We start from the raw sequence: 57,671 nt of genomic DNA on the forward strand, positions 1-57,671 counted from the left end.
ACGATATCTTCCTGAGCTTCGGCGGTGCACCGCTCCTCGCGGGGGCGGCGCTGCAGATCGAGCCTGGTGACAAGATCTGTCTCGTCGGCCGCAACGGCTCGGGAAAATCGACGCTGCTGAAGATCGCCGCCGGCCTGGTCGAGGCACAGTCCGGCGAGGTCTTCCGCCATCCGTCCTCGACGGTGCGTTATCTCGAACAGGCGCCGGATTTTGCCGGCTTCAACACGGTTCAGGCCTATGCCGAGGCCGGTCTCGGGCCGGGCGATGATCCTTACCGCGTCACCTATTTGCTCTCCCATCTCGGGCTGACCGGCGAGGAAGATCCGAAGACCCTTTCCGGCGGCGAATCGCGCCGGGCCGCCCTTGCCCGCGTCCTGGCGCCGGAGCCCGACATTCTCCTGCTCGACGAACCGACCAACCATCTCGACCTTCCCACAATCGAATGGCTGGAAGGCGAGTTGCAGAAGACCCGCAGCGCTTTGGTGCTGATCTCGCACGACCGGCGTTTTCTCGAAAAGGTCTCGACCGCAACCGTCTGGCTCGACCGCGGCACCTCACGCCGGCTCGACAGGGGCTTTGCGCATTTCGAAGCCTGGCGCGACCAGGTGCTGGAGGCCGAGGAGTTGGAGCAGCACAAGCTCGGCAAGGCGATCGAGCGCGAGGAGCACTGGTTGCGCTATGGCGTCACGGCGCGACGCAAGCGCAACATGCGCCGCCTCGGTGAACTGCAGACGATGCGCTCGCAATATCGTGGCCACAAAGGGCCACAAGGTAGCGTGCAGGCGACCGTTTCGGACGCGCAGGAATCCGGCAAGCTGGTGATCGAGGCCGACAAGATCACCAAGAGCTTCGGCGACCGGACAATCGTCATGCCCTTCTCGATCCGCGTGCATCGCGGTGACTGCATCGGTCTGGTCGGGCCGAACGGCGCCGGCAAGACGACGCTGTTGAAGATGCTGACCGGGCAGCTTTCCCCGGATAGCGGCACGATAAAGCTTGGCACCAATCTGGAGATCGCGACGCTCGACCAGAAGCGCGAGGATCTCGATCCCGAGAATACGCTTGCCAACTACCTGACGGACGGGCGCGGCGAAAACCTGCTCGTCAACGGCGAGCAGCGTCATGTTACCGGCTATATGAAGGAGTTCCTGTTCCAACCGGAACAGGCGCGGACGCCGATCAAAAGCCTCTCCGGCGGCGAGCGCGCCCGGCTGATGCTGGCACGTATCCTCTCGCGTCCGGCGAACCTCCTGATCCTCGACGAGCCGACCAACGATCTCGATATCGAAACGCTCGATCTGCTGCAGGAAATCGTCGCCGGCTTTCCCGGCACCGTCATTCTCGTCAGCCACGACCGCGATTTCCTCGACCGCACCGTGACCTCGACGATCGCGCCTGCCGTGCCGGATGCGCCTGACGGTCGCTGGATCGAATATGCCGGCGGCTATTCCGACATGCTTGCGCAGCGCAAGGGCGCGCTTGAGGAGCGCAAGAGGGCGGAGAAAGCGGCGGAGAAGCCGAAGACGCAAGAGGCAGCGCCGTCCGCAGGAAGTGCCAAGACCAAGCTTTCCTTCAAGCAGAAATTCGCGCTTGACAATCTGCCGAAGGAGATGGCGAAAGCCGAAGCCGAGATCGCCAAGCGCGAACAGGCGATGGCCGATCCCAATCTGTTTACGCGCGATGCCGCGGCCTTCAACCGGCTTGCCGCCGAGATGGAAAAACTGCGCTCCAGCCTGACCAAAATGGAGGAGGAGTGGCTGGAGCTCGAAATGCTGCGCGAAGAGCTGGAAGGCTGAGGCTTCCCAAACGCGCCGGCTCACCTTTCCTTGATTCGCCAGTTGATCGTCGTGCGGCATAGAGTGCCGCCCGGCAGCCGGGGATATTGCCGATCGCAATGGCGACAAGGAAAAGTCATATGTCTCGCAAGCCCAATTCCAAAATTTTCACAACCCTTGCCGCCGGCGGCATTGTCGCGCTTGCCCTATCGCACGCCGTCGAGGCGCAGGATAGCCAGCGCGTCCGCATTCGCGGCGCCATCGAAAGCCTCAGCGGTGATCAACTCGTTGTCAAGACGCGCGAAGGCAGCGATGCGACGATCACGCTGAAAGCCGGCTGGAAAGTCGGCGGTATCCGGAAAGCCTCGGTCGAGGATATCAAGCCCGGCGATTTCGTTGGCGTTGCCTCGCTTCCGAAGGGCAACGGCCCGGATGGGGCGATCGAAGTGCTGATCTTTCCGGCGTCGATGAAAGGGACCGGCGAGGGGAACCGTCCCTGGGATGCGCAGCCGAACAGCCAGATGACCAACGCGACCGTCAGCAACGCCGTCAAATCCGTCGAAGGCCACACGATCACGCTGACCTATCAGGGCAAGGAAAAGACCATCACGATCGCCGATGCGACACCGATCGTGACACTGGCGCCGGCGACCAAGGATGATTTGAAGACTGGCGCCGGGGTTATCGTCACCGGCGAGAAGGCGGCTGACGGCAGTATCTCGGCCAGCCAGGTGGCTGTCGGCCTCAACGGCATCACGCCGCCGATGTGAGCGGCCGGCTCAAATCTTTATCTTAACGCATTCCGTTATGCCAAAACCGCTCCACACTTTGGGGCGGCACGGATCAAAGCGCCGGCGCGGGCACGGCGGCAGCGCCTGCACTGGCGCTGGCGCCGGTCTGGGCGACAGGCGGTTCCTCGGATCTTGACGGCAACGCCTGCAGATGCAGCACGCGCGGCTTCAGCACCTCGAGATAGGCTTCGGAGCGGCCGATATAGATCATGCCGGTTTCGGGCAGAGTGGTGAGCAGTTTGGCCATGGTTTCCTGCCATTCCGGCTCCATGCCTTCCAGCACCTCGTCGAAAATGATCCAGCGCGGGCGTACGAGCAGCAGGCGGGCGAAGCCGATCGCCTTCTGCTCGTCGCTGTCGAGCAGCTTGTCCCAGCGGGCGCGGGTATCGAGCCTGGCGATCAGCGAATGCAGGCCGGCTTTCTCGAGGGAAGCCTCGACGGCGGCTTTCTCGTAGGCATCAGGACTTTCGGGAAAGGCCAGCGCCTCGCGCAGTGTGCCGCCGGGAACATAGGCGATCTGCGGCACGAACAGCATGTCGTCGACCGGCGGCAGCCCCATCGTGCCGCTGCCGCACGGCCAGAGGCCGGCCATCGCCTGGAACAGCAGCTTGCGATTGACGCTGTGATCGCCGTTGATCATGACTTTTTCGCCGGCCTTGATCACGACATTGGTTTCACGCAGGCGGAAACCGCCGCATTCGTCGATGTCTTCGCCGATCTTGGCGACGATCACCACATCCTTCAGTGTCAGCGTATCGGGCGCGGTGCTTTCATAGGCGATGCTGTCCTTCAGGTCGAAGTCCTCGTCCATGTCGAGCAGCGCCTGACGGAAATCGGTGACGCGCATCAGCGTGGCGCGCCATTCGGCGATCGGGCCGAAATTGGCGACGTACCAGCGCAATGCCGTGTTGACCTGATTGAAGGCGCCGACGGACATCATCAGCTGGCCAAGGGTGAGGCCGCCGGAGAAATAGGCGGGGGCGGCGACGATGATCGGGATGACGATCACCAGCCAGCCGTAGCCGGCCGAAACCCAGGTGAGGTTGGTATTGGCCATGGCGAGCCGCTTGACGACCCTCAGTACCGAGCTGATATCGGTGTTGATGCGCCGACGCTCGTTTTCCTCGCCTCGGGCGACGGTGATCGCCGGCATGTTCTCATTGGCATGCATCAGCGTGAAGCGAAGCTCGGCTTCCTTCGAGAACCGGTCGGCATTGAGCTTCACCAGCTTGCGGCCGACGACCTGGCTCAGCACCGAGGCGGAAGCGGCATAGAAGATCGCCGCCCAGACCATGTAGCCCGGAATGGAGAAGCTATGGCCGCTGATGCGGAAGATGAAGCCGCTCGAAAGCTCCCAGAGCACGCCGATGAAGCTCACCAGAAGAATGGTCGACTGCAGCAGGCCGAGAACGAGCCCTGTCGTGCTTTCGGCGAGATTGCGGGAATCCTCGTGCAGGCGCTGGTCCGGATTGACGCCGATCAGGCCACTGGAAGCAAGCCGCAGCGCCCGCTTGCGCTTCAGCCATTGGTCGACGAGATCACGCGACAGACCTTCGCGCATATAGAGCGCGGTCATCTGGTTCAGCCACGCCTGCAGCACGTTGAGCAGCAGCAGCGTGCCGGCGATCATCGCGAAGATTTCAAGCTGGTGGAAGAATTCGCCGAGGTCGCGGCGCTCCAGCGAGTCGTAGAACGGAGCATTCCATTCATTGAGGATGACTTGGCCGTAGGACGTCACCAAGATGACGAGAATCAGCACGGTCGCCAGAAACAGCACCTTGCCACGCACTTCCGAATTCCAGAATGCTGAGAACATCACCCCGAGGCGATATGTCAGGCTGAGATCATACCCTACCCTATCCTGCCTCCGGATTCCCGGCCTCCTCTCGATCTTATCTGCCATTACACTTTTCCACACCGCCCATGCCCCCATTATTAACATGGTGGCGTTACCGGTCTATCAACAGATTCTATCAGTCATTAAAGTGTGATGATGCTTGCATGGGCCGTGCCTGCATGCTTTCGCCATTGATTCGCGGTCCGACTGGGGCTAATTAAAGTGCTCCGTGGTGATTTGGCCGGCCGGCTTGCAGCCACGTTAAAAAAGTCGCTAAAGGGCCGCGTGCGGACCGGTAGCGATTTTTTTCGCCGCCGGTTTTTTGTTTTTGATCGAGTGACCGCAATGCCCATCAAGATCCCCGATACGTTGCCCGCCTTCGAAACCCTGGTTCAGGAAGGTGTGCGGGTGATGACCGAGACGATGGCGATCCGTCAGGATATCCGTCCGTTGCAGATCGGGCTGCTCAATCTCATGCCGAACAAGATCAAGACCGAGCTGCAAATGGCCCGCCTCGTCGGCGCCTCGCCGCTGCAGGTGGAGCTGTCGCTGATCCGCATCGGAGGCCACAAGGCGAAGAATACCTCCGAAGACCATCTGCTTTCCTTCTATCAGACCTGGGAAGAGGTGAAGCAGCGCAAGTTCGACGGCTTCATCATCACCGGGGCGCCGATCGAGCTTTTGCCCTATGAGGACGTCACCTATTGGGCGGAAATGCAGCAGATCCTCGACTGGACGGAAACGAATGTCCATTCGACGATGAACGTGTGCTGGGGCGCGATGGCTGCGATCTATCATTTCCACGGCGTTCCGAAATACGAGTTGAAGGAGAAGGCCTTCGGGGTTTATCGCCACCGGAACCTGAAGCCTTCCTCCATCTATCTCAACGGCTTTTCCGACAATTTCGAAGTGCCGGTGTCGCGCTGGACCGAAGTGCGCCGCGCCGATATCGAGAAATCCGAAGATCTGGAGATCCTGATGGAATCAGCCGAGATGGGCGTGTGCCTCGTGCACGAGAAGAAGGGCCGGCGGCTCTACATGTTCAACCATGTCGAATATGATTCCACCTCGCTCTCCGACGAGTATTTCCGTGACGTCGATGCCGGCGTGCCGATCAAGATGCCGCACAACTACTTCCCGCATAACGATCCGGCGCTTGCGCCGCAGAATCGCTGGCGCAGCCATGCGCATTTGCTGTTCGGCAACTGGATCAACGAAATCTACCAGACGACGCCCTATGACGTGGAAGAGATCGGCATGGACCTCTGAGGGCACCATCGCGCCTTGAGCCGATGCCGCATCGCTGCTGCAGCATTTCTTTCTACTCCGCCCGGTTGCGGTTTGGAACAAATGCGGGCAGGTTCCGGTCCGGAACGCCACAGCGCCCGCGCGTCTTTGTCAGCCGTGCAAGGACGCTGCAACAGTTTGAATCGCTGAAATTCCTAAATCGATTTCGATGAGGAATAGGCAGCCGGGATAGAATGGACGGTCGATGATGTCGGATAAGTTGAAGCGGGATGTTTTCGGGCAGACGAAGGCGGGCGAGACCGTCTATCGCGTCGAGATCAAGGGCGGCGGGCTGACGGCCAAGATTATGACCTGGGGTGCGGTCATCCAGGATCTGCGCCTTGAGGGACATGACGCTCCGCTGCAGCTCGGCTTTGACGATTTCGACAGCTATCCCCTTTATTCGGCCTACTTCGGCGCGACCCCCGGCCGCTGCGCCAACCGTGTCGGCGGCGGCAAATTCACGCTTGACGAAAAGGACCATCAGCTCGAGCTGAACGAAAATGGCGTGACGCATCTGCATGGCGGCAGCGACAATATTGCCAAACGCAACTGGACGATCGTCGAGCACGACGTCGACCGCGTGGTGCTGAAGATCGTCGATCCCGATGGCCGCGCCGGCTATCCCGGCAATTGCACCATCCAGGCGACTTTCCGGGTGCATGGCAATGGCGAACTGTCGATCACCTACGAATCGACCAGCGACCAGCCGACGCTCGCCAATGTCTGCCAGCACGCCTATTTCAATCTCGACGGCCGCGAAGATGCGCTTGGCCACGATATCATGATTGCTGCCGATCACTATCTGCCGACGGACGAGAGGCAGGTGCCGACCGGCGAGATCCGTTCCGTCGAGGGCACGGAGTTCGATTTCCGCGAGATGGCGCCGATGAAGCGTTTCGTCGGCAGCGAACAAGTGTTGTACGATCATAATTTCTGCCTGTCCGCCGAGCGCACCGCCAAGCGGAGCGTCGCGCTTGCCCGCAGCCTCTATTCCGGGGTGTCGCTGGAAGTGCGCAGCACCGAGCCGGGCGTGCAGTTCTATGCCGGCTTCAAGCTTAATACCGAGGCGCTCGGCATCGGCGGGCGCAAATATGGTCCATTCGCCGGGTTCTGCCTCGAGACGCAGGTCTGGCCGGATGCCATCAATCACCAAGGTTTTCCGAATGCCGTCCTGCGTCCCGGCGAGGTGCTTCGCCAGGAGACGGATTATATCTTCACCAAGAACTGAGTTTCTGCGCACGCACGGCTGTCAAATTTGATTGCTATGAAACCCTTGCCGGTCCACCGGTGAGGGTTTTTTCTTTCTATGCTCGATTCCGTCTTGCCGATTGGTTCTAGATAGGTTCTATTGTGCGCCCATGGATAGAACCAGTCTGATAGCGGAACTGAAGAACCGCGGCCTGCGTGACGAGGCGCTGACCGGGCCGCTCTACAAGCGGCTGGCGCAGACGCTGACCGGTCTCATTCAGGAAGGATTGCTGAAGCCCGGCACTGCGCTGCCGGGCGAGCGCGACCTTGCCGAGGCACTGAAGCTCGGACGCGTCACCGTGCGCACCGCCTATCGCGATCTGATGGCTTCAGGGGCGCTGGAATCGCGCCACGGAAGCGGTACTTTCGTCTCGAGCAGAGTGGAACGCATGGAGCAGTCGCTCTGGCGGCTTTCCTCCTTCTCCGCCGACATGCGCTCGCGCGGGCGTCTGCCGGCTGCGCGGGTATTGTCGCGGGCGGTCAATACGCCGTCGCCGGAGGAATCCTTCTTGCTCGGCCTCGGCGGCGACGAGCCGGTGCTGAGACTCGACCGCTTGCGCCTTGCCGATGGCCTGCCGCTGGCGATTGAACGCGCCGTGGTGCCGATCAAGTTCCTTGGGCACGATGCCGGTGGCGAGGGATCGCTCTACGATGCGCTGACGGCCAGCGGCCACAGGCCCGTGCGCGCGCTGCAGCGGCTCACTGCGGTCACGCTCGACCCGTCTTCTGCTGCGATCCTGAACGTCAAATCAGGCGCGCCGGCGCTTCTGATCGAACGTGTCTCGCGCCTGGAAGACCAGCGCGTCGTCGAATACACCCGCTCGCATTATCGCGGCGATGCCTATGATTTCGTTGCCGAATTGAGAATTGGAGATGACCTATGAGTGAGAACCAGTCGCTGATGCTGCAGGAAGCCGGCCAGTCGCCAGAGGTGGTGGCCACGCTTCTCGAAAAGGAAAAGCCGGTCTTTGCCGAGATCGCCCGGCTGTTTTCGTCCGCCCGCCCGAGCGTGGTGACCACGGCGGCGCGCGGCTCCTCCGACCATGCCGCCACCTTCTTCAAGTATCTCTTCGAGATCACCTGCGGCGTTCCGGTCGCCTCAGTCGGTCCGTCAATCGCTTCCGTCTATGGTGCCGCGCTGCATCTGAAGGGCGGCGTCCATTTCACCGTCTCGCAGTCGGGCGCCAGCCCCGATATCGTTGCGCTGCAGGATGCGGCGAAGAAGGGCGGAGCGACGACGATCGCCGTCGTCAACGTCACCGACAGCCCGCTTGCGAAACAGGCCGATATCGTTCTCGGCCTCAATGCCGGTGCCGAAAAGAGTGTCGCGGCGACGAAATCCTTCATTGCCTCGGTCGCCGCCCTTTCCGGGGTGACGGCTGCGATCGGCGGCGCATCCGATCTGCAGACTGCGCTCGACAAGCTGCCGGAGGCGCTGTCGGCAACAGCCGGGATCGACACGGCGGCGGCCGAGGAGGTGCTCTTCAACGCAACCTCGCTCTATACGGCCGGCCGCGGCCCAGCTTTCGCGATCGCGCTCGAAGCGGCGCTGAAGGCTAAGGAGACCTCCGGCTTGCATGCCGAGGCCTTCTCGCTGGCGGAACTGATGCATGGTCCGATGCGCCTGGTGCAGCCGGGCTTTCCGATCGTCGCCTTTACGCCCGACGATGCCGCCTTCGCCAACAACGTCCAGGCACTGGAGCGCCTGCAGAAGCTCGGCGCCACCACCGTCGGCTTCTCGGCGCAGCCGCTGTCCGGCGTCCATCTGCGCGTGCCGACCACGGGCAGCGGCCTCGTCGATCCGCTGGTGTCGCTGCTCGTCTATTACCGGCTGATCGAGTCGGTGACGCGACGCAAGGGCTTCGATCCCGACAGACCGGCAAACCTGCTCAAGGTGACGGAGACGGTCTGATGGCCCGCAAGATCTTCCTTGGCGCCCGCATCTTCGACGGCGAACGCTTCCATGACGACAAGGCGCTCATCACTGCCGGCGGCCGAGTCGAAGCGATCGTCGCAAGAAACGATCTGCCGGACGGCGAGATCGTGACACTTGCGGGCGGGGTTCTGTCGGCCGGTTTCATCGATGCGCAGGTCAATGGCGGCGGCGGGCGAATGCTGAACGACGAGCCTTCCGCCGCTTCGATGGACATCATCGCCGGAGGACACCGGCCCTATGGCACGACGTCGCTGCTGCCGACGCTGATCACCGATACATCGGAAGCCTCCATTGCCGCGATCGAGGCGGCCAAGGAGGCGGTCAAGGCGAGCCGCGGCGTCGCTGGCCTGCATCTCGAAGGCCCGCATCTGGCGCCGGCGAGAAAAGGCGCGCATCTGGCAGAGCTGATGCGGCCGGTGGAGGAACGTGACGTCAAGACCTTCATCCGAGCACGCGAGGAGATCGGCACGTTGCTCGTCACCATGGCGGCCGAGCAGGTGACGGTTGCCCAGGTGCGCGAGCTTGCGGAAGCCGGCGTCACGGTCAGCATCGGGCATTCCGATTGTTCGAGCGAGGCGGCGGAAGAACGCTTCGATGCCGGCGCACGCGGCGTCACGCATCTCTTCAACGCCATGAGCCAGCTGGGACACCGCACACCCGGCCTCGTCGGCGCGGCAATCGACCATCCCTCGACCTGGTGCGGCATCATCGCCGATGGCCATCACGTCGATCCGAAGGCCTTGCGCACGGCCCTGCGCGCCAAGCGCGGCGAAGGCAAGCTGTTCTTCGTCACCGACGCGATGTCGCTCGTCGGCTCGGAGAAAGACTCGTTCACGCTGAACGGGCGCACCGTCCGGCGAGAAAGGGGTGGCTTCTGCTCGAAGCTGGTGCTTTCCGACGGCACGCTCGCCGGTTCCGACGTCGATATGATCTCGACGATCCGGTACGGCGTCACCTATCTCGACCTGACGCTCGCCGAGGCCCTGCGCATGGCGACCCTTTATCCCGCCCGCTTCCTCAGGCTTGCCGATCGCGGTCATCTCTCGCCGGGCATGCGTGCCGATCTCGTGCATCTCACCGATGCGCTTGCCGTCACCGCCACCTGGCTCGGCAGCGAAGCGGCCTGACATCAAGGAGACGTGGGATGACCGACATTACCGATGCCTATTTCACTAACCTCATCGGCCGGCTGGAAGAGCTGAAGCAGGCGCTTGCCGAGCCGATGGCGCAGGCCGCGGCCGTCATCCTCGATGCTGCCCACGGCGACAAGCGCGTCTATGTCTTCGGCACCGGCCATTCGCATATGCTGGCGGAAGAGGTGCACTATCGTGCCGGCGGGCTCGCCTTCACCGTGCCGGTGCTCGTCGGCTCGGCCATGCTGCATGAGGGTGCGGTCATCAGTTCGGTCTATGAGCGCACGCAGGGCCTGGTGCGGCCGATGCTGGAGCGCTACGGCATGCAGCCGGGCGATGTCATCATCATCGCTTCCAATTCGGGCGTGAACGCCGCGCCGATCGAGGCGGCCGACTATGCGCGCGAAATCGGCGCAAAGGTGATTGCCATCACGTCGATCGCCTATTCCTCAGCGATCGCCAATGGTCGCCGGCGGCTCGCCGACGTGGCCGATGTGGTGCTCGACAACGGGCTGCCACCGGGTGATGCCGTTGTCGATCTCGAAGGCACGGGGCTTCGGGTTGGGCCAGTCTCGACGGTGGTCGGGGTAACGGTGATCAATGCGGTCTTCGCCGAAGTCGCCTCGCAGCTTTCGAAATCCGGCGATGCGCCAATTTATCTCAGCGCCAACATGCCGGGTGCGGCCGAGATCAACCAGAAGCTCGTCAAGAAATACCGGCCGCGCAACCCGCATCTCTAGAGCATGATGCCGAAAAGTGTGAGCGGTTTTCGGACAACATCATGCTGCAAAGAAGGCGGATACAAAAAGGCCGGCATAAGCCGGTCTCTTCAAGAGTTGTAACTCAGGATCAATCCTTGGCGCGTTCGACGTAGGAATTGTCTTCCGTGGCGATGACGACGCGGGTGCCGGCATTGATGTGCGGCGGCACCATGGTGCGCACGCCGTTCGACAGCATGGCCGGCTTGTAGGAAGACGACGCCGTCTGGCCCTTGACGACCGGTTCCGTCTCGGTGATTTCGAGCGTGACGTGACGCGGCATCTGGATCGCCAGCGCAATGCCTTCATGCATTGAGAGAACGCAGGTCATGCCTTCCTGCAGATAAGCCTTGTCGTCACCCATCGTCTCGACATCGACGACGACCTGATCGTAGTTTCCAGGGTTCATGAAGTGAAAGCCTTCGCCGTCCTCGTAGAGGAACTGATGGTTCACGTCTTCGACGAAGGCGCGCTCGACCTGTTCGGTGGTGCGCCAACGCTCGGAAACCTTCACGCCGTCGACGATGCGGCGCATGTCGACCTGGGTGACCGGCGTGCCTTTGCCCGGATGAAAGTTCTGGGCGGTGAGGACGACGTAGAGCTTGCCGTCGACGTCGAGAACGTTGCCCTTGCGGACCGAAGAGGCGATGACCTTGACCATAAGACTTCCTTGTAACTCGGCTTTCGGCGTCGTAGAGGACTGTCGAGACGCCCCGAAGACGCAAATGTTTTTCTTTGGGGGCGCAACTAACCTAAAATCCGGGAAATAGCCACCCCATACCGGCTTCTCCGGCGAAGAAAGCTTGGAATGAACTCTTCGGCCAAAGCGTCCCCCTGGTGGACCTCGTCCGTACATGCCGATCGCCGTCCGTTCCTGATCGGGCGCAATGCGATCCAGGCGGCGTTGCGCGGGTTTTTCGCGCGCGAGGATTTCATCGAGGTGGATACGGCGGTGCTGCAGGTCTCTCCGGGCAATGAGGCGCATCTGCATGCCTTCGCGACGGAAGCGCTGACGACGGACGGGCAAAGGGCTCCATTTTACCTGCACACCTCGCCGGAATTCGCCTGCAAGAAGCTGCTTGCGGCGGGCGAGGAACGGATCTCGTGTTTTGCCCATGTCTATCGCAATCGCGAGCGCGGGCCGCTGCATCATCCCGAATTCACCATGCTCGAATGGTATCGGGCGGGCGAAAGCTATGAGAGCCTGATGATGGATTGCGTGCGGATCCTGGCGCTGGCGGCAGAAACGGTAAAGGCGGGGACGCTTGCCTATCGCGGCGTCGCGAGCGATCCCTTCGCCGGGCCGGAGCGGCTCAGCGTTGCCGAAGCCTTCGAGCGGCATGCCGGCATCGATCTTCTTGCCTCGGTCGCCGCCGATGGTTCGACCGATCGCAACCATCTGGCAGCCGAACTCAGGCGCGTCGGCATGCGGGTTGCCGATGACGATGGCTGGGCCGATCTCTTCAGCCGGGTGCTGGTCGAGAAGATCGAACCGCATCTCGGCTTCGGCCGCATCACCATCCTCGACGAATATCCGGTCTCGGAGGCGGCACTTGCGCGTCCCTCGGCACGCGACCCCAGGGTCGCGGAACGTTTCGAGCTCTATGCCTGCGGCGTCGAGCTTGCGAACGGCTTCGGCGAGCTCACCAACGCTGCCGAACAGCGGCGACGGTTCGAGATCGAGATGGCCGAGAAGGCGCGGGTCTACGGCGAGACCTATCCGATCGACGAGGATTTCCTCGCCGCGCTGGCGCTGATGCCTGAGGCAAGCGGCATCGCGCTCGGTTTCGACCGGCTGGTAATGCTGGCAACGGGAGCATCGCGCATCGACCAGGTGCTCTGGGCGCCGGTTGCGGAGTATGGAAGATGAATGTCGTCAAACCGATCAAGAGCGTCGACGATCTTGTGAAGGCAGGGCTCGCCGCATCTGCCGATCGCGCAACGCTCGAAGAGGTTGCCGCGCGCTATGCGATCGCGCTGACGCCGGTGATCAGCAAGCTCATCGACCGCACCGATCCCGATGATCCGATCGCCCGGCAGTTCGTGCCCGATATCGCCGAACTCACGATCGCCAGCGAGGAACGCGCCGATCCGATCGGCGATCATGCCCACAGCCCCGTCGAAGGCATCGTTCACCGCTATCCCGATCGTGTGTTGCTGAAGGCCGTGCATGTCTGCCCGGTCTATTGCCGCTTCTGCTTCCGGCGCGAAATGGTCGGGCCGCAGGGCCTCGGCACGCTCGATGCCGCGGCGATGCAGGCCGCTTTCGACTATATCCGGGGTCATGAGGAGATCTGGGAGGTCATCCTCACCGGCGGCGATCCGCTGGTGCTTTCCCCGCGCCGTCTCCACGACATCATGGAGACGCTTGCCGGGATCGCCCATGTGAAGATCGTGCGTTTCCACACGCGTGTTCCGGTCGTCGATCCGGAGAGGATCGATGCGGCGCTGGTCGCCGCGCTGAAAGCAAGCGGCAAGACGGTCTATGTGGCGCTGCACGCCAACCATGTCAGGGAACTGACGATGGAAGCGCGCGCAGCCTGCGCCCGCCTCGTCGATGCCGGCATCGCCATGCTCAGCCAGTCGGTGCTGCTCAAGGGCGTCAACGACGATCCCGACGTGCTTGCGGCGCTGATGAAGGCCTTCGTCGAAATCCGCGTCAAACCCTATTACCTGCATCATCCGGATCTGGCGCCCGGCACCGGTCATTTCAGAGTGACGATCGAGGAGGGGCAGAAGATCGTCGCGGCGTTGCGCGGGCGGATTTCCGGTCTCTGCCAGCCGACTTACATTCTCGATATTCCAGGCGGTCACGGCAAGGCCGTCATCAGTGGGAGCGCTATCCGGGCGACAGGCGACGGATGTTATTCCATCACCGATTATCGCGGCGGCGAGCATTCCTATCCGCCGGCCGATTGAGACAAAAAGCGGCGCGTTTGCGTGTCATTTCTGTACTCGTCACGCCAGAAGCTATTGTGTGTCGCAGCGTCAAGATTATCCCAAGTCTTTGATAGAAAATCGTTGTTTACGATAATGCCGGAATGATCACTAAAATCCTAACTATGAGCCTTAGTCATATTTAACCCAACAAATTAGCGGAATGTTCTGTTTTCCGCACTAAAAGAACGCTCATGACAAGGCGATGAACGCCGGTTCGGGATCATGAGAATCTTGGAGTGATGGGATGAATACGACAATCCGCGACCTCGTAGCCAAATTCGGCAAGCTTCCTGTGTCGATCGACCAGGTTGGCGACGATGCCGATCTTTATGCGGCAGGTTTGACGTCCTTTGCTTCCGTGCAGTTGATGCTTGGCATCGAAGAGGCCTTCGACATCGAATTTCCCGACAATCTCCTGAACCGCAAATCCTTCGCGAGCATCTCGGCCATCGCCAGGACCGTCGATCTCATCCGGGACAGCCGGAAGGTCGCCTGATGAATTTCCCCGTCAAGATCATGCAGGACGGTCTTGTCGCAAGAGTGGCCCGCGTCGCCGAAATCGCGGCAAAGCACGCCGATGCCGTCGATGTCGAAGGCCGCTTTCCCCGCGAAGCCGTGGAGGCGATGAAGGCCGAAAGGCTGCTCGGCATCCAGGTGCCGCGCCATCTCGGCGGTGAATCCGCCTCGATCACCGAGATCGCCGAATTGTGCTCGATGCTCGGCCAGGCCTGCGCGGCAAGCGCCATGGTCTTCGCCATGCATCACATCAAGCTGTCGAGCCTCGTTGAACACGGCGCCGACAGCGAATGGCATCGCAGCTTCATGCGCCGCATCGCCGCAGAGCAGCTGCTGATTGCTTCCGCCACCACCGAAGGCGGCATCGGCGGAAACCTGCGCAACAGCATCTGCGCGGTCGAGGTCGATGGCGATACTTGCCGCCTCGAAAAGGATGCGACAGTCATTTCCTACGGCTCGCATGCCGACGCGATCCTCATCACGTCGCGTGCCCACGCGCAGGCGGCTTCCTCCGATCAGGTGCTGACGGCCTTCCTCAAGGATCAGTATACGCTCGAGAAGACGCATGTCTGGAATACGCTGGGCATGCGCGGCACCTGCTCCGACGGCTTCCTGTTCAAGGGCGAGGCGCCGGCACATCAGATCCTGCCGAAGCCTTTCGCCGAGATCGCGGCGCAATCCATGCTCGCCTCCTCGCACCTGTTGTGGAGTGGCGTCTGGTACGGCATCGCAGTCGATGCCGTCGCACGTGCCCAGGCCTTCGTGCGCGCCGCCGCCCGCAAGGCGCCGGATGCCCAGCCGCCGGGCGCGTTGCGCCTCGCCGAGGTTTCGAACCTGCTGCAGATGGTGAAATCCAATGTGGTTGCCGGCCTAAAGGCCTACGAGGATGCCAAGGCCGATGTCGACAGGCTGTCCTCGATGGGCTTTGCGGTGGCGATGAACAACGTCAAGATCGCCTCGTCCGAGACGATCCTGGAGATCGTCAACCATGCCATGCTGATCTGCGGCATCATGGGCTACAAGAACGGCACGCCGTTCAGCCTCGGACGCCATCTGCGCGACGCGCATTCCGCACAGCTGATGATCTCGAACGACCGCATCCTCGGCAACACGTCGAGCATGCTTCTTGTCCATAAGCAGGACACTAGCCTACTGGGGTGACAGTCATGGATATGCAGACCTCGTTTCTGGACCGGCTTTTCGAATCCGGCCTGCTGATCGATACCGGCATCGACGGGCTCTATGGCCGCAGCGGCCAGTTCGAAGACGTGATCGCTGCCTTCGAGCGGCTGATCGACAGGTTCGGCGGCGCCGACGGCGCGGAGGCGATGCGCTTCCCGCCGGGCATGAACCGCGCCTTTTTCGAAAAGAGCGGTTACATGAAGAGCTTCCCGCAACTGGCTGGCACGGTGCACAGTTTCTGCGGCAGCGAACTCGATCATGTCAGCCTGCTGCAATGCATGGAAGTCGGCGAGGACTGGACCAAGGGGCAGGAGGCGACCGACATCGTGCTGACGCCGGCTGCCTGCTATCCGCTCTATCCGACGATCGCCAAGCGCGGCAATCTGCCAAAGACGGGCGGCCTCTTCGACCTGCAATCCTATTGCTTCCGCCATGAGCCGTCGAAGGATCCTGCCCGCCAGCAGCTGTTCCGCATGCGCGAATATGTCTGCATGGGCACTGAACAGCACGTCACCGATTTCCGCCAGCGCTGGATGGATCGCGGCGTCGAGATGATGAAGGCCGTCGGTCTCGACGTGACGATCGACGTCGCCAACGATCCGTTCTTCGGCCGCGCCGGCAAGATGCTCGCCAACAATCAGCGCGACCAGAACCTGAAATTCGAGCTGCTGATCCCGATCACCTCGGCTGCCAGTCCGACCGCCTGCATGAGCTTCAACTACCATCAGGATGCCTTCGGCACGAAATGGGGTCTCAATCTCGAAGACGGCAGCGTCGCGCACACCGCCTGCGTCGGCTTCGGGCTGGAGCGCATCGCGCTTGCCCTCTTCCACCATCACGGGCTCGATGTGAAGCAATGGCCGGCCAGCGTACGGAAAGCGCTGTGGGGCTGAGCACATCCATGACATCGGTATTTTCGGGAATCGACCCGGAAACCTACCGGGCGCATGCGCTGCATTCCAGTGAGCGCGCCTGGCCGGAAACCAATTGCTATGTCGATCTCTGGATCGAGGTGCTGGCATCATCCGGTGTCGCGCCCGAGGCGATGCTGGGTTTTACCCTGACGCAGGATTTCGAGGGCGACCAGTTCACCTTCTTCAAGGTGCCGCTCGAGGATCTCGAAGCGCTCTACGGTATTCGCGCCACCGAGCTTGCCATCTACGACCGTGTCGAACGCCATGTCGAGGTTCAGATCGCCCGTGCCCGTCTCTGCCTGATCGAGATGGATTCCTTCTACATGCCGGACACGCGCGGCACCGCCTACCGGCAGGAGCACGGCAAGACGACGGTGGCGATCAACCGGCTGGATGTTGCGGCCAAGCGCGTCGATTATTTTCACAATGCCGGTTATTTCCGCCTGGAAGGCGAGGATTTCGACGGGCTGTTCCAGCTGCATCTGACGGAGAACGATCCGCCGTTCCTGCCCTATACGGAATTTGCGCGGTTTCCGGAAAAGCCGGCTGATGAAACGCATCTGCGGAAGACCGCGCGGCAGCTTGCCGGCTTTCATTTCATCAGGCGTCCCCGCGAAAACCCGATCCGCGCCTTTGCAAGCGTCTTTCCGCAGCAGGTCGAAGCGGTAGCGGAACGGCCGTTCGGCTTCTTCCACAAATACGCCTTCAACACGCTTCGCCAGGTAGGCGCCAATTTCGAGCTGGCGGCCGATTACCTCACCTGGCTTTCCGCCGGTGAATTCGCGGCTGCCGCCGAGCATGCCAGGCGCATTTCCGAGGTGGCGAAATCGGTGCAGTTCCAGCTTGCCCGCGCCGTCACCCGCAGGAAGTTCGAGCCGTTGCAGGCAGCACTTGATCCGGCCGCCGATGCATGGGATTCCATGATGGCGTCGCTTGCGGGGCGAATCTGAAGCCGGAGATCTGACCATGCGGGGGCGTTTGGCAAGCATCGGTGCCGAGGAAAGCCTGCTTTCCGAAGGCTGGAACCTGATCCTGACGGAGCCGGGCGCCTGCGCCGTGCCGCACGACATTCACCTTTCCGCCCAGTTCATTCCCGCGCCCGTTCCCGGCACTGTCGCCGCGGCGCTCGAAAAGGCTGGGCTCTTCGACCGTGGAAATCCCGAGCCGCTGAACACGCGGGATGCCTGGTATCTCTGCCGGCTTTTCGATGCCGAGCCCGGCGAAGCGATCCTGCATTTCCAAGGGCTCGCGACGCTCTGCCATGTCTTCCTGAACGGCCAGGAAATCCTGTTTTCCGAGAGCATGTTCACGGCGCACGAGATTCCGGTGACGCTGTCGGGCGGCGACGAACTGGCGCTCTGCTTCCGGGCGCTCGGCCCCCGTCTGTCGGAGCCCGGCCCGCGCGCGCGCTGGCGGCCGCAGATGATCACGCCGGCGGGCCTGAAGAATTTTCGCACGACGCTGCTCGGCCATATGCCGGGCTGGTGCCCCGATATTCATGCCATCGGGCCGTGGCGACCGATTTCCATGGTGCGGCGCAATCCCGTCTCGATCGACAACGTCTCCATCCGCGCCCAGTTGGAGGAGAGCGGCGCCGGCCGTCTCAGCGTATCGCTGCATAGCAATGCCGAGGATCCCGCCATGCTGCTGCGCTGCGGCGGAATGGAGCAGCCTTTCGAGAAGGTCGGCGACAGTCATTACTCGGCTATTCTCAAGCTTCCCGACATCGAGCCATGGTGGCCGCACACCCACGGCGCTCCGCGTCTCTACGAGCTGACACTGGTTTCCGACGGCGTCGAATATCCGCTCGGCACGACCGGCTTCCGACGGATCGATGTCGACCGCGGTGGCGATGGCGACGACTTCGCGCTCACCGTCAACGGCGAACGCATCTTCTGCCGCGGCGCGGTGTGGACGACGGCCGATATCGTGCGATTGCCGGGCGGCCGGGCGGATTACGAACCCTTCCTGCGGCTTGCCGCGGAGGCCGGGATGAACATGATCCGCATCGGCGGCACCATGGCCTATGAGACGCCGGATTTCTTCGCGGTCTGCGATGAACTCGGCCTGCTCGTCTGGCAGGATTTCATGTTCGCCAATTTCGATTATCCGCGCAACGACAAGGCCTTTCTTGGCCATGTGCATGCGGAGGTCGAGGAATTTCTGCACGGTGTCCAGGCGTCGCCTTCCCTCGCCGTGCTCTGCGGCGGCAGCGAAATCCACCAGCAGGCGGCGATGCTCGGCCTGCCGGCGGAATTCTGGAGCGGGCCGGTCACCGACGAGATCATCCCGGCGGTCGTCGCGCGCATGCGTCCCGACGTGCCCTATGTCCCGAATTCGCCCTATGGCGGGGCCATGCCTTTTTCACCCAATGCCGGAATTGCGCATTATTACGGCGTCGGCGCCTATATGCGGCCGATTGCCGATGCGCGCCGCGCCGATGTGCGGTTTGCCTCCGAAAGCCTCGCCTTCGCGCATGTGCCGCAGCAAAGGACGCTGCAGCGTCATCTCGACGTGCCCGCCGTCCATAGCCCGCTCTGGAAGGCCCGCGTGCCGCGCGACCGCAGCGCATCGTGGGATTTCGAGGATGTTCGCGACTTCTATCTGCAGCTTCTCTACGGGTTCGATCCGGCCCAATTGCGCCGTGAGGATCCGGAACACTATCTCGATCTCTCCCGCGCCGTCACCGGCGAGGTGATCGAGGAGGCTTTTGCCGAATGGCGGCGCAAAGACTCCAGCTGCAACGGCGCGCTCGTCTGGACGCTGCAAGACCTGTTGCCCGGTCCCGGCTGGGGGGTGATCGATTCCACCGGAGAGCCGAAGCCCGTCTGGTATGCGATGCGCCGTGCCTTCCGGCCGGTGCAAGTGGTCTTCACCGACGAGGGAACCAACGGTCTCGACGTGCATGTCGTCAACGAGGCGGACGCCGCGCTCGACGTGGAACTCGAAGTTGTCTGCCTGCGGGACGGCAAGCAACAGGTCGTCAGCGGCAGCATGGCCTTCAAGCTGGCGGCAAGGAGCACGGAGCGTTTTGCCTGCACAACGCTGTTCGGCGCCTTCTTCGATACGACCTATGCCTTCCGTTTTGGACCACCATCGCACGACGCAAGCGTGGCGCGTCTGCGCTCGCTGGCAGATGGCGCCATTCTCGCCGAAAGCTTCCACTTCCCGTGCGGCCGGGGGAAGGCGCTCCATGACGCAGGGATCGAAGCGTCACTCGGCAGAGATGGCGACGACTGGTTCGTCGATTTGAGGACCGACCGGCTGGCGCAATCGGTGCATATCGACGTCGAAGGCTATCGGGCCGACGACGACTGGTTCCATCTCGCTCCCGGCGTGGCGCGGCGCGTGAAGCTGCATGCGCTCCTGAGCGCGGAAAGCGATGTTCCGCCTACGGGTGAGATCAGAAGTCTAGGCAGTTCGCATCGTGTCGCGTTCTAGAAAAGAGATAGAGCATGCTGCCGTCCGAAAACCGCGCACACTTTTCGGCATCATGCTCTGGGGCTGATGCCGATCCATTTGGAAAGACCGTGATTTGAGAACGATATACCGCTTTCTGCGCGCCCATGTCCTGCAGCGGCTGATTCCACGCGCGCGTCTTGCCTTCAATCCGCGCAAGCCGGTGGAGATCGTCGGCTATCTCTCGATGGCGGTCGGCGTCGGCGAATCGGCAAGGCTCTGCGCCGGCGCGTTGTCGGAGGCGGGGCGGGCGATTGCGCTTTCCGACGTCAGCACGCATCCCGACGAGAATGCCTTCGCCGGATGGATGCCGTCGCACCTTTCCACCGAACCCGCGGGAAGCCGGATCTGGCATCTCAATCCGCCGATGCTGCCGCGCGCCATCCTGAAGAAGGGCGTTGGAAATTTCACCCGCGCCTTCAACATCGGCTATTTCGCCTGGGAGCTCGAAGTTGTGCCGGCGGAATGGCGCAATGCGATGCATTACATGAATGCGGTCTTTGTGCCGTCGGAATTCACCCGGCGGACGATTGCGCCGCTGACCGCGGCACCCGTCATCGTGGTTCCGCATCCCGTCACGGAGAAGCCGGCGACGGAAGGCATGCGCCAGAAATTCGGCATCGAGGAAGACGCCTTTCTCGTCAGCTTCATCTTCAGTGCCGGCTCCTCGATCAACCGGAAGAATCCGCAGGCCATCATCGAGGCCTTCAGGATCTTCGTCGCCGAAGCCCCAAGCGCCTTCCTGTTGATGAAGGCCAGTGGCAATATCGATAGGGATGAAGGCCTGCGCGAACTGATCGCTTCGGTCGCCGGCAACCCCCGGATCAAGATCGTCACCGACAGGCTGTCGGACGCCGATATCAACGGCCTCATCCGCTGTTCAGACGCCTATCTTTCGCTGCATCGTTCCGAGGGTTTCGGGCTGACGGTGGCCGAGGCGATCATGCAGCGCACGCCGGTGATTTCCACCGCCTGGTCGGGCACGGTGGATTTCTGCGATCCCGATAATAGCTGGCTGGTCGCCTCTCCACTCATTCCGGTCGTCGATACACATCCCGAATTTGCCGGGCTCGCAGGCGCGGTCTGGGCTGACCCTTCTCCAGAGGCGGCGGCTGCGCACTTGCGGGACATCTTCCTCGCGCCCCAGCGTGCACGAGAGAAGGCCGAGAAGGCGCGGGAGTTCCTGCTGAGATACCTCGCAGAGAACAGCTATGAGAAGGCGCTCCAGAGGCTGTCGGCGATGCAAGCCAGCTAAGGTGAGGTCGTCACTCCGCTTTATTTTAACATTTTCGCATTAGAGATGGCGGGTATGCGACTTTAGAGCATGGCGCGCAAAAGTGTGCAGCGGTTTTGCGATAACGACATGGGTAAAAACAAAAACCTAAAGTGCGAGAAGCGATCTGAAGATCGTGACGCGCTTTAGGCCGATGCTGACGGATGGATGGATGTCGAAGGGTATTATCGCAAACTCGGTGATGAATGCGGCGGCAGGCATGCTGCTGCTTCTGACGGGCTTCGTTTCCTCGATCATAACTGCGCGGCTGCTCGGGCCGGAAGCCAACGGCATCGTCGCTTTCTCGCTGTGGCTGGTGGTCACGGGCGCCTCGATCGCCGAACTCGGTTCCAGCATCACGCTGCTGAAGACCTTGCCGCAGCTTTCGGCGGAGGGCTACGATACACGCCGCCGGCGGGGTTTTGCCGCGATCCTCGTCAGCTTCATGATGTTCTCGACCGTCGCGCTGCTGGCGCTCTATGCGCTGTTCTTCCTGACCTCGGAAAAGATGCACTGGGCGGAGACCGCGCCATCCGTCGCTCTGGTCACGGGCGTGCTGTTTTTCGTCCAGGCGATCGGTTCCTTCGTCAAATTCTACCTGATCGGCGAGAAGAAACTCGGCGCCTTCTTCCGGCTGACGGTCGCCGTTTCGATCGTGCAGCTTGCCGGCGTTGCCGTCGGCGCCGTTCTCTATGGCGTCGAAGGCGTCCTCGTCGGTTATGCGCTCGGCCAGCTCGTGTTGTTTTTCGCTACGCTGCCGATCCTTCTTGCGCGGCGCGACTGGTGCGGGGTCTCGCTCAAATATCTCGCCTCCTCCTCCGCCATCCTGTCGATCCAGTTCATCATCGATTCCATCTTCCTCAACCGGCTCGAACTGCTCTTCCTGCAGCAGTTCTGGTCGGTGGAGATGGTCGGCTATTATGCCGTCGGCCTGTCGATCGCCAATATTGCGCTGCAGTTGCCGATCCAGATGACCGGCAGCCTGCTGCCCTATTATTCCGAGCGGCGGCATAACAGCGACGACTCGACATTGCCGGTCGAGGTCTTCGCCGCCGTCACCCGCTCCATGGCCTATATCGTGCTGCCGATGAGCCTCGGGCTTGCGGCGATCTCCAGCGAACTGGTGATCGTGGTGTTCGGCGAAGCGTTCCGCCGCAGTGGGACGGTGGTGGCGCTGCTTGCGCTGGTCGCGCCCGCCTATACCTTCATGCAGATCCTCAGCCTCTATTTGCTGTCGATGGACAGGGCCCGCTCCCGCCTGAATATCAGTGTCATAGGTGGCCTACTGATGGTAGCGGGTTGTTTACTGATCGTACCTAGGCTTGCCGCCGAGGGTGCCGCACTCGTGCGCATCCTCGTCTTCGTTGCGATGTCGGTGATGATGATCAGACAGACAGGATTCGGATCCCAACTATCGGGTCTCTACGCAAGCCTGACGAAGGTGACGCTCGCCTCCGTGCTGTGTGCTTGCGGAGCGATTTCGGTGCTGGAATTCGTCGGGGGTCCGGCCGGTCTCGTCGGCGCGATCATTGCCGGTGCGTTCTGCTATTTCGCGGCACTGCGCGTGCTGCGCGCCGTGCCGGGCGAGGATGTCGACGTCATGCACTCCATTCTCGACAAGATGCCGTCCCTGCTGCGCCGGCCGTTCGGCCACGCGATCAATTTCATCGCGCCGCGGCTTCCCGGCGATCCCGATCGCGCCAAGGTCGCGCCCGGCGAATTCTCGCTCGAACCAGCCGAGGGCGCGGGACGCAGTGCTGCCCTGCCCGTCGTCTTCGACGGCACGATCGGGCTGTTCATGCCGGAGAATCCTCTCGTGAAGAAACGTTCGGCCGCCGTGCTTTTCGTCAGCCCCTGGGGGTTCGAGGAGATGTGCAGCCGCAAATTCTTCCGCGTCGCGGCCGAGCATTTCGCCGATATCGGCGTGCCGAGCCTGCGCTTCGACTATCGCGGCACCGGCGATGCGCTCGATTTCGATGCGCTGCCAGCACGGCTGGAAACCTGGGAAAATTCGATTCGTGCCGCCGCCGTCAAGCTGAAATCGCTGAGCGGCTGCGACCGTATCATCCTCATCGCACAGGGCCTCGGCGCAACGCTTGCCCATCGCATCGGTTCCTCGATCGAAGGCGTCGACAGCCTCGTCATGCTGGCGCCGGTGCTGAGCGGCCGGGCCTATCTGCGCGAACTCAACATGTGGTCGAAGATCATCGATGCCGATCTCGGCCTCGGCAAGGAACATGTTCAAACCGCGAAGGTGCAGATCGCCGGGCTCGTCATGCCCGAAGAGATTGCCGCCGAGCTCGGCAAGCTTACCATCGCCTCGCCACAGGGGCTCGCAGCCTCCCGCTATCTGATCCTCGAACGTCCCGCGAAGGCCGAGGATACCGGTTTTGCCGATGCGCTGAAGGCGCTTGGCGCCGATGTCGAGCAGAAGGCTTTCGAAGGCTATGACGAGCTCGCCACCAATCCGCTGTTTGCCAAGACGCCGATGGCTGTCGTCGAGCTGCTGACGACCTGGCTGGAGGCGACGACGACGGAGACATCTGCGGCGCATTCGCCTGATGTGATCGAGAATCCGCCGCTTGCCGGCGAGGGTTTTGCCGAAACGCCGGTGCGTTTCGGCAGCCACAATCATCTGATCGGCGTCGTCAGCCGGCCACTCGGTGAGATCAAGGGCAATGCCGTGCTCTTCCTGTCGACAGCCTATGACCGGCATGCCGGCTGGGGACGGACGACGGTGGATATGGCGCGCGCGCTTGCCCGCCAGGGCGTCGTTTCGCTGCGCTTCGATTCCGCCAATGTCGGTGACAGCCCGCCGCGGCCGGATGCACCGGAACAGGTGCTCTATTCGGATACGCAGACGGCGGATGCGGTCGCCTCGCTCGATCTGCTCGAAAGTGTGGTCGCCGGTCCCGTGATGGTCGCCGGCCGATGCAGCGGCGGTTACGTCGCCTTCCGGGCCGGCGTCGCCGACGAGCGCTTGAAGGCTGTCGTGTCGATCAATCCCTTCGTCTATTACTGGGATCCGAAGATGCCGGTGCGTAGGGAGCATGTCGTCTCCGTTCCACGCAGCCTTGACGACTACGGCCAGCGCATGGCGCGGCTCGACACGCTGAAGCGGCTGTTGCGCGGCCAGGTGGACGTCGTTGCGGCCCTGCAGAATATCGTCATCGCCGCCGGCCGCCGGCTATCGCCGTGGATCGCGCCGCTGCTCGAGCTGCTTCCCGACCGGCGCCATATCGCCCGCGAGGTCCGGCACTCCTTTGCGCTGTTCGGCAAGCGCAAGGTGCCGCTGACGCTGATCTACAGCGAGGGCGATGTCGGGCTCGACCACGTCTATTTCCACTTCGGGCCGCGCGGCGGTCGGCTTTCGCGCTATCCGAACGTGCGGTTGCTGATGCTGCCGGATGCCGATCACAATCTGACGCCGCCACAATCGCGCAAATTCGTGCTCGACGAGATCATCCGTCTCGCCAGAGCATGACCGGAATTGCAGCTCAGATGTTTTCCGCGGCGACGACATCCAGCGATCTGTAGAGATCGATATAACGTCCGGCCACGATATCCCAGGAATAGCCGCGCGCGGCGTCGAGAAGCCCGGCGCGCACGGCGTCCGGTTGGCGCGAAAGGTCTTCATAGGCCGTTTCGATCACTGTCGCCGCGGTCTGGGCATTGGTGAAGTCGGCAAGCGCGATAACAGGATGCCGGTCGGCAAGCGTCGCAAAGGCATCGTTGGCGTTCAGCACCGGGAGGAGACCGGCGCTCATCGCCTCCAGCGCCACCAGGCCGAAACCTTCATATTCCGAGGCGGAGGCAAAGAGCGAGGCCTCGGTGATGATACGCCGGATGGCGCCGTTGTCGGGTGATACATGCAGGGTAACGCGGCCGGAAAGGCTGCGGCTTTCGATCGCGGCTTCGACATCGGCCCGGTTCAGGTCGGATTCGGCCCCGACGATGTCTAGATGCCATTCGGGGTCGCGGGTCGTCAGCGCGGCCATCGCATCGAGCAGATGGTCGAGCCGCTTGTTCACCGAGAAGCGGCCGATCGTGACGATGCGGCGCTTTGGCCGGCGCGAAGCGATGTCGGCGAACTTACCGATATCGGCGCCGTTTTCGATCAGCAGGCTATCGGGCACGATCTCGGAAAATTGCCTGAGGTCGGAGGCGCTGCAGCAGACGACGCGGCGGTAGGCCATCGCCGAAGCGCGGGTCAGCGTCCGGAACCAGATCTTCTTGATCGCCGCGTATTTCTGCGTGTGGAAGAAGCCGCCATGGGTGGTGACGATCATCGGCTTGCGATGCAGCAGCCGGCCCCAGGCGAGCGCATCGAAGAAGAAGTCGATGGCATGGACATGCACGAGATCGGCATCGCCGAGATGGCGGAAAACCTCAGGCGCCAGCGGATAACGGCTGCTGCCCGACCAGGGGATGCGCACCACCTCGATGCCGTCGATATTTTCGCGAGGCGGCAGCTTGTCCTGCGGCGCAGTGAAGAGCGAATCGAGCGTGACGACGCGGACGCGATAGCCGCGGCGCACGGTCTGGCGGCCGAGATTGGCGACCACGTCTTCCAGACCGCCGCGATTGGGCAGGAACTGGCGCACGACATGGACGATCAGCGGGGCCTCTCCCAACTGCGGGTTCTCGCGCACCCTATCTGCCTCGACGATCGCCATTTTTCACCTATCGCTGCCCGCCGGCCCGTGTTGACGCGGGCTTATACTAGCAACGACCAGATATGCCCGGCGTTAAGGCGCGGTTTAAGCGGCCTGTTGAGAGGGCGATTCTTCGCGAAAAAGGTTAACCGTATCTGATGGGCTTTCAGAAGGCCTTGAACGTCAGTGTCGTCAGCGAACGGACGATGCCGGGAATATTGGCGATGTTGTCGTTGATGAACTTGCCGATATCCTGGCCTTCCTCGATATAGACCTTCAGCAGCAGGTCGTAGTCGCCGCTTGTGGAATAGAGCTCCGAGACCAGTTCGGTCTGGTAGATGGCGTCGGCGACATCATAGGTCTTGCCGGGTGCGCATTGGAGCTGGACGAAGATCGGCTTCATGGAGATTTCCTGCAAAGTTGTTTGGCCGGCATAATGGTCGAAAGCGCCATGCCGATGCAAGCCGTTCGTCACGCAGCCGGATTGGCGGCGGCTTCCGCGACGATCCAGTCGCGAAAGGCCGCAAGCGGCGCATAGTCGGCGCGCTCTCTGGGAAAGGCGAGATAATAGCGCTCGCGGCTTTCCATTTCACGGTCGACAGCGGCGACGAGATCGCCGCGCCTGACCTCCTCCTGCATCAGGAATGTCGGCAGCAGGGCGATGCCGAGGCCGGCGATCGCCGCCTGCGCGGCGGTGGCGAATTGGTCGAAGAGCATACCGTGGACGTTTTCGAAGGAAACGCCGTTGCCGGCAAACCATTGCTCCCAGGCGTCAGGGCGCGTCGTCAAATGCAGAAGCGGAACGGCAAGCAGATCCTCCGGCGTCTTGATCGCGTATCGCTCCAGAAAATCAGGGCTGCAGGCCGGCACTGTGTGCTCGGACATCAGGAAGACGAGTTCGGCGCCCGGCCAGTGGGGATGGCCGAAATGGATGGCGGCGTCGATTGAATCGAGGCGGAAATCGAAGGGCGAAAGCCGGGTCACCAGATTGATGGTCACGCCGGGATTGGCGGCGAGGAAGCGCCCGAGGCGCGGCGCCAGCCAACGCGTGCCGAAGGTCGGCAGGATGGCGAGATTGAGCGTGCCGCCATGCGGATTGGCGCGCAGATTCAGCGAAGCGCTCGATATGCGCCGCAGCGCTTCGCGGATTTCGCGGGCATATCCGTCGCCGGCAAGCGTCAGCCGCATGGTCTGGCGTTCGCGCAGGAAGAGCTCGACGCCAAGCTGCTCCTCCAGCGCGCTCACCTGGCGGCTGACGGCGCTCTGCGTCAGATCGAGTTCGCGCGCCGCTGCCGTCACGCTGCCGGTGCGGGCAACCGCCTCGAAGGCGGCAAGATGCGAAATCGATGGCAGAAAACGTCGAGATGTCAGCATGGTCATTCCATTTCAGAATGGGCTATTTCCGAAATAGCGATATTTTCGGCTTTGTCACGCGTGTAAAGAGACTCATCCTGCAAAAACGGAATGATCCGGAGTTTCCCGATGCCGCAAGCCTTCGTTTCCACAGACCGCATCCGATCGCTGTTCACCGAGGCGATGTCGCAGATGTACCGGGCCGAGGTGCCGCAATACGGCACGTTGATCGAACTGGTGGCGGACGTGAATGCCGGCTGCCTCGAAAACGATCCCGATCTGCGCCAGCGCCTGGCCCAAGCCGGCGAGCTGGAGCGCATCGATGTCGAGCGCCACGGCGCCATCCGGCTCGGCACGGCAGAGGAGCTTTTCACCATCCGCCGGCTGTTTGCGGTCATGGGCATGCAGCCGGTCGGCTACTACGATCTCTCGGTCGCCGGCGTGCCGGTTCATTCCACCAGCTTTCGGCCGATCGACGAGGCGGCGCTCAACGTCAATCCATTCCGGGTCTTCACCTCGTTGCTGCGATTGGAGCTGATCGAGGACGAGAAGCTGCGTGGCGAAGCCGAAACCATCTTGGCTCAGCGGCGGATCTATGCGCCGCGCGCCGTCGCGCTGATCGAGCGCCACGAGCGAAACGGCGGCTTGACCGAGGCGGAAGCGACGGAGTTCGTCGCCGAGGCGCTTGAAACCTTCCGCTGGCATGGCGAAGCGACGGTCAGCGCCGAAACCTACAAGCGGCTGCATGACGCCCATCGGCTGATCGCCGACGTCGTCAGCTTCAAGGGACCGCATATCAACCACCTGACGCCGCGCACGCTCGATATCGACGCGGTCCAGGCCCGCATGCCGGAGCGCGGCATCACGCCGAAGGCCGTCATCGAAGGGCCGCCGCGCCGCAATTGCGATATCCTGCTGCGGCAGACGAGCTTCAAGGCGCTCGAAGAAACGATCGCCTTTTCCGGTGATGACGACGGCGCGGTTCGAGGAACGCATACCGCGCGTTTCGGCGAGATCGAACAGCGCGGCGTGGCGCTGACGGCGAAGGGCCGGGCGCTCTACGACCGGCTGCTCGCCTCGGTTCGCGGCGAGGTGCAGGTGGGCGCCGGTGGCGCCAAGGCCGGTGCCTACGACCAGGAACTTGCCGAGCGTTTCAAGGCGCTGCCGGACAGCTGGGACGAGTTGCGCGGGCAAGGTCTGGCCTTCTTCCGCTATTCCGCGACGCCTGCGGGCATTGCCGCCGCGGCCGGCGGCACGCTGCCGAATGATCCGGAGGCGCTGATCGCCAAGGGTTATCTCGCCTTTGCCCCGATCGTCTATGAAGACTTCCTGCCCGTCAGCGCAGCCGGAATCTTCCAGTCTAACCTCGGCACCGATCAGCAGCAGAACTACGCAACCCGCTCGAACCGCGACGCCTTCGAGGCGGCCCTGGGTGCGACCGTTCAGGACGAGCTGGCGCTTTATGCCGAACGTCAGGCGGCATCGCTGGATGCAGCGATGGAGGCGCTCGGTCTCGCCGGCTTGCTGCTGAAGACCGTTGCCTGAAAGGGCCGCTTCAAGTCTTGGTTTTATGCACTAAAGTAGCGCGATTTCGATCCGATCGGACTGAGCCATGCTGAATGATCCGCGCTCCCACGGACTTTGGGAAAAGACCGCACCCGAACCGCCGGCGACCTCGTCGCTCGAAGGCGCCGTATCGGCCGATGTCGTCATTGTCGGCGGCGGCTACACCGGCCTCTCTTCCGCGCTGCATCTTGCCGAAGCCGGGTCGAAGGTGGTGCTGCTGGAGGCGAAGGAGATCGGCTTCGGCGGCGCCGGCCGCAATGTCGGCCTGATCAATGCCGGCATGTGGGTGATGCCCAACGATCTGCCCGGCGTGCTCGGTCCGGTGCATGGCGAACGTCTGCTCGATCTGCTCGGCAACGCGCCGAAGCTCGTCATGGAGTTGATCGACAAGCATCAGATTGCCTGCGAACTCGAACGCAATGGCACGCTGCATTGCGCGGTCGGCGAAAACGGGCTGAAGGAGATCGAGAATCGCGCCGCGCAATGGGCCGCCCGCGGCGCAGCCGTGACGCTGCTCGATGCGGCGGAAACGGCCAAACGCATCGGCAGCGATGCCTATACCGGTTCGCTGCTCGACAAACGCGCCGGTACCCTGCAGCCGCTTGCCTATGCACGCGGCCTTGCCCATGCCGCCGTCAAGGCTGGCGTCGCCGTTCATACGTCCAGCCCGGTCGTTTCAACGGAACGCAATGGCAGAAGCTGGACCGTGAAGACGGCAAGCGGCGAAGTCAGCGCCGAATGGATCATCGTCGCGACGGATGCCTACAGCACCGGCCCATGGGAGCAGGTGCGCAACGAACAGGTGCATCTGCCCTATTTCAATTTCGCCACCGTGCCGCTCGGCCATAATCTGCGCCAGTCGATCCTGCCCGGGCGGGAAGGCGCATGGGATACCAAGGAAATCCTCTCCTCCTTCCGCATGGACCAGGCCGGCCGCCTCGTTTTCGGCAGTGTCGGGGCGCTACGCAATACCGGACTTGCCGTACACAAGGGCTGGGCCAAGCGCGCATTGAAGCGGCTCTTCCCCATTATCGGTGATGTCGAATTCGAGTGTGAATGGTATGGCCAGATCGGCATGACCGACAATGCGCTGCCGCGCTTCCACAAATTCGCGCCTGGTGTCATCGGCTTTTCGGGCTACAATGGCCGCGGCATTGCCCCCGGTACGGTCTTCGGCCGTACGCTGGCGGAGCATATCCTCGGCCGGCTTCCGGAAGCCGATCTGCCGCTGCCGCTGACGTCGCCCACCGAGCCGAGCTTTCGTGCACTCAAGGAAATATGGTACGAAGCCGGCGCTCAGGTCGCCCATTTCGCCGATGCCCGCTTCTGAGAATTATAAGATTGGAAACACGACAATGACCATCGCCGTCCTCGATCTCGCCACCGAAACTGCCAAGCTGCTTGCCGAACTCGGCGTCGATGCCGGCCGCTATCACGGCGGCACGCTTTCCGTCACCTCGCCGGTCACCGGCAAGGAAATCGGCAAACTCAGGGAACATTCCGTTTCCGAAACGAAGGCGGCGATCGAAGCGGCGCACCAGGCCTTCCTCGAATGGCGTGCCGTGCCGGCGCCGAAGCGCGGCGAACTGGTCCGCCTGCTCGGCGAGGAACTGCGCGCCTCCAAGGCGGCGCTCGGCCGTCTCGTTTCGATCGAGGTCGGCAAGATCACTTCGGAAGGTCTGGGCGAAGTGCAGGAGATGATCGACATCTGCGATTTCGCGGTCGGCCTTTCCCGTCAGCTCTACGGCCTGACGATCGCCACCGAACGCTCCGAGCACCGGATGATGGAGAGCTGGCATCCGCTCGGGGTGATCGGCATCATCTCGGCCTTCAACTTCCCGGTTGCCGTCTGGTCGTGGAATGCCACGCTGGCGATGGTCTGCGGCAATTCCACCGTCTGGAAGCCTTCGGAAAAGACGCCGTTGACGGCGCTTGCCGTACAGGCACTGTTCGAAAAGGCGCTGAAGCGTTTCGTCGCCGAGGGCGGTACCGCACCGGCCAATCTGTCGACGCTGATCATCGGCGGCCGCGAGGTCGGCGAAGTGCTGGTCGATCATCCGAAGATCCCGCTGGTTTCCGCCACCGGCTCGACGGCCATGGGCCGCGCCGTCGGTCCGCGCCTGTCGCAGCGTTTTGCCCGCGCCATTCTCGAACTCGGCGGCAACAACGCGGCGATCGTCTGCCCGTCGGCCGACCTCGACCTGACGCTGCGCGGCGTCGCGTTCTCCGCCATGGGCACGGCCGGACAGCGCTGCACGACGCTGCGCCGTCTCTTCGTCCATGACAGCGTCTACGACCAGCTGGTGCCGCGTCTGCAGAAGGCCTATGGCTCCGTCACCATCGGCAATCCGTTGGAAAGCGGTACGCTGGTCGGACCGCTGATCGACGGCCAGGCTTTCGAGAAGATGCAGGCAGCGCTGGGTGAGGCCAAATCGGCCGGCGGCAAGGTGACCGGCGGCGAACGCGTCGACAATGGCTCGGCTGACGCCTTCTACGTTCGCCCGGCGCTTGTCGAAATGCCGGATCAGACCGGACCGGTCGAGCACGAGACTTTCGCGCCGATCCTCTATGTGATGAAATACAGCGACTTCGACGCCGTGCTGGCGCTGCACAATGCCGTGCCGCAGGGACTGTCGTCGTCGATCTTCACCAATGACATGCGCGAGGCCGAAACCTTCGTCTCGGCCCGCGGTTCGGATTGCGGCATCGCCAACGTCAATCTCGGGCCATCCGGTGCCGAGATCGGCGGCGCCTTCGGCGGCGAGAAGGAAACCGGCGGCGGCCGTGAATCCGGCTCGGATGCCTGGAAGGCCTATATGCGCCGCTCCACCAACACCATCAACTACGGCAGAACGCTGCCGCTGGCGCAGGGCGTCAAGTTCGACGTCGAATAAGCCGGCTGCAAAGAAGGGGCGGCGCTCGGGGAGTGCCGCCTTTTTGGCCAAATCGAGATTTATTCCCCTGTAATATGAAATATTTAGTCAAGATATTGTGATGACTTTTCCGGCCAAGCGAAACTTGAAATTGGCAGTCAGGAAAAATATACGCCTCTCATCGCCCTTGGAGAGCTCGGGTGACATTGCTACGGAGGCCATCATGAACATTGCTCTTAACCGCTTTTCCCTCGCGCTCGCCGCTTCGCTTCTCTCCGCCACCGCGCTTGCAGGCAGCGCCAATGCGCAGGACGAAGGTCTCGTCGTTTACAATGCCCAGCACGAAAGCCTCGGCCGCGAATGGATCGATGCCTTCACCAAGGAGACCGGCATCAAGGTCACCATGCGCCAGGGCAGCGACATGCAATTCGCCAACCAGATCATCCAGGAAGGCGATGCCTCGCCGGCGGACGTATTCCTGACCGAGAATTCGCCGGCAATGACGCTGGTCGATGGCGCGGGCCTGTTTGCCCCCATCGAAAAGGAAACGCTGGATCAGGTTCCGGAGCAGTATCGCCCGGCTGACGGCATGTGGACCGGCATTGCCGCCCGCACCACGGTCTTTGCCTACGACAAGACGAAGCTCACCGAAGACAAGCTGCCGAAGTCGTTGCTCGACCTCGCAGATCCGGCCTGGAAGGGCCGCTGGGGTGCGGCACCCGCCGGCGCCGACTTCCAGGCCATCGTTGCTGCCCTGCTGCAGTTGAAGGGCGAGCAGTCGACCGCCGACTGGCTGAAGGGTCTCAAGGAAAACGCCACGCCCTATAAGGGCAACAGCGTCGCCATGAAGGCTGTCAACGCCGGCGAAGTCGAAGGTGCGGTCATCTATCATTATTACTGGTTCGGCGATCAGGCCAAAACCGGCGAGAACAGCAAGAATGTCGGCATGCACTATTTCAAGAACCAGGATCCGGGCGCTTTCGTCAGCGTTTCGGGCGGTGGCGTCCTGAAGTCCACGCAGCACATGAAGGAAGCCCAGGCTTTCCTGAAGTTCCTCACCAGCAAGGCTGGCCAGGCAATTCTCAAGGACGGCACCTCTTATGAATATGCCATCGGCAAGGATGCGCCCTCCAACGACAAGCTCACTCCGCTTGCCGACCTCAATGCTCCGAAGGTCGAAGCTTCTACCCTCGACAGCAAGAAGGTCGTGGAGCTGATGACCGCCGCCGGCCTGATCTAACTTTTCTGCCGCAGGCTTGCCTCGGCCAAAACTGTTGCTTTTGGCTCAAGAAAACCTTAGGGCATGACGATATCCGGCAACCGTCCTTCAAAGGCGGTTGCCTTCCTTTTTCAGCGTGTAAAGGCATCGGCCTTGCTGCAGGACAACAGATTGCTCGCATCCGGCAACGAGGCGCCGGTCGCGCTAAGGGCCGCGCGCATGGTGTTGCCGCGCGGACGCATGCCGCACGCTTCCGTGATCCTGCTTGCAACCGTGGTCGCGATCTTCAGTCTTGTGCCGCTCGGCTTCATCGGCTGGGTCACCTATGATGTCGGCTGGGAAACGGTGAGGGCCTTGGTCTTCCGACCGCGTGTCGGCGAACTCCTCGTCAATACGATTCTCCTGGAATCGATCACCATCCCGCTGTCGATCGCGCTTGCGGTGACGCTCGCCTGGCTGACCGAACGGACGGACATTCCTTTGGCGCGGCTCTGGGCCTGGCTGGCGATCGCTCCGCTCGCCGTGCCCGCCTTCGTCCACAGCTATGCCTGGGTCAGCCTCATTCCCGGCATGCGCGGCCTGCAGAGCGGCGTTTTCGTCTCGGTGCTCGCCTATTATCCGTTCCTCTACCTGCCGGTCGCCGCCGCATTGCGCCGTCTCGATCCGGCCATCGAAGATGCCGCGGCCTCGCTGGGCCTCAATCCCTGGCGGGTCTTCTTCCGCGCCGTGCTGCCGCAGCTCAGGCTTGCCATCTGCGGCGGCTCGCTGCTGATCGCGTTGCATCTGCTTTCGGAATACGGCCTGTTCGTCATGATCCGGTTCGACACTTTCGCGACGGCGATCGTCGACCAGTTCCAGTCTTCCTACAACAGCCCGGCGTCCAACATGCTCGGCGGCGTGCTTGTCGCCTGCTGTCTTTTTCTGCTCGGCTTCGAGGTGCTGGTGCGCGGCAACGAACGTTACGCCCGCGTCGGCTCCGGCTCGCCCCGTCCGGCGGACCGCCGCCGGCTCGGCTGGTTCGTGGTGCCGGCCGTCTTGCTGCCTGTCATCCTCGCAATACTGACGCTCGGCGTGCCGCTGGTGACGCTTGGCCGCTGGCTCTATCTCGGCGGCACCGATATCTGGCGCATCGAAGTCGGCAGCGCTTTTCTGCAGACGATCGTACTTGCCATTGTCGGCGGCGTGCTGGCGACGATCGCCGCAGCGCCGATGGCCTGGCTTTCGGTGCGGGCACCCGGCCGCCTCCAGCGCGTGCTCGAGGCCTGCCATTATTATGTTGGCTCGCTGCCGGGCGTCGTCGTGGCGCTGGCGCTGGTGACGATCACCGTGCGCCTCGTGCTGCCGCTCTATCAAACCTTCGCAACGCTGCTCGTCGCCTATGTGTTGCTTTTCCTGCCGCGCGCCATGGTCGGGCTGCGCGCCAGCATCGCCCAGGCGCCGGTGGAGCTGGAACGCGCTGCGATGGGCCTCGGCCGCACCCCGGGCCAGGCGGTGCGGCAGATCACCATGCGCCTTGCGGCACCGGGAGCGGCCGCCAGCGTCGCGCTGGCTGCACTCGGCATTACCAATGAACTGACGGCGACACTGATGCTGTCGCCCAACGGCGTCGATACGCTGGCGACGAAATTCTGGTCGTTGACCAGCGAGATCGATTATGTCTCGGCTGCTCCTTACGCCTTCATGATGGTCGTGCTGTCGCTGCCGCTCACCCTTATGCTCTATACTCAATCGAAACGGACTGCCGGCCAATGACGCTGCTTACGATCGAGAACATCAGCAAGCGCTACGGTCCCGTCCAGGCGCTGAAGGATATTTCGCTCGACGTCTCGGCGGGCAGCCGCACCGCCGTCGTCGGCCCGTCCGGCTCCGGCAAGACGACGCTGCTGCGCATCATTGCCGGTTTCGAGCAACCCGATGTCGGCCGGGTGACGCTGGATGGCGACCTGCTTGCGGACGGTCCGGCGGCGGTGCCGGCGCACAAGCGCGGCATCGGCATCGTCTCGCAGGACGGCGCGCTGTTTCCGCACTTAAGCGTTGCCGAGAATATCGGCTTCGGGTTCGAACGCGGCGCGGCCGATCGCGAGAAACGCATCCTCGAGCTGCTCGACATGGTCGAACTCGACCGCGGGATGCTGGCGCGGCGCCCGCATCAGCTTTCCGGCGGGCAGCAGCAGCGCGTGGCGCTCGCCCGCGCGCTTGGCCGCAAGCCGCGGCTGATGCTGCTCGACGAACCTTTCTCGGCACTTGATACCGGCCTGCGGGAAAACATGCGCAAGGCGGTGGCGCGCGTGCTGCAGGCGGCCGGCATCACCACCATTCTCGTTACGCATGACCAGGAAGAGGCGCTGACCTTTGCCGATCAGGTGGCGGTGCTCAGGGAGGGACGGCTGATCCAGGCCGGATCGCCGCAATCATTGTATCTGCATCCGCGCGACCGTGAGACGGCGCTGTTCCTCGGCGATGCCGTGCTGCTTCCCGCCATCATCCGCAACGGCCTTGCCGATTGCGCCCTTGGCCGCGTGGCCGTCGAGGGCAGTCGTCAAGGCAAGGCGGAGATCATGCTGCGACCCGAGCAGATCCGCGTCGTTGCCGATGAGAGCGATCGCGACTATGGCGGGCGTGTCGTCGAGGTGGAATTCGGCGGCGCCGTCTGCACCGTTGCCGTTTCGCTCGACGGCGTTGCGCTGCCGCCGATCCTGATCAAGACTTCGAGCGTTGCGCTTCCGGCGCGAGGCGATCTCGTTCGCCTCGATATCGCCGGCAAGGCGCATGTCTTCGAGAACTAAACCAAGAGCCCGCACCTCCTGTTGGACGCGCGGGCTCTATCATTTTTCGTTTTCGTGTCGTTCTTTCCGGAAATCCATTTTTCGATTTCCGGGCTTATGCGCTAGCCGAACTTGCGCACTACATCTGCCGGCTCGATGCCTTCGAGCCAGCCGCCGGTAAAGCCGGCGCGCTCGAGCCCGAGGCGGATGACCGGCGATTGCCGCATCAGCTTCCAGATGAAGTCGGAGCGCTCGTTCTCGACGGTCATGACGACAAGACCTTGATCAATGCCGACGGTGCGGTCGTCGACCCAGCCTTCCGGGCGCTTGGTCTTGACCGTGGGATTGAAGCCGCCGGGAAAGCCGCCTTCCAAGAGCAGGTTCGGATAGGTGGTCAGAAGCGCCTTGGTGCCGTCGAGAGCGGCCTGCTTGTCGTAGGGCAGGCAGGCAAGGGCTGCCCAGGGTGCGATCGTGCCGTCATCCGGGCCAAGCGGAGCGCCGCGCGCGGCATAACCCAGAACCTTCGGCTGGCGACCGCCGCGCATGCGCCGTGTCGGCGGCGGACCGTCACAGGCGGAGAATCCCCAAATATTCCTGTTATAGCCGACGAACTGCCCGGGATTGCGTTCGGCATAGTCGCGCTGGACGTTGATCATCACCTGCGTGTTGCGGAAATAATCCCAGTTCCGCTCCGCCATCGGCTTGTCCTGGATGGTGCGGAAATCGATCCAGGCATGCGAGAAGAGGTGGATGAAGAGCGGCCCGGCATAGAGATAGGACTGCTCGCCATGCAGCATCCAGGAATAGCTTGACGTGAAGGCGTCGTAGCTTGATTGCGGGATGGGGTGCGTCGGCGAGGCAAGCGCCAGCGTGTAGAGGATGATCGCCTCGTCGAAACCGTGATAGCGCCAGCGCAGGAAGCCGGAAGAGGGCTTCCAACCCATGGCAATCGTGTCGCCCTTGTTCAGCGCCCAGCGCCAGTCGACGCGCTCATAGATGAAGGTCGCGAGTTCACGGATTTCAGTCTCCGTTTCGTCGTCTTCGCGATCGAAATATTGCGCAGCCGTGAGAATGCCGGCGACAAGCAGGGCGGTATCGATGGTCGAAAGTTCGCTGTTCCAGGCGCGATGACCGGTATCCATATGCAGGAAGTGGTAGAAGAAGCCGCGGTGACCGGTCGCGTGGCGCTCCTCGCCCTGGCGCGCCTCGGCGAAGAAACGCAGCGTATTGACCGTGCGCTCGGCTGCTTCCTCGCGGCTGATCCAGCAACGCTCAACACCGACGGGATAGGAGGACAGCGCAAAGCCGACGGCCGCGATGCTCGCCGGCACGCCGCCGATCGAGGTGTCCGCCACCAGGCCGTTTTCGGGATTGGAATATTTCAGGAAGTACTTGAACGCCGAATGCTGCAGCCTGTCGACGAGCGCTGCATCAATGTCTTCGATCCGTTGCAGCATAGGCTCCTACCCAACTGTTGCATCGCCCCATGCTTCAACATGGTGGCCGTCCCCGGGCAAATCAAACCTTTTTGATTCGTAGGGATAAGAGAACACAAATCGGTGGAATCGGTCGTTAAGAATTATCGATGAAATAATATCTAGCAAAAGTCATATAAGCGGTGCAGCAAAAAGGGTGGCCCGCGCGCCACCGGCAATACTTGTTTTTCAGATGCTTAAAGAGTGGGTTTTGCACGCTCACGCGGCTTCATCGACCCGCACCAGATGGCCTGCCGTCACTTCCCGGTATCGGCGTGGCGGCGTGACGTAGCCAACCGGGCGAACGGGGCTGTTGAGCTCGTCGGTTCCGAGGTTGCGCTTGATGCCGCGACGTGAGGGATCGGGCACGGGGACGGCTGCCATCAGCTTCTTCGTGTAGGCGTGCTGCGGGTTGCTGAACAATTCCGCGCGCGGGCCGATCTCGACGATTTCGCCGAGATACATCACCGCGACCCGATGACTGACACGTTCGACCACCGCCATATCGTGGGAAATGAACAGGAAAGCGAGGTTGAGGCTTTGCTGCAGGTCCATCAGCAGATTGCAGACCTGTGCCTTGATCGAGACATCGAGGGCCGAAACGCTTTCGTCGGCGACGATGACCTTCGGATCGAGCGCGAGCGCGCGGGCGATGCAGATGCGCTGGCGCTGGCCGCCGGAGAATTCGTGCGGATAGCGTTTCATCATGTTGGGTTTAAGCCCGACGCGTTCGAGAAGATCGGCCGCCTTGTCGCGGGCCTGGGCACCTGTGCCGAGGCGGTGTTCGGTAATCGGTTCGGCGACGGCGGCGCCGACGGTCATGCGCGGATTGAGGCTGGCGAAGGGGTCCTGAAAGATCATCTGGATGCTGCGGCGCATCCGTCTGAGGCTGACCGCGTCAAGGCTCAGCACGTCATAGCCGTCCAGGCTGACACTGCCGCCGTTCGGCTGGACGAGGCGGGTGATCGAGCGACCGGTGGTCGATTTGCCGCAGCCGGATTCGCCGACGAGCGATAATGTCTCGCCCTGGAAGAGATCGAAGGAGACGTCCTCGACCGCGTGGATCGCGCCCGTCTTGCGGCCGAGCAGCCCGCCGCGGATATCGAAACGGGTAACGAGGTTCTTGACTTCAAGGATCGGCGTCCGGCGGCGGTCGACGGTATCGGCCACCTCGATCGGCTCGCGGCGTTCGCCGGTCGTGGTGTCGACGACGGGAAAACGCAGCGGCCACTTCCGGTCGGCCATCGAGCCGAGGCGTGGCACGGCGGAGAGCAAAGCGCGGGTATAGGGATGCCGGCCGCGATGGAAGATATCGTCGGTCGTGCCGGTTTCCACCGACTCGCCGCGATACATGACGATGGTGCGGTCAGCGATTTCGGCGACGACACCCATGTCGTGGGTGATGAAGAGCACGGACATGCCCTCTTCTTCCTGCAGCATCTTGATCAGATCGAGGATCTGGCCCTGGATCGTCACATCGAGCGCCGTCGTCGGCTCGTCGGCGATCAGCAATTTCGGCCGGCTGGCGAGCGCCATGGCGATCATCACCCGCTGGCGCATGCCGCCTGAGAACTGGTGCGGAAATTCGTCGAAGCGCGCGGCGGCGTTGGGGATGCGGACCTTTTCCAGCAGGCGGACGGTTTCGGCCCGCGCCTCCGCCTTGCCGATCTCGCCATGGCAGGTGAGCGCTTCGGAGATCTGGCGGCCGATGGTGAAGATCGGGTTGAGGGACGTCATCGGCTCCTGGAAGATCATGGCGGCGTCGTTGCCGCGCACCCGGCGCATCTCCTTTTCCGAAAGGGCGAGTACATCCTTGCCGTTCAAGGTGACGGCGCCATCGATGCGGCTCGATCCCTTGGCAAGCAACCGCATGATCGAAAGGGAGGTGACGCTCTTGCCCGAGCCGCTTTCGCCGACGATTGCCACCGTCTCGCCTGGCATGACATCGAAGGAGACATCACGCACCACCGGCTTCCAGTCACCATCGACGAGGAAGGAGGTCGTCAGGTTCCGGACGGAGAGAACAGGAGAGGCGGGTGCTGAAGAAACATCACTCATGTCGTTCCCTTGGTTTTCTCTGGGTTACGTCTTCAAAGGCGTGGCGAAGGAGGCGGAGGGCCTGCCTGCCGCGATGCGGGCCGCTTCCAGCGTCGCGATCTTTTCATCGATCTCGCGCCTGTCGGTCATGCCGTTCGGATTTTGCCGCGTCGCCATCGTCTCCGCGACATGCAGGTAGCGTTCACTGGCCACTGCATGGAGGCGGACAAGTTCGCCGAGCGGATCGGGATGATCGTCGGCGCGGATACTCAGCCACGGATAATCCTGATCGCGGTGGATGACGAGGGCGGCGGACTGCCTGCCGCGCTTGTCGCCGCCGGCATCTTCGCCTGCCTGCATCGCCAAGAGCAGGCGTTCGGCCAAGGGCTTGTCCAGCGCCTTGTTGTAGGTGGCAAGCGTTTTGGTGACGACGTCAGGTCCCGCGAGCATGTTGCCGGCAACCGAGACGTTTTCATCGATCAGATGTCCCGCCCAGTCGATGCATGCGGCGCCGGTGAAGGCGGCGTTGCGTCCCTTCGCATCGATGAGGTGCAGTTGCCGCTGATTACGGCCGGCGTCACGCCCGGTCAGTTCGGCGATGATTTCCTCGGGCGCCCTGCCGGCGGCCAGCAGCGACAGGCCGTCGACGCCGTAAAGCGGGCTGACAAAGGCCTGGGTCGCAACGGCGCCGATGCCGCCGCGAATATGCGGCACGAGAGCGCCGACGGCGAAGAAGCGGGTCGCGACGGCAATGCCGAGATGACCGGTCAAAGGGTCACGGGCGACGATTGACCAGGTCATGTCTATCTCCCGACCGCATAGGCCTGCATCAGGCGCGGGGTGGCTGCGGCACGCAACAGCCCATCGGCATCGCGTCTTGCGGCAGTCAGCCGGCCGATCGTCCAGACATCGGCGACCGTCAGCTTGTGGCCCTTGCGGCGCAGGGCATCAAGGACGTCGGGGCCGAAATTCGCTTCCGCCATCAGGCTGCCGGGTTCGCGGGTGCGCGGATAGAAGGAGCCTGGAAAATGCGAGGTGTGGAACAGCGGCTGGTCGATCGCCGCCTGCAGGTTCAGCTTGTGATGGGCGTAGCGCAGGAAGAAGGAGAGCTGCCACTGCTCCTGCTGGTCGCCGCCGGGTGTGCCGAAGGCCAGCGTCGGGCGGCCCTCATAAAGGCCGAGCGACGGCGTCAGCGTCGTGCGCGGCCGTTTGCCGGGGGCAAGCGAGGTCGGCAGGCCTGGTTTCAGCCAGAACATCTGGGCGCGGGAATTGAGGCAGAAGCCGAGGCCGGGCACGGTCGGCGAGGATTGCAGCCAGCCGCCGGACGGCGTGACGGAGACCATGTTGCCGTCGCGATCGATCACGTCGATATGCACGGTGTCGCCGCGCTTTTCGGAAAGATGCGCCATAGTCGGCTCGTAGACGGCGCCGGTCTTGGAATCCGCGCCGAGCATCGTCATCGTCAGATCATGCTGCGCCTCGAAGCCAGGCACGATGCCGGGGCGAAGATCGAAGGAGGCGTCTGCGCCGACCAGCTTGCGGCGCTCGGCGGCATAGGTCTCCGACAGCAGGTGCGCGACGGGGATTTCCGAGAAATCAGGATCGCCGTAATAGACTTCGCGATCGGCGAAAGCGAGCTTCATCGCCTCGACGACGGTATGGACGAAATCGGCGCCGGTGGGGTTCATCGCGGCGAGATCGAAGCCTTTGAGGATCGACAGGGTCTGCAGGAAGACCGGACCCTGGCCCCAGGGACCGATCTTGGCGATCGTCCAGCCATGATAATCATAGGTCAGCGGCTCCTCGATCGTTGCCGACCAGCTTGCCATGTCGGTCGCGGTCAGCACGCCCTTGTGGCGGTTGCCGCTCGCATCCATCACCTCGGCGGTTTTGAGGTAGTCGTCGATCTTCTCGGCGACGAAGCCGCGATAGAAGGCGTCGCGGGCCGCCTCGACCTGCGCTTCCCGCCCGCTTTTCGCCTCGGCCTCGGCGATGATGCGCTTCCAGGTTTCGGCAAGCACCGGATTCCTGAAATTCGCATGCGCTTCGGGGACGCTGCCATTCGGCAACCAGGTCTCGTAGGAGGTCGGCCATTCCTTCTCGAAGAAGGCGGCGAGCCCCTTGATGGTGGCGGAGACGCGCGGCAGCATCGGATGACCACGCTCGGCGTAATAGATCGCCGGTTCCAGCACATCGCGCACGCTCATCGAGCCGTAGTCGCGCAGCATCAGCATCCAGCCATCGAAGGAGCCGGGGATGACGGTCGCAAGCAGCCCGTCGCCGGGGATCAGGCTCAGGCCTTCCGCCGTATAGTGTTCGATCGTTGCGCCAGCGGGTGCGGGGCCTTGCGCGCAGATGACCTCGACCTTGTCCTTCCTCGTCGAATAGATCACCGCCGGCAGGTCGCCGCCCGGACCGCAAAGGTGCGGCTCGACGATCTGCAGCACGAAGCCCGTCGCCACCGCCGCGTCGAAGGCATTGCCGCCCTTTTCGAGAATGCTCATGCCGACCGCCGAGGCGATCCAGTGCGTGGAGGTGACGACGCCGAAGGTGCCGAGGATTTCTGGACGGGTCGTGAATGCGGTCATGTCAAATGTCCTTTCAAGAAATCATGCTTCGCGCGGATCGAGCGCATCGCGCAGGCCATCGCCTAAAAGATTGAAACCGATGACGACGAGGAAGATCGCGGCACCCGGCCACATCGCCATCCATGGTGCTTGGGAGAGGAAGTTCTTGGCGACATTCAGCATCGAGCCCCAGCTCGGGGCCGGCGGCTGCTGTCCAAGGCCGAGGAAGGAGAGGCTCGCCTCGGCGATGATCGCGGTGGCGACGGTCAACGTCGCCTGCACGAGGATCGGTGCAAAGACGTTCGGCAGGATATAGCGGGTGATGATGCTCGAAGACCGGAGACCGATCGAGCGGGCGCCCTCGACATATTCCTCGGTCTTGACCGAGAGCACCTGGCCGCGCGTCAGCCGTACGAAGACGGGCATGGCCGAAAGGCCGATGGCGATCATCGCATTGGTCAGGCTCGGACCGAGAAAGGCTGCAAGCGCGATCGCGGTGATGAGGAAAGGCATGGCGAGAAAGGCTTCGGTGATGCGGGAGATCACCATGTCGATCCAGCCGCCGAAATAACCGGAGATAAGGCCGAAGGGCACGCCGATGACAACGGCGATCGCCACCGAGAAGACGCCTGCCATCAGCGACGCCTGCGCGCCCCAGATCATCCGGGAAAGAATGTCGCGGCCGATGTCGTCGGTGCCGAGCCAATGGGCGGCGGACGGGGCCTTGCGGATCGCCGACCAGCTTGTGGCGTTCGGATCGGGAATTGGAAGGAGGGGGGCGGCGACCGCCAGGATCGCGAAAAAGGCGATGATAACAAGGCCGACGAGGGCGCCCTTGTTGGCCTTCAGCTTGCGCCAGGCGCGGCTCGGCGTGCGGTCGATCGCGGCCGGAATGCCGGTCTCTCCGATCGCGGTCATAGGGCGGCCCTCATGCGCGGGTTGAGCAGGACATAGAGAATGTCGGCCAGGAGGTTCATCAGAATGAAGCCGATCGCGGTGCAGATCACCACGCCCTGGACGACGGCGTAGTCGCGGTTGAAGACGGCGTCGACGATGAGCTTTCCAAAACCCGGAATGGTGAAGATCTGCTCGGTCAGCACGGCGCCGGCGAGCAGTTCGCCGAAAAGCAGGGCGGTCAACGTCACGATCGGCAGCACCGCATTGCGAAAACTGTGTTCGAGCACGACGGTGCTTTCCGGCAGGCCCTTGGCGCGGGCGGTGCGGATGTAATCGGCGCTGAGCACGCTGAGCATGGCCGAGCGAGTGTGCCGCATCAGGGTCGCGGCCAGCGAGTTTCCGAGCACGAAGGAGGGCATCAGCATGGTTTCCAGCGAACGCAGCGGATTGCTGAAGAAGGGTTCGTAGCCGGATGCCGGCAGCCAGCCGAGATTGACCGAGACCAGCAGGATCAGCATGATGCCGAGCCAGAAATTCGGGATCGACAGACCGGTCAGCGCGATGATGTTGGCGATATAGTCGATCATCGTGTTCCTCTTGACGGCCGCCAGGATGCCCATCGGCACGCCGATCGCAAAGGCGAAGATCATCGACATGATGGCGAGCTGGATCGTGACCGGCAGCTTTTCGCCGACGAGCTGCAGAACCGGCTGGTTGGTGCGCAGCGAGATGCCAAGATCGCCCTGAAGGGCCGCACCCAGCCAATGGAAATATTGATAGGGCACGGGATCGTTCAGCCGGTATTTCTCGCGCAGGAATTCGAGAACCTGCGGATCGCGTTCCTCACCGGCCATGGCGAGGATCGGATCGCCGGGCAGCAGCTTCTGCAGCGAGAAGACGAAGATCGAAATGATCAAAAGCGTCGGTATGGCGACCAAGAGCCGTTTGGCGATGTAAGTGTACATGGGCGATCCTGACACGACTGGGATCATGCGGCGGAGGGTTTCCGCCGCATGATCGGCTTCTGGTCAGTCGGCTTTCTTGACGCCGACGAGACGGATCATGCCATCCGGCGAGGGAGTGAAGCCGGTGATGTTCTTGTGCAGCGCCCAGATCCAGGACTGGTGGCCGAGATAGATGATCGGCAGATCGTCGTTCAGGATGACGGCGGCGGCATCATACTTCTGCTTGCGCACGGCATCGTCGGTCGAGGCACGGGCTTCGTTCAGCAGCTTGTCCACCTCGGGATTGCAGTATTTCGTGTCGTTGATGCCACCCTTGCAGGTGATGAACTGATGGATGTTGCCATCGGGATCGACACGACCGGACCAGTCGGAACGGCTGAGCTGATAGTTGCCGGCCGTCTGCTCACTCAGCAGCGTGGCGAATTCCGTCGATTTCAGGCTGACGTCGAAGCCGGCTTCGCCGACCATCGACTGGATGATCTGCATCATCTGCATGGCAACGGGATTGTTCGGGATCTGCAGCTCGATCGGCACGCGGTCGAAGCCGGCTTCCTTGATCAGGGCCTTGGCCTTGTCGAGATCGCGGGCAGGGACGGGAATATCCTTGTCGAACCACGGGCTGCTTGGCGGGAAGGGCTGGTTGCCGGAAACCGCCGTGCCTTCATAGACGATCTGGTTGACGGCATCGCGGTCGATCGCCAGCGAGAAGGCCTGGCGCAGGCGCTTGTCCTTGCCGAAAGGATTGTCGGCACGCGCACCATTGCCGATATTGGTATAGAGCGCCATGTAGCCGGTGCCGACGGCGTCGGCATAGACCAGGCTCGAATCCGCCTTCACGGCTTCAGCGTCGGTCGCCGCCAGGCGCTCGATCATGTCGAGATCGCCGGACCGCAGATTGGCGAGGCGCACCGTCGTATCCGGGATCGGCAGATAGGTGAGCTTGTCGATGAAGATCTTGTCCTTGTTCCAGTAGTCCTGGAACTTTTCGAGCACGATGCGATCCTGCTGGACGCGCTCGACGAACTTGAACGGTCCGGCGCAGACCGGGTGATCACCGAACTTGGCGCCGAGTTCCTTGGCGGCCTTCGGCGAGACGATCATGCCGGCGCGGTCGGAAAGCTGGGCAAGAAGGGTGACGTCAGGCGCCTTGAGGGTGAACTTGACCTCGTATTCGCTTGTCGCCTCGACCTTTGCGACCGAACTCAGCTCGCTCTTGCGGCGTGATTCCGGCAGGGTGATGTTGCGCTCGATGGTGGCGACGACGGCTTCGGCGTTGAACGGGGTCTCGTCATGGAACTTGACGCCTTGGCGCAGCTTCATGGTCAGTTCTTTGCCGTCGGCCGACCAGCTCCATTCGGTGGCAAGCTGCGGCACGATCTTCAGGTCCGGTGAGACGTCGACCAGCTTGTCGCACATCGCAGTATAGACGATGCGGCCGACGAAGGTGCGCGACTGCGCGGGATCGAGCACGTCGGCATCGTCCTGCAGGCCGATCTTCAGGTCGACGGCGAAGGCAGGAAGCGCAAACAGGGCGCCGGCAACGGTGGCGGTCAGCAATTTGGCGATCTTCATTCCATTCTCCTCTGTTCTATTTTGCTTGGTTTTTGCTTCCAACCGGCGGTTATGGCCCGCTCTGCTTTTTTCTCTGCTCACCTCCCTGTTCAGGCGAGGGTCTTGTCGACCTCCGTTTCGCGGTGATCGAGCGAGGTGATGCGGATGAGGCTTTCCTGCAGCGTCAGCAGATGCTGGCGCATGGCTTCGCCCGCCCTGGCAGGATCATGGGCGGCGATGGCATCGACGATCGCCGTGTGCTGGCCGAAGGTGACGGACCGCGTCCGGCTGGCGCTGCGGGCGCGCTCGCGGATCGTCTGCCAGGCCTCGTCCTGCCGCACCCGGTTGATGACGTCGAAGATGGTGAGGAAGAAACCGTTGCCGGCGCATTGGGCAATCTGGCGGTGCAGCGCCCCGTCCCAGAGTTCGCGCCCGTCGGCATCGGTGCTTTCGTAGATCTTCTTCACCAGATCATACATGCGCTCGATATCGGCGGCCTTGGCGCGCATGGCGGCAAGCTGGGCGAGCTGCGGCTCGATCCGCAGGCGCACTTCCATGACTTCCATGAGATCGGTGCCGGCGACGATGGAGCCGACATGATCGCTCCAGCCGTCGGGGCGCGGGCCGGCATAGGTGCCGGAGCCCTGGCGGCGCCAGATGCGGCCCTCGGCCTCCAGCACTTCGAGGGCGCGGCGGACGGCGCGACGGCCGACGCCAAGCATTTCCGAAAGGGCGCGCTCGGTCGGCAGCTTGCCGTCGGCGTCGAGACTGTCGGACTGCAGGAGGGCCCGCAGCTTCTCCAGCGCATAATTCGAATTGCCCTGCGTCTCATCCATCGGCATTCGCTAAATGGTCCGTACCAATTTTCTATTGGTTCAGTGCAAACCAAATCGCCCCGACCGTCAAGCGCTTTTTTGTGCAAATCGAAGTATGCCCATTTTTTGCTCAAACACGGCCATTGCCGCGATGCGGAAAAACAGTCGCTCGTGGCGACAGGGCGGTGCCGCGATCGACAATATCATCCAGGAAAACGCAATTGGTTCAGGCGAACTTCAGGCCTGCCGTGAACGTGCGGAGATGAAGACCTGCGGTTCGAAGTCAAAATCCTTGTCGAACGGGTAGGTCGGATGCTGCTTGCGCAGCCGCGGCAGGCGCTCGACGAACTGGTCGACGACACCCGTCGATAGCGCCATCAGGTTCGGATTGGCGATCGGCGCCAGTTCCGGAGAGAGATAGCCCGATTTGACGACGATGATCTTCGCCCGATGCGGGTCGAGGCCGAGCCGGGTGAAATCGACGATGTTGTGATAGGGCCGGCGCTTTGCGGAAAGCACAAGATCGATGCCACTGACCGAAACCACCGCCTGACGGTCGGCGGCATCCGATGTTTCGTGGAGGAATTTGACGGTGAAGCAGGCGGTGACCGATTTGCTGCCCTTGGTGTCGAGCGAGGCGCCGACGCTGAGCTCCAGTTCCGCACCGATGCCGGCGGCATAACAGGCCTCGGTCGCCGCCTTGTCGGCGATGCCGGCGAAGACGACGCCGGTGGCGCCCCTGGCGATCAGCTCGGCCAGCACGTCGGCCCGGTCCCCGACGCCGCCACCTGTGGGGTTGTCGCCGGATTCGGCCAGCACGACAGGGGCGGTCGGGCTTGCGATTGCTCTCGCGACGCATTCCTCGAGCGAGCCGGTCTCGCAGCCGAAGACGAAGTCTTCGCGCACGTCCCAATAGGCCTTGGCGAGGCGTTTGGCCTCGCGCTCCAGCACGGTGCGGTCGGTGCCAGTCATGATGGCAGCGGCGGTGGCGCGCGGTTCATCGGCCCAGACATAACCGACCATCAGCGATGCATCCCAGACGCCGTCGATCGCATCGATCCCAGGCAGCATGTCATAGAGGCTTTTCGCCGGCTCATCGACGGTGCTGGTGCGCTCGCCGGGCAGCACCACCGGGATCGGCGCCCAGAGAACGATCGGCCTCTCGCCGGTCTTCAGGCTCTTGACCAGCATGAAGACCGAGCGGCGCATCGTCTCCTCGACATCGATATGCGGCGCAGTGCGATAGGTGGAATAGATGTCGAGCGCATCGATGATGCGCTGCGTGACGTTGCCGTGCAGGTCATAGCTGGCCGAAACCGTGCAATCCTCGCCGACCAGCGCACGCGCCGCACTGATCCAGTCGCCTTCGGCATCCTCCATGCCTTCGACATACATGGCGCCATGCATGGCGAGATAGAGACCGTCAAGCGGCAGCAACGGCTTCAACCGCTCGAGGAATTCGCCCTTGAAGGCCTCGTAGGTGGCGCGCGAAACCGGGCCGCCGGCAATGGCGCGCGCATGGATCGTCGGCAGGAACTCGGCATCGTAATCCCTGAGGAAGGCGAAATACGGCGCTTCCAGCAGCGCCGCGCCGCGCAGCACGCGAAAATCCTTCTCCTGGTTCAGGACGGGATTGTATGTGCTGCATTCGATATGAATGCCACCGACGGCGATGCGCATGGGATACCTCAGGAGTTGGGAGCAATCAGGACGTTATGGGCGGCGATGCTGGCGGCGTCCCCTGATCGATGATCCGCAGAAGCTCGCGCTGCGATGAACTGAACATAAAGGGTTTTGATCCGAAGACGCGCCGTCGCTATCTGATCGATGATAGTTCGCAAAATGAATCGATCAACGGCAATAAATTACAAAATTGATCCAGATCGGCCTGGTGGACTATCCGAAAGCAGCCGAAGCGGACATTTTTTGTGTAGACGAGTTGGTAATGTCGCTTACCAAGCGCAAAGCGACCGCGAAGTCGGGGTCAAGCGCGCGACCTCGATCCTACGCCAGCACCGGCTGTCCACCCGTGGATAAATCTCGCGTCCCCAGATGAGACTGCGCCGCAAGCGGCGCTCGTAGTCGGTGGCACGGTCTTGATCTTCGTGACATTCAAACCACACAAATACGGTTTCTCCCTCGCGAACCGGCAGCCTGGGAAAATCGTTCTTACTTCGCTCCGTCACAAACAGAGCATCGATGCGCGCACCAGCATCCTGCATGGCCGGGAGTGCATCGTCGCGGAAAAACCTGGCAAAATCCTCCTCTGTCCCAGGGGCGAGCGAGCAGATATTCAGCCTGATAAGACCCTGCACGTTGGAGCGGCTCACCTCCTTGTCCCTTGGCAGATTATGCGCGAACGGATGGACGCCTACCGCCGGCTTCAAGAGCAGGACATTATCCGAATTGAGCATCGTCGCGTTGGCTGCCGGCCCATGTTCTTTCCAGGTCGGGCTTGAATAAAAGGATGCGAGAGCCTCCGTTCGAGTTTCCATATCCTTGAAAGAGCGAACCCACACAAAGGAATCGGGATCGTCAAGATCGCGGAACTCCCCTTCGACGCGCATGCCCAGGGCCTCCTGGGGTTCAACAAATTCCCTGTCAAACAGATCAATCAATGATTCTCTGCCTTCCGGGAGAAGGCGATAACGGCGAAGTTCGAATATGGAATGCGGGTTCATGACTTCCCCAACAGGTCAATTGTCCTGTATTCATAACAGGACAATTGACCTGTTATGTCAAGGTGCTAATGTGCGCGCAGGACGAGTTGAGAAACCATGACCGAAAACAAAAGAACCAATGATCCCGAAGGCGTACGTCGCCGGATCATTGATGCCGCCTACGACGCCTTCATTACCCAGGGTTATCTCGCAACCGGCATGCTGGAATTGCGCGAAAGGGCTTCAGTATCCGGTGGTGCCATGGCGCATCATTTTCCGGCCAAGCGCGACCTCGGGCTTGCGGTCATTCGCGATCGCGTGGCTGAAGCCGTTCGGCAAACATGGATCGCGCCGCTCCACACAAGTGCAGATGTGCCGGCCGCCATAGACTTGATCTTTGAGAACATCATCAATGAACTGATGCATAACGGCCGGGTCTCCGGTTGCCCGCTCAACAACATGGCAATGGACGTATCCCATCATGACTCGGAGATGCGCGAGGTTGTCAGCGCCGTATTCGGCGCCTGGCACGAGGCACTGTCCGCCAAGTTTGCGAGAGACGCGGAGGAAAAACACGCGAGCGAGCTCAATCCGCACAGCCTCGCAACGCTTGTCATCGCAGCCTATTCCGGCGCCATGGCGATGGCAAAGGCACGACAGGATGTCAGCCCACTGATCGATTGCCGCATGGAACTGGCGGCGTTGCTCGCGGCGAAATATCGCCTGCGTTGACGACGGACATTCTTCTCGGAAGGATTGGTAAAAGTCGCAAGTAGATCTCGTCAAAGACGCTGAGATCGCATGTGCCTGACCTGACAAGGAAGAAACTGGAGCGGGCGAAGGGATTCGAACCCTCGACCCCAACCTTGGCAAGGTTGTGCTCTACCCCTGAGCTACACCCGCTCAATCCACATCGGTCCGGGGTAGTTGTTGGACCGTGGGCGCCGCCTCGTGGCGACGGGCGCTATATGGCCTAACGGGTTTTCAAATGCAACAGGGAAATGACGGAGAAGCGAAGAAAAAATTCTGGTGTCAGAGGAGGACGGGCGGAAAAGGCCGCAAATGTGGGGGTAGAGCGTCGGTTCCGAAGATTGCCAAACGATGTGGACGGACTTAAGCAGGGCGCCTCGATTTTGTTATTCCGCCGAATGGATTGCCCGATGTCCGAAAATACCCCCAAGACAAGAGACGAATTGTTTGCCTTCCTCGACGGGCTCGGCATTGCCCATAAGACTGTCGATCATGCGCCGGTTTTCACCGTCGCCGAATCGGTTGCCCTTCGTGACGAGATCCCCGGCGGTCACACCAAGAACCTCTTCATCAAGGACAAGAAGGACAGGTATTTTCTGCTGACCGTGGAGGAAAATGCCGAGGTCGACCTCAAACAGGTGCACAATCTGATCGGCGGGTCCGGCCGGGTTTCCTTCGGCAGGGCGGAAAAGCTGATGGAATATCTCGGCGTCATTCCCGGGGCCGTCACCGCGTTCGGCGCTATCAACGATACCGCGGAGAATGTCACCTTCGTGCTCGATGCCGATCTGATGCGCGAAGAGATCGTCAACTGCCATCCGCTGTCCAACGATGCGACGACCTCGATTGCGAGCAGCGATCTTATCCGTTTCATGGAGGCGACCGGGCACAAGCCGCTTGTCTTGAAAGTGACGTCCTGACATACGATTTTAGCGCTAAAGCGCGTCGTGCTCTTTCAGATTGGCTTGCGGCGCTTTAGTCTTTGGTTTTGCGCATGTCCTTGTCGTAAAACCGCACCACAGTTTTGCGCGACATGCTTTGGCAAAGACGCCGGCAGGATCGGCGCGGCGGGAGATACCTATGAGCGGCAGCGACAACCCCTATAACGGTTCCTTCGGAAATCAGATGACGGCGACGACAAGCTTCGGCGCAGCAACGGCACCCGCAGCTGCGGCCGGCAGCTACATCACGGAAACGACGACCGCGAATTTCGGCAAGGACGTCATCGAGGAATCGCGCAAGCAACCGGTGCTGGTCGATTTCTGGGCGCCCTGGTGCGGTCCGTGCAAACAGCTGACGCCGGTCCTGGAAAAGGTGATCAACGAAGCCAAGGGCCGGGTCCGGCTGGTCAAGATGAATATCGACGATCATCCCTCGATCGCCGGCCAGCTCGGCATCCAGTCGATCCCGGCCGTCATCGCCTTCGTCAACGGCCGTCCGGCCGACGGCTTCATGGGTGCGGTGCCGGAAAGCCAGATCCAGCAGTTCATCGACCGCATCGCCGGTCCGGCCGGCGCCGATGAGGCGGCCGAGATCGAAGCCGTGCTTGCGGAAGCGGCAGAACTGCTTGCCGCCGGCAATATCGACGAAGCCGCCCAGCTCTATGGCGCCGTCATGCAGGCCGATCCCGAAAATGCCAAGGCGCTCGCCGGCATGGCCGAATGCATGATCGCCGCAAACCAGCATGAGCGGGCGCGCCAGGTGTTGACCGAGCTGCCGGAAGAGCTGTCGAAAGATGCCGGCATCCAGGCGGTGCTGAAGAAGCTCGAACAGATCGAGGAGGCCCGCAAGCTTGGCGATCCCGTTGCGCTCGAACGCGACCTTGCCGCCAATCCCGATGATCACGCGGCGCGGCTGAAGCTCGCCAAGATCCTCAATGTCGAAGGCCGGCGCGACGAAGCGGCCGAACATCTGCTTCTGATCATGCGCAAGGATCGTGCCTTCGATGATGATGGCGCCCGTCGGCAGCTGCTGCAGTTCTTCGAGGTCTGGGGCTTCAAGGATCCGGCGACGGTTGCCGCCCGCCGCAAGCTTTCGGCGATGCTGTTCTCCTAGGGCGGCTCGGCTTTCCTGGAATTGCTTTGGAGCGCGGCGTGTCCGGCAGGACGCGCCGGGCAATATCGACCCCGATTTTTGGGGTTAGCGCTAAGTTTCGAGTATCTGCCCTTGCGTTTTCGGACGGGGGCACCACATTCTCGTCAGAACGGGCATGCCCGTTACAAGAATGCGGGACGGTTTCATGCAAGTCGGGAATGCCAGATACCTGAAGCCGGGCGATCTGCCTGATTCAATCGCCGTCTTCCCCCTGACCGGCGCCCTTCTCCTGCCGGCCGGGCAGCTCCCCCTCAACATTTTCGAGCCGCGCTATCTGGCGATGCTGGATGCGGCACTGACCGGAAACCGGCTGATCGGCATGGTGCAGCCGGCGCTCGGCGAGCACGAGGACAAGGGCGGCGAGCCCAATCTTGCCGCTGTCGGCTGCCTCGGCCGCATCACCTCCTTCGCCGAGACCGGCGACGGGCGCTATATCGTTTCACTGACCGGTGTCTGCCGCTTCCGGCTCTTGGAGGAGAAAGCCACCAGCGATCCCTTCCGCACCTTCCGGATCGCCCCGTTCATCGCCGATCTCTCGGCCGCGAACGAGGAGGACGCGGTCGACCGCGCTGCGCTTCTGACCGCCTTCAAGGCCTATCTCGATGCCAACAAGCTGGAGGCCGACTGGGAGAGCGTCGAGCGGGCGAGCAATCTGACGCTTGTCAATTCCCTCGCGATGATGTCGCCCTTCGGGCCGGCGGAAAAACAGGCGCTGCTCGAGGCGCCCGACCTGAAGACGCGGGCCGAGACGCTGATCGCCATTACCGAAATCGTGCTGGCGCGTGTCTTCGGTGACTCCGACACGGTTCTGCAGTAGACTTCAGCCATGGACGAAAAACTCAGCCGTGTCGATCCGAAGTTGCTCGATCTCCTGGTCTGCCCGCTCTCCAAAGGGCGGCTTTCCTATGATCGCGAGCACAATGAGCTTGTCTCGGAAAAGGCGCGGCTGGCCTACCCGATCCGCGACGGCATTCCGATCATGCTGGTGTCCGAAGCCCGCCGCCTCGACGAATAAAGCAATTCCAGGAAAAAGTGCGAAGCGGTTTCCCAGGCAGGGCGCGAAGCGCTTTTGCCGGCAATTGCGTAAAAACAAACGTCAAATCATCTCGCCGGCCAGAAGGCGCGGATTGTCCTTTGCCGTCGTCCCGGCCGCCTGGCCGATGAAGAAGGATTTGAGGCGCGGCAGCCGGTCGACCAGACCGAGGCCGACGTCGCGGGCGATGCGGATCGGCGTTGCATCGTTGGAAAAGAGCCGGTTCAGCACGTCGGTGGTCACGCCCATGCGGAACGTGTCGAAGCGCCGCCAGGTCTGGTAGCGTTCGAGGATGTTGATCGAGCCGATGTCGAGGCCGAGGCGATCGGCGTCGACAATGGTTTCGGCAAGCGCCGCCACATCCTTGAAGCCGAGATTGAGGCCCTGGCCCGAGATCGGATGGATGCCGTGGGCGGCGTCGCCGGCCAGCGCGAAACGCGGCGCGACGAAGGAGCGCGCCAGGGTGAGGCCGAGCGGGAAGGCGCGCTTGTCGCCAATGACTTTCAGGCTCCCAAGCTTGTGGCCGAAGCGGCGTTCGAGCTCCTCCTCGAAGATCAGATCGTCGGCGGCCACCAGCCGGTTGGCATCCGGCGTCCGCTCCGTCCAGACGAGCGAGGAGCGGTTGTTCTTCAGCGGCAGGATGGCGAAGGGGCCGGCCGGCAGAAAATGCTCCTCGGCGCATCCGTCATGCGGCCGCTCGTGTTCGACGGTCGCGACGATGCCGGACTGGCCGTAGTCCCAGGTGACGGTCCTGATGCCGGCGAGATCGCGCAACGTCGAGCGCACGCCGTCGCAGGCAACCAGCAGCCGGGTCTCCAGCGCGCTGCCGTCCGAAAGCGTGACGGTGGCATGGGTGTCGTGGGTCTTCAGCTCGGTGGCGCCGAGCCCGTGGCGGATGTCGATGCCGAGCCGCTCGCAGGCGCCGCGCAGCGCTGCGACCATTGCGACATTCGGGATCATGTGGGCGAAGGGCCGGCCTTCGGCGACTTCGCCGTCGAAGGTCAGAAAAACCGGGCGCACCGGATCAGAAGTCCTGGAGTCGGTGACGATCATTTTGGTGATCGGCTGGGCCTCCGGCTCGATCTCGTCCCAGATGCCGAAGACCTCGAGCATCTTTGCCGCCGCCGCGATGATGGCGGAGGCGCGTGTATCGTTTTTCCAGACATGCGCGGGAGCCGCCTCGACGACCGCGACATTCAGATGGGGTGCTGCCTGTTTGACCGCGACAGCAGCGGACAGGCCGACATAACCCCCGCCCACAACCAGCATGTCCAGCATCGCGCCGCTCCCGTACTTTGTGCCTCAGATGTGATCTATATAGATCATCGCAACTTCACTTCCCACCGCCGGGAGACATAGAAAATGACGCGCGAGACATCAGGACCTTCGGCGATGGAGACGTTGCTTTCGACGCTCGACCTGGAGCCGATCGAGGTCGATATCTTCCGCGGCCGCAGTCCCAAGGTCGGCTGGCAGCGGGTCTTCGGGGGGCAGGTGATCGGCCAGGCGCTGATGGCGGCGCAGCGCACCATCGAAGGCGAGCGTTTCGTCCATTCGCTGCATGCTTATTTCATGCGCCCCGGCGATCCCTCGGTGCCGATCGTCTACCAGGCGGAGCGCATCCGCGACGGATCGAGCTTCAACACGCGGCGTGTCGTCGCCATCCAGCACGGCAAGGCGATCTTTGCGCTGTCGGCCTCCTTCCAGGTGGAGGAGCCGGGCTTCGAGCACCAGATCGCAGTGCCCGAGGTCGAGATGCCCGAAGCGCTGCTCGGCGAACAGCAGATCAAGGAAGAATATCTTGCGCATGCGCCGGAGGCGATCCGAAAATACTGGCAGCGCGAGCGGCCGATCGAGATCCGCCCGGTCTCGCTGACGCATTATTTTTCCGACAAGAAGCTCGATCCGAAGCAGGATGTCTGGGTGCGCGCCACCGGCCCGGTTCCCGACGACCGACTCTATCAGGCGGCGGTGCTTGCCTATCTCTCGGATATGACGCTGCTCGATACGTCGATCTATGCCCACGGCACGTCCATCTTCGACCAGAGCCTGCAGGTGGCGAGCCTCGATCATTCCATGTGGTTCCACCGACCCTGCAAGCTCGACGACTGGCTGCTCTATACGCAGGATAGCCCGTCGGCTTCGGGCGCCAGGGGGTTGACCCGGGGCTGTCTGTTTACCCGAACGGGTGAGCTGATCGCCTCCGTCGCGCAGGAAGGTCTGATTCGGAAAAAGGCAAATGAATAAATAATGTGCATATTTGTAAATTTGCGCATTATTTGTGCGCTTATTGGCCGGTCAATTGCCTGTTTATTGGCATTCCTTATTATAATCTTTATTTTTCAATAACTTATAAGTTGCCTCGAATCTGGCACGCCCCTTGAATGTATATCGCCGGTCGCTGTTCAGGAACGTCAGCGGCAAGGAGAGTCGGCTCCGCGCCGAGGATAACGAAGGATGGGAAACCAGATGAAAATTGTGATGGCCATTATCAAGCCGTTCAAGCTCGATGAGGTCCGCGAAGCTCTTACGGCGATCGGTATTCAGGGGCTGACCGTGACCGAAGTGAAGGGCTACGGGCGCCAGAAGGGACATACCGAAATCTATCGCGGCACCGAATATGCGGTCAGCTTCCTGCCGAAGCTCAAGATCGAAATCGCCGTTGCATCGGAACTCGTCGACAGGGCGGTCGAAGCCATCGCGGCATCGGCCAAGACCGGTCAGATCGGCGACGGCAAGATTTTCGTCTATTCGATCGACCATGCCGTGCGCATCCGTACGGGCGAAACCGATTCAGAAGCGCTGTAAGAACGGCAGATCAAGGAGCTTTTTCCAATGTCACTTTCGAAGTTTTCTTCCGCCTTTGCGCTGACTTGCGCAGCAACGGCTGCCCTTCTGGCGCCGGCTGTGGCTTATGCGCAGGAGGCTGCGCCAGCCGCTGCCGCTGCTGCCGCTCCTGCTCTCACCATGGACAAGGGTGACAATACCTGGATGCTCGTCTCCTCGGCGCTCGTCCTGCTGATGACCATCCCCGGCCTTGCGCTTTTCTACGGCGGTCTCGTCCGCGCCAAGAACATGCTCTCCGTGCTGATGCAGGTCTTCATGATCACCGCCGTCGTGGCGCTGATCTGGGTGACCTACGGCTATTCGCTCGCCTTCACCGATGGCGGCTCGCTGAACAGCTTCGTCGGCGGCTTCTCCAAGGCGTTCCTGGCCGGCGTCAACACCACGTCGCTCGTCGAAACCTTCTCGAAGGGCGTCGCCATTCCGGAATACACCTTCATCGTATTCCAGATGACCTTCGCGTGCATCACGCCCGGCCTGATCGTCGGCGCATTCGCCGAGCGCATCAAGTTCTCGGCCGTCATGCTCTTCGTCGTGCTTTGGGTCACCTTCATCTACTTCCCGATGGCGCACATGGTCTGGTTCTGGGGTGGTCCGAGCTCCTACACGTCGCCAGCCGGCCTGATCTTCTCCTATGGCGCAATCGACTTTGCCGGCGGCACGGTCGTTCACATCAATGCCGGTATCGCGGGCCTCGTCGGCGCCATCATGCTCGGCAAGCGCACGGGCTATAAGAAGGAAATCATGGCTCCGCATTCGATGACGCTGACCATGGTCGGCGCCTCGCTGCTCTGGGTCGGCTGGTTCGGCTTCAATGCCGGCTCCAACCTCGAAGCCAATTCCTATGCCTCGCTTGCCTTTATCAACACCTTCGTCGCAACGGCTGCCGCCGCTGTGTCCTGGTGCATCGTCGAAACCCTCACCCGCGGCAAGGCTTCCATGCTCGGTGGTGCTTCCGGCGCCGTCGCCGGTCTCGTCGCCATCACCCCGGCGGCAGGCTTTGCCGGCCCGATGGGTTCGATCGTTCTCGGCCTCATCGTTTCGCCGGTCTGCTACTTCTTCGTCGACGTCGTAAAGAACAAGTTCAACTACGATGACAGCCTCGATGTCTTCGGCGTCCATTGCGTCGGCGGCATCATCGGCGCTCTCGGCACCGGTATCCTCGTCAACCCGGCGCTCGGCGGTGCAGGCATCGTCGATTATTCGACAGCCGATTTCGCAGCCTCCTATGCCGGTACGGCAACCCAGGTCTTGAACCAGGCCAAGGGCGTGCTGACGACGCTGCTGTGGTCGGGTATCGGTTCGGCGATCCTCTACAAGATCGTCGACGTCGTCATCGGCCTGCGCGTCACCGTCGAAGCCGAGCGCGAAGGTCTCGACCTTTCGACCCACGGCGAAGCCGCCTACCACTCTTCCTGATCACAGGGTTTGCGGCGCCCGGCAAAAGGGCGCCGCTGCATGGCCCGTCGCGGCCTATCTAGAGCTTTTCCGGGTTAGACCCGGAAAAGCTGCCATAGACCGCATTTGGCCCGAACCTTCCAAGGTTCGGGTCTTTTTCATTTCCCTGTCCGGAATTGTCGTCCAGGCATGCATGGTTAACATCGCTTTAACCCGGCTCTGATTAGGTAGAGCGGACGCATTTTGGCACGACGAAGCTTCAGCGATTCGCGTGTCCTCAGGCATTGGACGGGTTAGACACATGGCAAGAAGCACGTCGCCGGCAATGGATGGCCGTCCGGATCGGTTCTCCTTCTCGGCATTCATGCTGCGGCAGATCCAGGCGCTCATCGGCTTTGCGATCTTTCTGCTGCTGGCGTTCTGCGTCGCGGCGCTGGCGACATGGAATGTCGCGGATCCGAGCTATTCCTACGCGGCCGCCAACCTGCCGACGAATATTCTCGGTTATAGCGGTGCGGCCTTTGCCGATATCGTCATGCAGTTCCTCGGCCTTGCCAGCGTCGTTTCGATGCTGCCGATCGTCGCCTGGGCGCTGACGCTGATCTCGGGCCGTCGCTTCAGCCGTATTCCCGCCCGTGCCGGCGCCTGGTTCGGCGGTTCGGTGCTTTCCTGCGCCGTCCTCGGCTGTTTTCCGCCGCCGCTCACCTGGCCGATCCCGAACGGCATCGGCGGTGTCGTCGGCGATATGATCCTGCGTTTTCCCGCACTTTTCGTCGGCACCTATCCCACAGGCACCTTCGCCATGGTCGTCGGCTGCATCTTCGCCGCGCCGACCGCCTGGCTGATGCTCTTTGCATCGGGCCTTGTCGGCCGCAGCGACGTCGACGAGGAAATCGAGGAGGATTACGTCGAAACGCGTAGCAAGGCCCGCGTCGTCGGAGACGAGGACGAGGAGGACGACGAGTCCCGCTGGGTGGCTTTCAGCGGCGCCATGACGCATGCCTGGTACATGAGCCAGGGCCGGCTGCGCCGGCTCTTCGGCATGGGGCCGCGCAAACGGCGCCAGGGTGATTACGAATCACCCTATGATTTCAACGATGAC

48 protein-coding genes, 1 tRNA gene and 1 riboswitch (2 of these 50 cut by a window edge) are annotated in these 57,671 nt (G+C 62.3%); of the genes, 32 read left to right on the forward strand and 17 right to left on the reverse strand.

Features of this window, described 5'->3' with window-relative positions:
* Both FHT75_RS24785 and FHT75_RS24790 read left to right on the forward strand, forming a co-directional pair.
* Positions 1-1,796, forward strand: partial view of an ABC-F family ATP-binding cassette domain-containing protein gene (locus FHT75_RS24785; RefSeq protein ID WP_028756519.1) — the 3' portion only. The gene continues 25 nt to the left of window position 1, outside the view; the window shows 1,796 of its 1,821 coding nt (coding positions 26-1,821); the start codon falls outside the window, past its left edge; its stop codon occupies positions 1,794-1,796.
* Between the two features lie 119 nt (positions 1,797-1,915).
* Positions 1,916-2,545, forward strand: a complete 630-nt coding sequence (locus FHT75_RS24790) for a DUF5666 domain-containing protein (RefSeq protein ID WP_028756518.1) — start codon at positions 1,916-1,918, stop codon at positions 2,543-2,545.
* Positions 2,546-2,618: 73 nt separating this feature from the next.
* Here the strand turns inward: FHT75_RS24790 and FHT75_RS24795 are convergent, their stop codons facing one another.
* Positions 2,619-4,508, reverse strand: coding sequence for an ABC transporter ATP-binding protein/permease (locus tag FHT75_RS24795; RefSeq protein WP_176707328.1), 1,890 nt, complete (start codon positions 4,506-4,508; stop codon positions 2,619-2,621).
* Between the two features lie 114 nt (positions 4,509-4,622).
* Positions 4,623-4,700, forward strand: a riboswitch (SAM riboswitch).
* A gap of 48 nt (positions 4,701-4,748) precedes the next feature.
* Between FHT75_RS24795 and metA the strand changes: the two genes are divergently transcribed.
* The 6 genes from metA (at position 4,749) to FHT75_RS24825 (ending at position 10,750) form a co-directional block, all read left to right on the forward strand.
* Positions 4,749-5,672 (forward strand): homoserine O-succinyltransferase, encoded by a 924-nt coding sequence (metA, locus tag FHT75_RS24800; RefSeq protein WP_028759058.1) that lies wholly within the window; start codon positions 4,749-4,751, stop codon positions 5,670-5,672.
* Positions 5,673-5,898: 226 nt separating this feature from the next.
* Positions 5,899-6,921 (forward strand): aldose epimerase family protein, encoded by a 1,023-nt coding sequence (locus tag FHT75_RS24805; protein WP_063473911.1) that lies wholly within the window; start codon positions 5,899-5,901, stop codon positions 6,919-6,921.
* A 130-nt stretch (positions 6,922-7,051) separates the two neighbouring features.
* Positions 7,052-7,825, forward strand: a complete 774-nt coding sequence (locus FHT75_RS24810; RefSeq protein WP_028759060.1) for a GntR family transcriptional regulator — start codon at positions 7,052-7,054, stop codon at positions 7,823-7,825.
* Entirely contained in the window at positions 7,822-8,853 is a 1,032-nt protein-coding gene (locus FHT75_RS24815) for an SIS domain-containing protein (protein WP_063473839.1), read from the forward strand. The genes FHT75_RS24810 and FHT75_RS24815 overlap by 4 nt, the downstream gene beginning before the upstream one ends.
* Positions 8,853-10,004, forward strand: a complete 1,152-nt coding sequence (gene nagA / locus FHT75_RS24820; protein ID WP_063473838.1) for an N-acetylglucosamine-6-phosphate deacetylase — start codon at positions 8,853-8,855, stop codon at positions 10,002-10,004. Before FHT75_RS24815 ends, nagA begins: the two co-directional genes overlap by 1 nt.
* Positions 10,005-10,021: 17 nt before the next feature.
* Complete coding sequence (locus tag FHT75_RS24825) at positions 10,022-10,750, forward strand: SIS domain-containing protein (protein ID WP_063473837.1); 729 nt, start codon at positions 10,022-10,024, stop codon at positions 10,748-10,750.
* A 109-nt stretch (positions 10,751-10,859) separates the two neighbouring features.
* Here the strand turns inward: FHT75_RS24825 and efp are convergent, their stop codons facing one another.
* Complete coding sequence (gene efp / locus FHT75_RS24830; protein ID WP_028758989.1) at positions 10,860-11,429, reverse strand: elongation factor P; 570 nt, start codon at positions 11,427-11,429, stop codon at positions 10,860-10,862.
* Between the two features lie 147 nt (positions 11,430-11,576).
* Here efp and epmA point away from each other — a divergent pair, with 147 nt between their 5' ends.
* The 9 genes from epmA to FHT75_RS24875 all read left to right on the forward strand — a co-directional run bounded on the left by epmA (position 11,577) and on the right by FHT75_RS24875 (position 24,536).
* Entirely contained in the window at positions 11,577-12,638 is a 1,062-nt protein-coding gene (gene epmA, locus FHT75_RS24835) for an EF-P lysine aminoacylase EpmA (RefSeq protein ID WP_047615719.1), read from the forward strand.
* Positions 12,635-13,687: a lysine-2,3-aminomutase-like protein gene (locus tag FHT75_RS24840; RefSeq protein ID WP_063473836.1), complete on the forward strand. Its 1,053-nt coding sequence runs from the start codon at positions 12,635-12,637 to the stop codon at positions 13,685-13,687. The genes epmA and FHT75_RS24840 overlap by 4 nt, the downstream gene beginning before the upstream one ends.
* 265 nt (positions 13,688-13,952) lie before the next feature.
* On the forward strand, positions 13,953-14,204 hold the full coding sequence (locus tag FHT75_RS24845; protein ID WP_028757744.1) for an acyl carrier protein: 252 nt from the start codon (positions 13,953-13,955) through the stop codon (positions 14,202-14,204).
* On the forward strand, positions 14,204-15,385 hold the full coding sequence (locus FHT75_RS24850) for an acyl-CoA dehydrogenase family protein (protein WP_047615710.1): 1,182 nt from the start codon (positions 14,204-14,206) through the stop codon (positions 15,383-15,385). The genes FHT75_RS24845 and FHT75_RS24850 overlap by 1 nt, the downstream gene beginning before the upstream one ends.
* Positions 15,386-15,390: 5 nt before the next feature.
* Complete coding sequence (locus FHT75_RS24855) at positions 15,391-16,299, forward strand: amino acid--[acyl-carrier-protein] ligase (RefSeq protein ID WP_063473835.1); 909 nt, start codon at positions 15,391-15,393, stop codon at positions 16,297-16,299.
* A gap of 8 nt (positions 16,300-16,307) precedes the next feature.
* Positions 16,308-17,270 (forward strand): DUF1839 family protein, encoded by a 963-nt coding sequence (locus FHT75_RS24860; RefSeq protein WP_063473910.1) that lies wholly within the window; start codon positions 16,308-16,310, stop codon positions 17,268-17,270.
* A gap of 16 nt (positions 17,271-17,286) precedes the next feature.
* Complete coding sequence (locus FHT75_RS24865; RefSeq protein ID WP_063473834.1) at positions 17,287-19,761, forward strand: glycoside hydrolase family 2 protein; 2,475 nt, start codon at positions 17,287-17,289, stop codon at positions 19,759-19,761.
* A gap of 94 nt (positions 19,762-19,855) precedes the next feature.
* Positions 19,856-21,034 (forward strand): glycosyltransferase family 4 protein, encoded by a 1,179-nt coding sequence (locus FHT75_RS24870; protein ID WP_063473833.1) that lies wholly within the window; start codon positions 19,856-19,858, stop codon positions 21,032-21,034.
* 190 nt (positions 21,035-21,224) lie between these two features.
* Positions 21,225-24,536, forward strand: a complete 3,312-nt coding sequence (locus tag FHT75_RS24875; RefSeq protein WP_063473909.1) for an oligosaccharide flippase family protein — start codon at positions 21,225-21,227, stop codon at positions 24,534-24,536.
* A 13-nt stretch (positions 24,537-24,549) separates the two neighbouring features.
* Here FHT75_RS24875 and FHT75_RS24880 read toward each other — a convergent pair whose 3' ends face one another.
* The 3 genes from FHT75_RS24880 to FHT75_RS24890 all read right to left on the reverse strand — a co-directional run bounded on the left by FHT75_RS24880 (position 24,550) and on the right by FHT75_RS24890 (position 27,087).
* Positions 24,550-25,728: a glycosyltransferase family 4 protein gene (locus FHT75_RS24880; RefSeq protein ID WP_047616077.1), complete on the reverse strand. Its 1,179-nt coding sequence runs from the start codon at positions 25,726-25,728 to the stop codon at positions 24,550-24,552.
* Between the two features lie 145 nt (positions 25,729-25,873).
* Positions 25,874-26,110: an Lrp/AsnC ligand binding domain-containing protein gene (locus FHT75_RS24885; protein ID WP_003543721.1), complete on the reverse strand. Its 237-nt coding sequence runs from the start codon at positions 26,108-26,110 to the stop codon at positions 25,874-25,876.
* A gap of 68 nt (positions 26,111-26,178) precedes the next feature.
* Positions 26,179-27,087: a LysR family transcriptional regulator gene (locus FHT75_RS24890; protein WP_063473832.1), complete on the reverse strand. Its 909-nt coding sequence runs from the start codon at positions 27,085-27,087 to the stop codon at positions 26,179-26,181.
* A gap of 84 nt (positions 27,088-27,171) precedes the next feature.
* Here FHT75_RS24890 and FHT75_RS24895 point away from each other — a divergent pair, with 84 nt between their 5' ends.
* From FHT75_RS24895 to FHT75_RS24920, 6 genes are all read left to right on the forward strand, one after another.
* Positions 27,172-28,605 (forward strand): VOC family protein, encoded by a 1,434-nt coding sequence (locus FHT75_RS24895; RefSeq protein ID WP_063473831.1) that lies wholly within the window; start codon positions 27,172-27,174, stop codon positions 28,603-28,605.
* A gap of 67 nt (positions 28,606-28,672) precedes the next feature.
* The gene (locus FHT75_RS24900) at positions 28,673-29,956 is read left to right on the forward strand and encodes an NAD(P)/FAD-dependent oxidoreductase (protein ID WP_063473830.1); all 1,284 of its coding nucleotides are present in this window, start codon (positions 28,673-28,675) and stop codon (positions 29,954-29,956) included.
* 25 nt (positions 29,957-29,981) lie between these two features.
* Positions 29,982-31,520, forward strand: coding sequence for an aldehyde dehydrogenase family protein (locus FHT75_RS24905; protein ID WP_063473829.1), 1,539 nt, complete (start codon positions 29,982-29,984; stop codon positions 31,518-31,520).
* 202 nt (positions 31,521-31,722) lie between these two features.
* Complete coding sequence (locus tag FHT75_RS24910) at positions 31,723-32,739, forward strand: iron ABC transporter substrate-binding protein (RefSeq protein WP_028757756.1); 1,017 nt, start codon at positions 31,723-31,725, stop codon at positions 32,737-32,739.
* 63 nt (positions 32,740-32,802) lie between these two features.
* Positions 32,803-34,470 (forward strand): ABC transporter permease, encoded by a 1,668-nt coding sequence (locus FHT75_RS24915; protein ID WP_063473828.1) that lies wholly within the window; start codon positions 32,803-32,805, stop codon positions 34,468-34,470.
* Positions 34,467-35,504: an ABC transporter ATP-binding protein gene (locus FHT75_RS24920; RefSeq protein ID WP_028757758.1), complete on the forward strand. Its 1,038-nt coding sequence runs from the start codon at positions 34,467-34,469 to the stop codon at positions 35,502-35,504. The genes FHT75_RS24915 and FHT75_RS24920 overlap by 4 nt, the downstream gene beginning before the upstream one ends.
* Before the next feature lie 101 nt (positions 35,505-35,605).
* Here the strand turns inward: FHT75_RS24920 and FHT75_RS24925 are convergent, their stop codons facing one another.
* From FHT75_RS24925 to FHT75_RS24970, 10 genes are all read right to left on the reverse strand, one after another.
* Positions 35,606-36,940: a glucoamylase family protein gene (locus tag FHT75_RS24925; RefSeq protein ID WP_028757759.1), complete on the reverse strand. Its 1,335-nt coding sequence runs from the start codon at positions 36,938-36,940 to the stop codon at positions 35,606-35,608.
* A gap of 237 nt (positions 36,941-37,177) precedes the next feature.
* Entirely contained in the window at positions 37,178-39,016 is a 1,839-nt protein-coding gene (locus FHT75_RS24930; protein WP_097595958.1) for an ABC transporter ATP-binding protein, read from the reverse strand.
* 24 nt (positions 39,017-39,040) lie between these two features.
* Positions 39,041-39,796 carry a DUF1028 domain-containing protein gene (locus tag FHT75_RS24935; protein ID WP_028757761.1) on the reverse strand — a complete coding sequence of 252 codons (756 nt, stop codon included), beginning with the start codon at positions 39,794-39,796 and terminating at the stop codon, positions 39,041-39,043.
* Between the two features lie 2 nt (positions 39,797-39,798).
* Positions 39,799-41,583: a gamma-glutamyltransferase family protein gene (locus tag FHT75_RS24940; RefSeq protein WP_097595959.1), complete on the reverse strand. Its 1,785-nt coding sequence runs from the start codon at positions 41,581-41,583 to the stop codon at positions 39,799-39,801.
* Positions 41,584-41,604: 21 nt separating this feature from the next.
* Positions 41,605-42,480: an ABC transporter permease gene (locus FHT75_RS24945; protein WP_047615675.1), complete on the reverse strand. Its 876-nt coding sequence runs from the start codon at positions 42,478-42,480 to the stop codon at positions 41,605-41,607.
* Positions 42,477-43,424: an ABC transporter permease gene (locus FHT75_RS24950; RefSeq protein ID WP_025554961.1), complete on the reverse strand. Its 948-nt coding sequence runs from the start codon at positions 43,422-43,424 to the stop codon at positions 42,477-42,479. The genes FHT75_RS24945 and FHT75_RS24950 overlap by 4 nt, the downstream gene beginning before the upstream one ends.
* Positions 43,425-43,487: 63 nt before the next feature.
* Positions 43,488-44,996, reverse strand: a complete 1,509-nt coding sequence (locus FHT75_RS24955) for an ABC transporter substrate-binding protein (protein ID WP_097595960.1) — start codon at positions 44,994-44,996, stop codon at positions 43,488-43,490.
* Between the two features lie 89 nt (positions 44,997-45,085).
* Entirely contained in the window at positions 45,086-45,817 is a 732-nt protein-coding gene (locus FHT75_RS24960; protein WP_097595961.1) for a FadR/GntR family transcriptional regulator, read from the reverse strand.
* A gap of 210 nt (positions 45,818-46,027) precedes the next feature.
* Positions 46,028-47,470: a M81 family metallopeptidase gene (locus tag FHT75_RS24965; protein ID WP_097595962.1), complete on the reverse strand. Its 1,443-nt coding sequence runs from the start codon at positions 47,468-47,470 to the stop codon at positions 46,028-46,030.
* Positions 47,471-47,742: 272 nt separating this feature from the next.
* Complete coding sequence (locus FHT75_RS24970; protein WP_025602955.1) at positions 47,743-48,471, reverse strand: NIPSNAP family protein; 729 nt, start codon at positions 48,469-48,471, stop codon at positions 47,743-47,745.
* Between the two features lie 96 nt (positions 48,472-48,567).
* On the opposite strand from FHT75_RS24970, the gene FHT75_RS24975 reads away from it, so the two are divergent.
* Positions 48,568-49,182 (forward strand): TetR/AcrR family transcriptional regulator, encoded by a 615-nt coding sequence (locus FHT75_RS24975; protein WP_025602953.1) that lies wholly within the window; start codon positions 48,568-48,570, stop codon positions 49,180-49,182.
* 96 nt (positions 49,183-49,278) lie between these two features.
* On the opposite strand, the gene FHT75_RS24980 is transcribed toward FHT75_RS24975, so the two are convergent.
* Positions 49,279-49,353 (reverse strand) — tRNA-Gly (locus FHT75_RS24980).
* Positions 49,354-49,610: 257 nt separating this feature from the next.
* Between FHT75_RS24980 and FHT75_RS24985 the strand changes: the two genes are divergently transcribed.
* The 4 genes from FHT75_RS24985 (at position 49,611) to FHT75_RS25000 (ending at position 52,309) form a co-directional block, all read left to right on the forward strand.
* Positions 49,611-50,120, forward strand: coding sequence for a prolyl-tRNA synthetase associated domain-containing protein (locus FHT75_RS24985; protein ID WP_025554689.1), 510 nt, complete (start codon positions 49,611-49,613; stop codon positions 50,118-50,120).
* 160 nt (positions 50,121-50,280) lie between these two features.
* Complete coding sequence (trxA, locus tag FHT75_RS24990; RefSeq protein WP_025554691.1) at positions 50,281-51,255, forward strand: thioredoxin; 975 nt, start codon at positions 50,281-50,283, stop codon at positions 51,253-51,255.
* A 169-nt stretch (positions 51,256-51,424) separates the two neighbouring features.
* Positions 51,425-52,111 (forward strand): LON peptidase substrate-binding domain-containing protein, encoded by a 687-nt coding sequence (locus FHT75_RS24995; RefSeq protein ID WP_025554693.1) that lies wholly within the window; start codon positions 51,425-51,427, stop codon positions 52,109-52,111.
* Positions 52,112-52,120: 9 nt separating this feature from the next.
* Positions 52,121-52,309 (forward strand): Trm112 family protein, encoded by a 189-nt coding sequence (locus FHT75_RS25000; protein ID WP_003589705.1) that lies wholly within the window; start codon positions 52,121-52,123, stop codon positions 52,307-52,309.
* 81 nt (positions 52,310-52,390) lie between these two features.
* On the opposite strand, the gene FHT75_RS25005 is transcribed toward FHT75_RS25000, so the two are convergent.
* A complete protein-coding gene (locus FHT75_RS25005) occupies positions 52,391-53,605 on the reverse strand; it encodes a ubiquinone biosynthesis hydroxylase (protein ID WP_025554697.1) in 1,215 nt (404 codons plus the stop codon).
* Positions 53,606-53,689: 84 nt separating this feature from the next.
* Between FHT75_RS25005 and tesB the strand changes: the two genes are divergently transcribed.
* From tesB to FHT75_RS25025, 4 genes are all read left to right on the forward strand, one after another.
* On the forward strand, positions 53,690-54,574 hold the full coding sequence (gene tesB / locus FHT75_RS25010) for an acyl-CoA thioesterase II (RefSeq protein WP_183845232.1): 885 nt from the start codon (positions 53,690-53,692) through the stop codon (positions 54,572-54,574).
* Between the two features lie 210 nt (positions 54,575-54,784).
* On the forward strand, positions 54,785-55,135 hold the full coding sequence (locus FHT75_RS25015) for a P-II family nitrogen regulator (protein WP_003543684.1): 351 nt from the start codon (positions 54,785-54,787) through the stop codon (positions 55,133-55,135).
* 27 nt (positions 55,136-55,162) lie between these two features.
* Positions 55,163-56,590, forward strand: coding sequence for an ammonium transporter (locus FHT75_RS25020; RefSeq protein ID WP_063473822.1), 1,428 nt, complete (start codon positions 55,163-55,165; stop codon positions 56,588-56,590).
* Between the two features lie 280 nt (positions 56,591-56,870).
* Positions 56,871-57,671: the start of a DNA translocase FtsK gene (locus tag FHT75_RS25025; protein WP_063473821.1), read on the forward strand. Its footprint extends 1,890 nt past the window's final position; the window shows 801 of its 2,691 coding nt (coding positions 1-801); its start codon is at positions 56,871-56,873; the stop codon falls past the right edge of the window.

This window comes from Rhizobium sp. BK112, from assembly GCF_014193215.1.
Classification (GTDB): domain Bacteria; phylum Pseudomonadota; class Alphaproteobacteria; order Rhizobiales; family Rhizobiaceae; genus Rhizobium; species Rhizobium anhuiense.

Bases quoted from the DNA above. Each gene is read 5' to 3' on its own strand.
- FHT75_RS24845 (WP_028757744.1), top strand. From the start codon at position 13,953: ATGAATACGACAATCCGCGACCTCGTAGCCAAATTCGGCAAGCTTCCT.
- FHT75_RS24960 (WP_097595961.1), bottom strand. From the start codon at position 45,817: ATGCCGATGGATGAGACGCAGGGCAATTCGAATTATGCGCTGGAGAAG.
- FHT75_RS24945 (WP_047615675.1), bottom strand. From the start codon at position 42,480: ATGACCGCGATCGGAGAGACCGGCATTCCGGCCGCGATCGACCGCACG.
- FHT75_RS24965 (WP_097595962.1), bottom strand. From the start codon at position 47,470: ATGCGCATCGCCGTCGGTGGCATTCATATCGAATGCAGCACATACAAT.
- FHT75_RS24970 (WP_025602955.1), bottom strand. From the start codon at position 48,471: ATGAACCCGCATTCCATATTCGAACTTCGCCGTTATCGCCTTCTCCCG.
- FHT75_RS24925 (WP_028757759.1), bottom strand. From the start codon at position 36,940: ATGCTGCAACGGATCGAAGACATTGATGCAGCGCTCGTCGACAGGCTG.
- FHT75_RS24855 (WP_063473835.1), top strand. From the start codon at position 15,391: ATGGATATGCAGACCTCGTTTCTGGACCGGCTTTTCGAATCCGGCCTG.
- FHT75_RS24905 (WP_063473829.1), top strand. From the start codon at position 29,982: ATGACCATCGCCGTCCTCGATCTCGCCACCGAAACTGCCAAGCTGCTT.
- nagA (WP_063473838.1), top strand. From the start codon at position 8,853: ATGGCCCGCAAGATCTTCCTTGGCGCCCGCATCTTCGACGGCGAACGC.
- FHT75_RS24910 (WP_028757756.1), top strand. From the start codon at position 31,723: ATGAACATTGCTCTTAACCGCTTTTCCCTCGCGCTCGCCGCTTCGCTT.
- FHT75_RS24920 (WP_028757758.1), top strand. From the start codon at position 34,467: ATGACGCTGCTTACGATCGAGAACATCAGCAAGCGCTACGGTCCCGTC.
- FHT75_RS24900 (WP_063473830.1), top strand. From the start codon at position 28,673: ATGCTGAATGATCCGCGCTCCCACGGACTTTGGGAAAAGACCGCACCC.
- FHT75_RS24885 (WP_003543721.1), bottom strand. From the start codon at position 26,110: ATGAAGCCGATCTTCGTCCAGCTCCAATGCGCACCCGGCAAGACCTAT.
- FHT75_RS24860 (WP_063473910.1), top strand. From the start codon at position 16,308: ATGACATCGGTATTTTCGGGAATCGACCCGGAAACCTACCGGGCGCAT.
- FHT75_RS24810 (WP_028759060.1), top strand. From the start codon at position 7,052: ATGGATAGAACCAGTCTGATAGCGGAACTGAAGAACCGCGGCCTGCGT.
- FHT75_RS24940 (WP_097595959.1), bottom strand. From the start codon at position 41,583: ATGACCGCATTCACGACCCGTCCAGAAATCCTCGGCACCTTCGGCGTC.
- FHT75_RS25015 (WP_003543684.1), top strand. From the start codon at position 54,785: ATGGGAAACCAGATGAAAATTGTGATGGCCATTATCAAGCCGTTCAAG.
- FHT75_RS24935 (WP_028757761.1), bottom strand. From the start codon at position 39,796: ATGACCTGGTCAATCGTCGCCCGTGACCCTTTGACCGGTCATCTCGGC.
- FHT75_RS24895 (WP_063473831.1), top strand. From the start codon at position 27,172: ATGATCCGGAGTTTCCCGATGCCGCAAGCCTTCGTTTCCACAGACCGC.
- FHT75_RS24955 (WP_097595960.1), bottom strand. From the start codon at position 44,996: ATGAAGATCGCCAAATTGCTGACCGCCACCGTTGCCGGCGCCCTGTTT.
- FHT75_RS24840 (WP_063473836.1), top strand. From the start codon at position 12,635: ATGAATGTCGTCAAACCGATCAAGAGCGTCGACGATCTTGTGAAGGCA.
- FHT75_RS24930 (WP_097595958.1), bottom strand. From the start codon at position 39,016: ATGAGTGATGTTTCTTCAGCACCCGCCTCTCCTGTTCTCTCCGTCCGG.
- FHT75_RS24880 (WP_047616077.1), bottom strand. From the start codon at position 25,728: ATGGCGATCGTCGAGGCAGATAGGGTGCGCGAGAACCCGCAGTTGGGA.
- FHT75_RS24815 (WP_063473839.1), top strand. From the start codon at position 7,822: ATGAGTGAGAACCAGTCGCTGATGCTGCAGGAAGCCGGCCAGTCGCCA.
- FHT75_RS24985 (WP_025554689.1), top strand. From the start codon at position 49,611: ATGTCCGAAAATACCCCCAAGACAAGAGACGAATTGTTTGCCTTCCTC.
- epmA (WP_047615719.1), top strand. From the start codon at position 11,577: ATGAACTCTTCGGCCAAAGCGTCCCCCTGGTGGACCTCGTCCGTACAT.
- FHT75_RS25005 (WP_025554697.1), bottom strand. From the start codon at position 53,605: ATGCTGGACATGCTGGTTGTGGGCGGGGGTTATGTCGGCCTGTCCGCT.
- FHT75_RS24805 (WP_063473911.1), top strand. From the start codon at position 5,899: ATGTCGGATAAGTTGAAGCGGGATGTTTTCGGGCAGACGAAGGCGGGC.
- FHT75_RS24825 (WP_063473837.1), top strand. From the start codon at position 10,022: ATGACCGACATTACCGATGCCTATTTCACTAACCTCATCGGCCGGCTG.
- FHT75_RS24950 (WP_025554961.1), bottom strand. From the start codon at position 43,424: ATGTACACTTACATCGCCAAACGGCTCTTGGTCGCCATACCGACGCTT.
- FHT75_RS24975 (WP_025602953.1), top strand. From the start codon at position 48,568: ATGACCGAAAACAAAAGAACCAATGATCCCGAAGGCGTACGTCGCCGG.
- metA (WP_028759058.1), top strand. From the start codon at position 4,749: ATGCCCATCAAGATCCCCGATACGTTGCCCGCCTTCGAAACCCTGGTT.
- FHT75_RS24790 (WP_028756518.1), top strand. From the start codon at position 1,916: ATGTCTCGCAAGCCCAATTCCAAAATTTTCACAACCCTTGCCGCCGGC.
- FHT75_RS24995 (WP_025554693.1), top strand. From the start codon at position 51,425: ATGCGGGACGGTTTCATGCAAGTCGGGAATGCCAGATACCTGAAGCCG.
- efp (WP_028758989.1), bottom strand. From the start codon at position 11,429: ATGGTCAAGGTCATCGCCTCTTCGGTCCGCAAGGGCAACGTTCTCGAC.
- tesB (WP_183845232.1), top strand. From the start codon at position 53,690: ATGACGCGCGAGACATCAGGACCTTCGGCGATGGAGACGTTGCTTTCG.
- FHT75_RS24915 (WP_063473828.1), top strand. From the start codon at position 32,803: ATGACGATATCCGGCAACCGTCCTTCAAAGGCGGTTGCCTTCCTTTTT.
- FHT75_RS24850 (WP_047615710.1), top strand. From the start codon at position 14,204: ATGAATTTCCCCGTCAAGATCATGCAGGACGGTCTTGTCGCAAGAGTG.
- FHT75_RS24875 (WP_063473909.1), top strand. From the start codon at position 21,225: ATGTCGAAGGGTATTATCGCAAACTCGGTGATGAATGCGGCGGCAGGC.
- FHT75_RS24865 (WP_063473834.1), top strand. From the start codon at position 17,287: ATGCGGGGGCGTTTGGCAAGCATCGGTGCCGAGGAAAGCCTGCTTTCC.
- FHT75_RS25000 (WP_003589705.1), top strand. From the start codon at position 52,121: ATGGACGAAAAACTCAGCCGTGTCGATCCGAAGTTGCTCGATCTCCTG.
- trxA (WP_025554691.1), top strand. From the start codon at position 50,281: ATGAGCGGCAGCGACAACCCCTATAACGGTTCCTTCGGAAATCAGATG.
- FHT75_RS24795 (WP_176707328.1), bottom strand. From the start codon at position 4,508: ATGTTAATAATGGGGGCATGGGCGGTGTGGAAAAGTGTAATGGCAGAT.
- FHT75_RS25020 (WP_063473822.1), top strand. From the start codon at position 55,163: ATGTCACTTTCGAAGTTTTCTTCCGCCTTTGCGCTGACTTGCGCAGCA.
- FHT75_RS24890 (WP_063473832.1), bottom strand. From the start codon at position 27,087: ATGACCATGCTGACATCTCGACGTTTTCTGCCATCGATTTCGCATCTT.